The sequence below is a fragment of the Pantoea sp. Fr-CA_6 genome (assembly GCF_024520895.1).
In the GTDB taxonomy this organism is placed as follows: domain Bacteria; phylum Pseudomonadota; class Gammaproteobacteria; order Enterobacterales; family Enterobacteriaceae; genus Pantoea; species Pantoea agglomerans.
The window spans coordinates 249,148-306,284 of the sequence record NZ_JALNPO010000005.1 but is presented as its reverse complement, the minus strand read 5'-3'; the positions used below and the strand labels follow the sequence as shown (position 1 = coordinate 306,284).

The 57,137-nt window shown below is 56.2% G+C and carries 53 protein-coding genes (1 of these 53 running past the window's edge); 34 read left to right on the top strand and 19 right to left on the bottom strand.

Features of this window, described 5'->3' with window-relative positions:
- From dnaB to NR201_RS12110, 6 genes are all read left to right on the top strand, one after another.
- Nucleotides 1-478: the end of a replicative DNA helicase gene (gene dnaB / locus NR201_RS12135; RefSeq protein WP_010252197.1), read on the top strand. It extends 929 nt beyond the left edge of the window; the window shows 478 of its 1,407 coding nt (coding positions 930-1,407); its start codon lies off the left edge, out of view; the stop codon is at nt 476-478.
- Nucleotides 479-607: 129 nt separating this feature from the next.
- Entirely contained in the window at nt 608-1,087 is a 480-nt protein-coding gene (locus tag NR201_RS12130; protein ID WP_010252196.1) for an Lrp/AsnC family transcriptional regulator, read from the top strand.
- A 240-nt stretch (nt 1,088-1,327) separates the two neighbouring features.
- Complete coding sequence (locus tag NR201_RS12125) at nt 1,328-1,942, top strand: YitT family protein (protein WP_010672216.1); 615 nt, start codon at nt 1,328-1,330, stop codon at nt 1,940-1,942.
- A 40-nt stretch (nt 1,943-1,982) separates the two neighbouring features.
- Complete coding sequence (locus NR201_RS12120) at nt 1,983-3,176, top strand: amino acid aminotransferase (protein WP_256849819.1); 1,194 nt, start codon at nt 1,983-1,985, stop codon at nt 3,174-3,176.
- A 120-nt stretch (nt 3,177-3,296) separates the two neighbouring features.
- On the top strand, nt 3,297-3,716 hold the full coding sequence (locus tag NR201_RS12115) for a secondary thiamine-phosphate synthase enzyme YjbQ (RefSeq protein WP_010252188.1): 420 nt from the start codon (nt 3,297-3,299) through the stop codon (nt 3,714-3,716).
- Nucleotides 3,716-4,039 carry an MmcQ/YjbR family DNA-binding protein gene (locus tag NR201_RS12110; RefSeq protein WP_010252186.1) on the top strand — a complete coding sequence of 108 codons (324 nt, stop codon included), beginning with the start codon at nt 3,716-3,718 and terminating at the stop codon, nt 4,037-4,039. Before NR201_RS12115 ends, NR201_RS12110 begins: the two co-directional genes overlap by 1 nt.
- 52 nt (nt 4,040-4,091) lie before the next feature.
- Here NR201_RS12110 and NR201_RS12105 read toward each other — a convergent pair whose 3' ends face one another.
- Both NR201_RS12105 and uvrA read right to left on the bottom strand, forming a co-directional pair.
- Entirely contained in the window at nt 4,092-5,156 is a 1,065-nt protein-coding gene (locus tag NR201_RS12105) for an NAD(P)-dependent alcohol dehydrogenase (RefSeq protein WP_010252184.1), read from the bottom strand.
- Between the two features lie 233 nt (nt 5,157-5,389).
- On the bottom strand, nt 5,390-8,218 hold the full coding sequence (gene uvrA / locus NR201_RS12100) for an excinuclease ABC subunit UvrA (protein ID WP_010252182.1): 2,829 nt from the start codon (nt 8,216-8,218) through the stop codon (nt 5,390-5,392).
- Between the two features lie 224 nt (nt 8,219-8,442).
- Between uvrA and ssb1 the strand changes: the two genes are divergently transcribed.
- Nucleotides 8,443-9,006, top strand: a complete 564-nt coding sequence (ssb1, locus tag NR201_RS12095; protein WP_010252180.1) for a single-stranded DNA-binding protein SSB1 — start codon at nt 8,443-8,445, stop codon at nt 9,004-9,006.
- Between the two features lie 71 nt (nt 9,007-9,077).
- Here ssb1 and NR201_RS12090 read toward each other — a convergent pair whose 3' ends face one another.
- The gene (locus NR201_RS12090; RefSeq protein ID WP_033759724.1) at nt 9,078-9,599 is read right to left on the bottom strand and encodes an isochorismatase family protein; all 522 of its coding nucleotides are present in this window, start codon (nt 9,597-9,599) and stop codon (nt 9,078-9,080) included.
- 120 nt (nt 9,600-9,719) lie between these two features.
- On the opposite strand from NR201_RS12090, the gene NR201_RS12085 reads away from it, so the two are divergent.
- Together NR201_RS12085 and NR201_RS12080 are read left to right on the top strand one after the other, a co-directional pair.
- Nucleotides 9,720-10,547, top strand: a complete 828-nt coding sequence (locus tag NR201_RS12085; RefSeq protein ID WP_256849808.1) for an AraC family transcriptional regulator — start codon at nt 9,720-9,722, stop codon at nt 10,545-10,547.
- 77 nt (nt 10,548-10,624) lie between these two features.
- Nucleotides 10,625-11,584, top strand: a complete 960-nt coding sequence (locus NR201_RS12080) for a DMT family transporter (RefSeq protein ID WP_033770841.1) — start codon at nt 10,625-10,627, stop codon at nt 11,582-11,584.
- Nucleotides 11,585-12,508: 924 nt separating this feature from the next.
- Here the strand turns inward: NR201_RS12080 and NR201_RS12075 are convergent.
- Entirely contained in the window at nt 12,509-12,904 is a 396-nt protein-coding gene (locus NR201_RS12075) for a transposase (RefSeq protein ID WP_003855733.1), read from the bottom strand.
- A gap of 525 nt (nt 12,905-13,429) precedes the next feature.
- Between NR201_RS12075 and NR201_RS12070 the strand changes: the two genes are divergently transcribed.
- Entirely contained in the window at nt 13,430-14,686 is a 1,257-nt protein-coding gene (locus NR201_RS12070; protein ID WP_010252170.1) for an oligosaccharide flippase family protein, read from the top strand.
- An 8-nt stretch (nt 14,687-14,694) separates the two neighbouring features.
- Nucleotides 14,695-15,645, top strand: a complete 951-nt coding sequence (locus tag NR201_RS12065; protein ID WP_010252168.1) for an ATP-grasp fold amidoligase family protein — start codon at nt 14,695-14,697, stop codon at nt 15,643-15,645.
- A gap of 54 nt (nt 15,646-15,699) precedes the next feature.
- Here the strand turns inward: NR201_RS12065 and NR201_RS12060 are convergent, their stop codons facing one another.
- Nucleotides 15,700-15,981, bottom strand: coding sequence for a YjcB family protein (locus tag NR201_RS12060; protein ID WP_010252166.1), 282 nt, complete (start codon nt 15,979-15,981; stop codon nt 15,700-15,702).
- Nucleotides 15,982-16,234: 253 nt separating this feature from the next.
- Nucleotides 16,235-16,660 carry a superoxide response transcriptional regulator SoxS gene (gene soxS, locus NR201_RS12055; protein ID WP_010252163.1) on the bottom strand — a complete coding sequence of 142 codons (426 nt, stop codon included), beginning with the start codon at nt 16,658-16,660 and terminating at the stop codon, nt 16,235-16,237.
- Between the two features lie 100 nt (nt 16,661-16,760).
- Here soxS and soxR point away from each other — a divergent pair, with 100 nt between their 5' ends.
- The 4 genes from soxR to NR201_RS12035 all read left to right on the top strand — a co-directional run bounded on the left by soxR (nt 16,761) and on the right by NR201_RS12035 (nt 21,454).
- Nucleotides 16,761-17,246 (top strand): redox-sensitive transcriptional activator SoxR, encoded by a 486-nt coding sequence (soxR, locus tag NR201_RS12050; RefSeq protein ID WP_010252161.1) that lies wholly within the window; start codon nt 16,761-16,763, stop codon nt 17,244-17,246.
- Between the two features lie 39 nt (nt 17,247-17,285).
- Nucleotides 17,286-17,951 carry a glutathione S-transferase family protein gene (locus tag NR201_RS12045; protein WP_010252159.1) on the top strand — a complete coding sequence of 222 codons (666 nt, stop codon included), beginning with the start codon at nt 17,286-17,288 and terminating at the stop codon, nt 17,949-17,951.
- Between the two features lie 358 nt (nt 17,952-18,309).
- Nucleotides 18,310-19,659, top strand: coding sequence for an NCS2 family permease (locus NR201_RS12040; protein WP_022625223.1), 1,350 nt, complete (start codon nt 18,310-18,312; stop codon nt 19,657-19,659).
- Nucleotides 19,660-19,804: 145 nt separating this feature from the next.
- Nucleotides 19,805-21,454 (top strand): Na+/H+ antiporter, encoded by a 1,650-nt coding sequence (locus NR201_RS12035; protein ID WP_010252155.1) that lies wholly within the window; start codon nt 19,805-19,807, stop codon nt 21,452-21,454.
- Between the two features lie 44 nt (nt 21,455-21,498).
- Here NR201_RS12035 and NR201_RS12030 read toward each other — a convergent pair whose 3' ends face one another.
- Nucleotides 21,499-22,401: a LysR family transcriptional regulator gene (locus NR201_RS12030; protein ID WP_256849807.1), complete on the bottom strand. Its 903-nt coding sequence runs from the start codon at nt 22,399-22,401 to the stop codon at nt 21,499-21,501.
- Between the two features lie 103 nt (nt 22,402-22,504).
- On the opposite strand from NR201_RS12030, the gene NR201_RS12025 reads away from it, so the two are divergent.
- From NR201_RS12025 to NR201_RS12015, 3 genes are all read left to right on the top strand, one after another.
- Entirely contained in the window at nt 22,505-22,930 is a 426-nt protein-coding gene (locus NR201_RS12025) for a CidA/LrgA family protein (RefSeq protein WP_010672051.1), read from the top strand.
- Nucleotides 22,923-23,618 (top strand): LrgB family protein, encoded by a 696-nt coding sequence (locus tag NR201_RS12020; RefSeq protein WP_010252149.1) that lies wholly within the window; start codon nt 22,923-22,925, stop codon nt 23,616-23,618. Before NR201_RS12025 ends, NR201_RS12020 begins: the two co-directional genes overlap by 8 nt.
- Nucleotides 23,619-23,754: 136 nt before the next feature.
- Nucleotides 23,755-24,300 carry a YfaZ family outer membrane protein gene (locus NR201_RS12015; protein ID WP_010252147.1) on the top strand — a complete coding sequence of 182 codons (546 nt, stop codon included), beginning with the start codon at nt 23,755-23,757 and terminating at the stop codon, nt 24,298-24,300.
- An 82-nt stretch (nt 24,301-24,382) separates the two neighbouring features.
- Here NR201_RS12015 and NR201_RS12010 read toward each other — a convergent pair whose 3' ends face one another.
- The 3 genes from NR201_RS12010 to acs all read right to left on the bottom strand — a co-directional run bounded on the left by NR201_RS12010 (nt 24,383) and on the right by acs (nt 28,460).
- On the bottom strand, nt 24,383-26,038 hold the full coding sequence (locus tag NR201_RS12010; RefSeq protein ID WP_010252145.1) for a cation acetate symporter: 1,656 nt from the start codon (nt 26,036-26,038) through the stop codon (nt 24,383-24,385).
- Nucleotides 26,035-26,364, bottom strand: a complete 330-nt coding sequence (locus NR201_RS12005; RefSeq protein WP_010252143.1) for a DUF485 domain-containing protein — start codon at nt 26,362-26,364, stop codon at nt 26,035-26,037. The genes NR201_RS12010 and NR201_RS12005 overlap by 4 nt, the downstream gene beginning before the upstream one ends.
- Before the next feature lie 140 nt (nt 26,365-26,504).
- Nucleotides 26,505-28,460 carry an acetate--CoA ligase gene (gene acs / locus NR201_RS12000; RefSeq protein ID WP_010252142.1) on the bottom strand — a complete coding sequence of 652 codons (1,956 nt, stop codon included), beginning with the start codon at nt 28,458-28,460 and terminating at the stop codon, nt 26,505-26,507.
- A gap of 583 nt (nt 28,461-29,043) precedes the next feature.
- On the opposite strand from acs, the gene gltP reads away from it, so the two are divergent.
- From gltP to NR201_RS11970, 6 genes are all read left to right on the top strand, one after another.
- Nucleotides 29,044-30,345: a glutamate/aspartate:proton symporter GltP gene (gene gltP, locus NR201_RS11995; protein WP_010252141.1), complete on the top strand. Its 1,302-nt coding sequence runs from the start codon at nt 29,044-29,046 to the stop codon at nt 30,343-30,345.
- Between the two features lie 217 nt (nt 30,346-30,562).
- Complete coding sequence (locus NR201_RS11990; protein ID WP_010252139.1) at nt 30,563-30,838, top strand: type II toxin-antitoxin system RelE/ParE family toxin; 276 nt, start codon at nt 30,563-30,565, stop codon at nt 30,836-30,838.
- Nucleotides 30,839-30,957: 119 nt separating this feature from the next.
- Nucleotides 30,958-31,332, top strand: a complete 375-nt coding sequence (locus NR201_RS11985) for a helix-turn-helix domain-containing protein (RefSeq protein WP_033780420.1) — start codon at nt 30,958-30,960, stop codon at nt 31,330-31,332.
- A gap of 506 nt (nt 31,333-31,838) precedes the next feature.
- Nucleotides 31,839-32,750 (top strand): N-acetylmuramic acid 6-phosphate etherase, encoded by a 912-nt coding sequence (gene murQ / locus NR201_RS11980; RefSeq protein WP_256849806.1) that lies wholly within the window; start codon nt 31,839-31,841, stop codon nt 32,748-32,750.
- Nucleotides 32,750-34,204, top strand: coding sequence for a PTS N-acetylmuramic acid transporter subunit IIBC (murP, locus tag NR201_RS11975; RefSeq protein ID WP_256849805.1), 1,455 nt, complete (start codon nt 32,750-32,752; stop codon nt 34,202-34,204). Before murQ ends, murP begins: the two co-directional genes overlap by 1 nt.
- 228 nt (nt 34,205-34,432) lie before the next feature.
- A complete protein-coding gene (locus NR201_RS11970; protein WP_010252127.1) occupies nt 34,433-35,977 on the top strand; it encodes a PAS domain-containing methyl-accepting chemotaxis protein in 1,545 nt (514 codons plus the stop codon).
- Nucleotides 35,978-35,999: 22 nt separating this feature from the next.
- On the opposite strand, the gene NR201_RS11965 is transcribed toward NR201_RS11970, so the two are convergent.
- Nucleotides 36,000-36,965 (bottom strand): AraC family transcriptional regulator, encoded by a 966-nt coding sequence (locus tag NR201_RS11965; protein WP_256849804.1) that lies wholly within the window; start codon nt 36,963-36,965, stop codon nt 36,000-36,002.
- 104 nt (nt 36,966-37,069) lie between these two features.
- Here NR201_RS11965 and NR201_RS11960 point away from each other — a divergent pair, with 104 nt between their 5' ends.
- The 5 genes from NR201_RS11960 to NR201_RS11940 all read left to right on the top strand — a co-directional run bounded on the left by NR201_RS11960 (nt 37,070) and on the right by NR201_RS11940 (nt 40,790).
- Complete coding sequence (locus NR201_RS11960) at nt 37,070-38,257, top strand: MFS transporter (RefSeq protein ID WP_256849803.1); 1,188 nt, start codon at nt 37,070-37,072, stop codon at nt 38,255-38,257.
- A gap of 212 nt (nt 38,258-38,469) precedes the next feature.
- Nucleotides 38,470-38,679: a DUF1471 domain-containing protein gene (locus NR201_RS11955; protein WP_009092571.1), complete on the top strand. Its 210-nt coding sequence runs from the start codon at nt 38,470-38,472 to the stop codon at nt 38,677-38,679.
- Between the two features lie 202 nt (nt 38,680-38,881).
- Complete coding sequence (locus NR201_RS11950; protein WP_060681537.1) at nt 38,882-39,934, top strand: YncE family protein; 1,053 nt, start codon at nt 38,882-38,884, stop codon at nt 39,932-39,934.
- Between the two features lie 210 nt (nt 39,935-40,144).
- On the top strand, nt 40,145-40,498 hold the full coding sequence (locus NR201_RS11945; protein WP_022625232.1) for a type II toxin-antitoxin system RelE/ParE family toxin: 354 nt from the start codon (nt 40,145-40,147) through the stop codon (nt 40,496-40,498).
- Nucleotides 40,491-40,790, top strand: a complete 300-nt coding sequence (locus NR201_RS11940; RefSeq protein ID WP_022625233.1) for a helix-turn-helix domain-containing protein — start codon at nt 40,491-40,493, stop codon at nt 40,788-40,790. The genes NR201_RS11945 and NR201_RS11940 overlap by 8 nt, the downstream gene beginning before the upstream one ends.
- A gap of 47 nt (nt 40,791-40,837) precedes the next feature.
- Here the strand turns inward: NR201_RS11940 and sbmA are convergent, their stop codons facing one another.
- Nucleotides 40,838-42,079 carry a peptide antibiotic transporter SbmA gene (gene sbmA / locus NR201_RS11935; protein WP_010672044.1) on the bottom strand — a complete coding sequence of 414 codons (1,242 nt, stop codon included), beginning with the start codon at nt 42,077-42,079 and terminating at the stop codon, nt 40,838-40,840.
- Between the two features lie 276 nt (nt 42,080-42,355).
- On the opposite strand from sbmA, the gene NR201_RS11930 reads away from it, so the two are divergent.
- Genes NR201_RS11930 through NR201_RS11920 form a run of 3 tightly spaced genes read left to right on the top strand, consistent with a single transcriptional unit; the run spans nt 42,356 to nt 46,198 of the window.
- Nucleotides 42,356-43,090, top strand: a complete 735-nt coding sequence (locus NR201_RS11930) for a gluconate 2-dehydrogenase subunit 3 family protein (protein WP_010672043.1) — start codon at nt 42,356-42,358, stop codon at nt 43,088-43,090.
- Nucleotides 43,091-43,092: 2 nt separating this feature from the next.
- Nucleotides 43,093-44,877, top strand: coding sequence for a GMC family oxidoreductase (locus NR201_RS11925; protein ID WP_010252112.1), 1,785 nt, complete (start codon nt 43,093-43,095; stop codon nt 44,875-44,877).
- Nucleotides 44,878-44,887: 10 nt separating this feature from the next.
- Nucleotides 44,888-46,198 (top strand): cytochrome c, encoded by a 1,311-nt coding sequence (locus tag NR201_RS11920; RefSeq protein ID WP_033780611.1) that lies wholly within the window; start codon nt 44,888-44,890, stop codon nt 46,196-46,198.
- A gap of 45 nt (nt 46,199-46,243) precedes the next feature.
- Here the strand turns inward: NR201_RS11920 and NR201_RS11915 are convergent, their stop codons facing one another.
- The 4 genes from NR201_RS11915 to NR201_RS11900 all read right to left on the bottom strand — a co-directional run bounded on the left by NR201_RS11915 (nt 46,244) and on the right by NR201_RS11900 (nt 52,267).
- Complete coding sequence (locus NR201_RS11915) at nt 46,244-47,653, bottom strand: MFS transporter (RefSeq protein ID WP_187505735.1); 1,410 nt, start codon at nt 47,651-47,653, stop codon at nt 46,244-46,246.
- Nucleotides 47,654-47,835: 182 nt separating this feature from the next.
- Nucleotides 47,836-49,353, bottom strand: a complete 1,518-nt coding sequence (abgT, locus tag NR201_RS11910; protein ID WP_010252101.1) for a p-aminobenzoyl-glutamate transporter — start codon at nt 49,351-49,353, stop codon at nt 47,836-47,838.
- Between the two features lie 161 nt (nt 49,354-49,514).
- The gene (locus NR201_RS11905) at nt 49,515-50,957 is read right to left on the bottom strand and encodes a M20 family metallopeptidase (protein ID WP_256849802.1); all 1,443 of its coding nucleotides are present in this window, start codon (nt 50,955-50,957) and stop codon (nt 49,515-49,517) included.
- Nucleotides 50,954-52,267: a M20 family metallo-hydrolase gene (locus tag NR201_RS11900; RefSeq protein ID WP_256849801.1), complete on the bottom strand. Its 1,314-nt coding sequence runs from the start codon at nt 52,265-52,267 to the stop codon at nt 50,954-50,956. Before NR201_RS11900 ends, NR201_RS11905 begins: the two co-directional genes overlap by 4 nt.
- A gap of 114 nt (nt 52,268-52,381) precedes the next feature.
- Between NR201_RS11900 and NR201_RS11895 the strand changes: the two genes are divergently transcribed.
- Together NR201_RS11895 and yjdN are read left to right on the top strand one after the other, a co-directional pair.
- Entirely contained in the window at nt 52,382-53,278 is an 897-nt protein-coding gene (locus NR201_RS11895) for a LysR family transcriptional regulator (RefSeq protein ID WP_010252093.1), read from the top strand.
- Between the two features lie 75 nt (nt 53,279-53,353).
- On the top strand, nt 53,354-53,791 hold the full coding sequence (gene yjdN, locus NR201_RS11890; RefSeq protein ID WP_010252091.1) for a VOC family metalloprotein YjdN: 438 nt from the start codon (nt 53,354-53,356) through the stop codon (nt 53,789-53,791).
- A gap of 96 nt (nt 53,792-53,887) precedes the next feature.
- Here yjdN and NR201_RS11885 read toward each other — a convergent pair whose 3' ends face one another.
- The 3 genes from NR201_RS11885 to NR201_RS11875 form a co-directional block, all read right to left on the bottom strand.
- Nucleotides 53,888-54,754 carry a nucleoside-specific channel-forming protein Tsx gene (locus NR201_RS11885; protein ID WP_010252090.1) on the bottom strand — a complete coding sequence of 289 codons (867 nt, stop codon included), beginning with the start codon at nt 54,752-54,754 and terminating at the stop codon, nt 53,888-53,890.
- A gap of 279 nt (nt 54,755-55,033) precedes the next feature.
- A complete protein-coding gene (locus NR201_RS11880) occupies nt 55,034-56,389 on the bottom strand; it encodes a HAMP domain-containing sensor histidine kinase (RefSeq protein ID WP_022625242.1) in 1,356 nt (451 codons plus the stop codon).
- Nucleotides 56,386-57,045, bottom strand: a complete 660-nt coding sequence (locus NR201_RS11875) for a response regulator (protein ID WP_010252086.1) — start codon at nt 57,043-57,045, stop codon at nt 56,386-56,388. Before NR201_RS11875 ends, NR201_RS11880 begins: the two co-directional genes overlap by 4 nt.
- Between the last annotated feature and the right edge of the window lie 92 nt (nt 57,046-57,137).

Sequence of the window (57,137 nt, the reverse complement as noted above, 5' to 3'; positions counted from 1 at the left end):
TGACTCTTCCGGCCTGACGCCCACCGAAGTGCGTTCGCGCGCCCGACGCATCTACCGTGAAAACGGTGGATTAAGCATGATCATGATCGACTATCTGCAGCTGATGCGCGTGCCGTCACTGTCGGACAACCGTACGCTGGAAATTGCTGAGATCTCCCGCTCGCTGAAAGCGCTGGCCAAAGAGCTGAACGTGCCGGTTGTAGCGCTGTCGCAGCTTAACCGCTCGCTGGAGCAGCGAGCCGATAAACGTCCGGTCAACTCGGATCTGCGTGAATCGGGCTCGATCGAGCAGGATGCGGATTTGATCATGTTTATCTATCGCGATGAGGTTTACCACGAAAACAGCGATCTTAAAGGGATCGCGGAGATCATTCTGGGTAAACAGCGTAACGGCCCGATCGGTACAGTACGCCTGACCTTTAACGGTCAGTGGTCACGCTTCGACAACTACGCTGGCCCGCAATACGACGACGAATAATCCCCGGTTTGTGCTGTCATGCACGATCTGTGCATGACAGCACCCATCATCACAAAATAGTGTTGGACAACCTCTCGGGTTATCGGGTTATCTGTAACAAAGCGACGCCCATCACGCTGTGGAAACGGAATGACTCACGTAGACGATTACGACCTTAAAATCCTGACTTTATTACAATCCAACGGCCGTCTGACCAACCAGGAACTCAGCGATCTGGTCGGCCTTTCTGCCTCACAATGTTCCCGCCGTCGTATCAATCTGGAACAGGCTAATCTGATCCTGGGTTATCATGCCCGGCTGTCGCCCGATGCCATCGGGCTTGGCATGGTGGGATTGATTGAGGTGCGTTTAATTAACCACACCGCAGAATATGTCGAGAGCTTTCACCGGATGGTGGAGCAGGAACAGGCGATCGTGGATGCCTATAAAACTACCGGCGATGCGGACTATCTGCTTAAAGTGGCAGTGGCCGATCTCAATTCCCTTAGTGCGTTAATCAGCCAGTTAGTCGCGGGCCACCAGAGCGTTTCCCATGTGAAAACCTCGGTAGTGCTGGGACGCATGAAAGAGAACGGGCTGATGATGCTGCCTGAGCAGAAGACGCGCTAAAAAGGTGCGCGCTGTGCGCTTTTGGTGCACACTTGCGGCAATTAATGCGAAGAGCGCGCATAGAGTCGGACTTTAACGCATAGGTTTACGGTATCTGCCGGAATTTATGCACAAAGTTATTTTTTAAAGCGCCTTAGATATCAATGGGATATCGCTGGCACCCGGTTTACAGCAGTTCAGTGCTGTGGCGATGGTGCGTTTTTTGCATCGAAACCGCATCCTTTGCACTGAGAAAACCCCATGGATAACATCGCAGAACCCTCCCGCGTCCCGCATTCGCGCATTGAAGATGCGCTGGCGATGGTGCTTGGCACCCTGATGGTCTCGTTCGGCGTCATTATGCTGAAACAGGCGGGGGCGCTGACCGGCAGCACCGCAGGCATCGCCTTTCTGATCAGCTACCTGTCGCCGCTTTCGTTCGGCAGCGCGTTTTTCCTGATCAACATCCCTTTTTACTGGCTGGCGGTAAAACGCATGGGCTGGGAGTTTACGCTGAAAACCTTCTGCGCCGTCGGTCTGGTGTCGCTGTTCACCCAGCTGCACCCGCTGTTCGTCCACTTTTCTGACCTTAACCCCTTCTATGCGACACTGTTCGGTAACGTCATCATGGGAATCGGGTTTATAGTGTTATTTCGTCATAAGGCGAGCCTGGGCGGCATCAATATTCTGGCGCTGTGGCTACAGGATCGCTTTGGGATCCGCGCGGGGAAGCTGCAAATGGTGGTCGATACCTGCGTCGTGCTGGCGTCACTCTTTGTGGTGAGTGGCCCCATCCTGCTCGCGTCGATTGCGGGTGCGGTGATCCTGAATCTGATTATTGCAATGAACCACCGTCCGGGACGCTATCGGGTTTAATCCGCCTCTTCCCTCTGGACCAATCATGGAGACCTACACCGTGTTTCAAAACGTTGATGCCTATGCTGGCGATCCGATTCTGTCGTTGATGGAAGCCTTCAAACAAGACCCATGCGAACACAAAGTTAACCTGAGTATCGGCCTCTATTACGACGAAAAGGGCATCATCCCGCAGCTGAAGGCTGTAGCCGCTGCCGAAGAGCAGATCTATGCTGAGCCGCATCAGGCATCGCTCTATCTGCCAATGGAAGGACTGAACAGCTACCGTAGTGCGATTGCACCGCTGCTGTTTGGTGCCGATCATCCGGTGTTAAACGCGGGCCGTATCGCCTCTATTCAGACGCTGGGCGGTTCTGGCGCGCTGAAAGTGGGCGCGGATTTCCTTAAGCGCTACTTCCCGCAGTCTGCGGTCTGGGTCAGCGATCCGACCTGGGAAAACCACGTCGCGATTTTTAATGGTGCAGGTTTTGAGGTAAATACCTATCCCTGGTATGACGCAGAGACCCACGGCGTGCGGTTTGATGCCTTTATCAGCACCCTGAAAACCCTGCCAGCGCAGAGCGTCGTGCTGCTGCATCCCTGCTGTCATAACCCGACCGGTGCTGACCTGACCGATGCGCAGTGGGATCAGACCGTTGAGGTGCTGAAAGCACAGCAGCTGATTCCTTTCCTGGATATCGCCTATCAGGGCTTTGGTGCCGGCATGCAGCAGGATGCCTATGCGCTGCGTGCAGTCGCGGCGGCGGGCCTGCCAGCCCTGGTGAGCAACTCCTTCTCCAAAATTTTCTCGCTCTATGGCGAGCGCGTGGGCGGTCTCTCTATCGTCTGTGACAGCGCCGAAGAGTCAGCACGTGTGCTGGGCCAGTTAAAAGCTACGGTTCGCCGCAACTACTCCAGCCCGCCGAATTTCGGTGCGCAGGTTGTCGCGCGCGTACTCAACGATGACGAGTTGAAAGCCAGCTGGCTGGCTGAAGTGGAAGCGATGCGCTTACGCATTCTGGACATGCGTCAGTCGCTGGTGGACGTGCTGAGCACCGCACTGCCAGGTAAAAACTTCGACTACCTGCTGAAGCAACGTGGCATGTTCAGCTACACCGGCCTGAGTGCGCAGCAGGTCGATCGTCTGCGCAACGAATTTGGCATCTATCTGGTGGGCAGCGGCCGCATGTGTGTGGCGGGTCTGAACAGCAAAAATGTGCATCAGGTGGCTGAAGCGTTTGCCGCCGTGATGTAACGGCCGCCAGGCTGTAAAAAAACCGTCAGGGTGCTCTCTGGCGGTTTTTTTATGGGTCAGGGTTTACCTTTCGGCGACATGCTGCACACTTAAACGGGGTAACCGTTTCAGGAATAAGCTATGTGGCATCAACAAACTATTACGCTGAGCGCGAAGCCGCGCGGGTTTCATCTGGTCACCGATGAGATCGTGAACTCGCTCTCCGGACTGCGTGATATCAAAACCGGTCTGCTGCATCTGCTGTTGCAGCACACTTCGGCGTCGTTAACCTTAAATGAGAATTGCGACCCGACGGTGCGCAGCGACATGGAGCAGCATTTCATGCGGCACGTGCCGGAGAATGCGCCTTATCAGCACGATTACGAAGGGCGTGATGATATGCCGGCGCACATCAAATCGTCGATCTTAGGGGTTTCGTTGTTATTACCGGTTCAGCGGGGACGTCTGGTGCTGGGCACCTGGCAGGGTATCTGGCTGGGCGAGCATCGCATTGAGGGCGGTGCCAGGCGGATTGTCGCCACTTTACAAGGGGAATCGTAATGAATAACTCAGACTTACTGACCTATTGCATGAGCAAGCCGGGCGCGGAGCAGAGCGTCCACAGTGACTGGAAAGCCACGCAGATTAAAAGCAACGGCGTGCTGTTTGCGATGGTACATGAGGCGAAAGGGCGGCCAGCGGTCTCGCTGAAATCGACGCCTGCGCTGGCCGAATTACTGCGCGAAGAGCATAGCGATATTATTCCCAGCGAGCATCTGAACAAGTCACACTGGAGCACGCTGTTCCTGGACGGTTCGCTGAAAGATTCGCAGATCTACTATCTGGTCGATGCTTCATTCCAGCAGGTTGCAACGGCCCGCTAAATGGCAATAAAAAACCCTCTTACCTGAGCAAGAGGGTTTCAGAGGCAACGTGTTACGCGGCAGGCTGTTCGCGCAGGGTATTGATGTCGATAACGAAGCGGTATTTCACATCGCTTTTCAGCATGCGCTCATAGGCTTCATTGATCTGGTCCATCGCGATCAGTTCAATGTCTGACGTAATGCCGTGCTCACCACAGAAATCGAGCATCTCCTGGGTCTCTGCGATGCCGCCGATCAGTGAACCGGCGATGCTGCGACGCTTGAAGATCAGGTTAAATACCTGTGGTGCCGGGTGATCGTGCTCCGGTGCACCCACCAGCGTCATGTTGCCATCCAGCTTCAGCAGGGTGATGAAGGGGTTGAGATCGTGCTGAGCCGCAACAGTGTTCAGAATGAAGTCGAAGCTGTTGGCGTGCTGCGCCATCTGCTCCGCATCTTTGGAGATCACGACCTCATCGGCACCCAGACGTTTGCCATCTTCAATTTTGGAAGGCGAGGTGGTGAACAGCACCACATGTGCGCCCATGGCATGGGCAATTTTCACGCCCATATGGCCCAGGCCGCCTAAGCCTACGATACCCACTTTCTTGCCCGGGCCGACATTCCAGTGGCGCAGCGGCGAGTAAGTGGTGATACCGGCACACAGCAGCGGTGCCACGCCCGCCAGCTCCAGGTTCTCGGGAATGCGCAGCACAAAGCTCTCATCAACCACCATCGACGTTGAGTAACCGCCGTAAGTAATGGCGCCGGTTTCACGATCTTCACCGTTATAGGTGCCAACAAAGCCGTTTTCACAATACTGCTCCAGACCCTGCTGACAGCTCGGACAGCTGCGGCACGAATCGACCATGCAGCCTACGCCGACCAGATCGCCGACTTTGTATTTCTGCGTCTGCGGGCCAACGGCCGTGACGCGACCGACAATTTCATGGCCCGGAACCACGGGAAAAATGGTGTTTTTCCACTCATTACGGGCCTGATGCAGGTCTGAGTGGCAAACGCCACAGAACAGCACCTCAAGCTGAACGTCATGGGCGCGCAGCTCACGCGGCTTAAAATCGAACGGTGCCAGTTTGGATTTTGCATCCTGAGCAGCATACGCATGCGTAATATTCATGGTGTCTCCAGTTTCGATGTGTCGTGAGTGTTATTCGATGAAGTGCAGCAGCGTTGATGTGCTGCGAAAACAGGGCGACGCCAGGGGCGTGCCAAAGAGGAACCGCTTAAGGATAGTCAGCGTGGGGAAAAGCGTATATGCCTATACATGTCTGAATCTTGCCTGATTCTGCAATTTTCTGGCTGAATCGACAGGGGAGAGTAAAAGGCCCGCACGCGGCGGGCCTGAAAAAATTACTTCTGTAACAGTGGTTTCAGGAAGCGCGCGGTATGTGATTTCTCACACTCCGCCACGGTTTCTGGCGTTCCAGCCACCAGGATTTCACCGCCGCCGCTGCCGCCTTCCGGACCCAGGTCGACAATCCAGTCTGCGGTTTTGACCACATCCAGGTTGTGCTCAATCACCACGATGGTGTTGCCCTGATCGCGCAGCTTATGCAGCACTTCCAGCAGCTGCTGGATATCGGCAAAGTGCAGGCCGGTGGTCGGTTCATCCAGAATGTAGAGCGTCTGACCGGTGCCACGCTTCGACAGCTCACGCGCCAGCTTCACGCGCTGGGCTTCACCGCCGGAAAGGGTGGTCGCGGACTGACCGAGGCGGATGTAGGTGAGGCCCACATCGATCAGCGTCTGCAGCTTACGCGCCAGCGCCGGCACCGCATCGAAGAACTCACGTGCCTCTTCGATGGTCATTTCCAGCACTTCGTGAATGCTCTTGCCTTTGTACTTCACTTCCAGCGTTTCACGGTTATAGCGTTTGCCTTTGCACTGATCGCACGGCACATAAATGTCCGGCAGGAAGTGCATTTCGACTTTCAGCACGCCATCGCCCTGACAGGCTTCACAGCGACCGCCACGCACGTTAAAGCTGAAGCGGCCCGGATTATAGCCGCGTGAACGCGCTTCCGGCACGCCCGCAAACAGTTCACGCACCGGGGTGAAGATGCCGGTGTAGGTGGCCGGGTTGGAGCGCGGTGTACGACCAATCGGGCTCTGGTCGATGTCGATTACTTTGTCGAAGTGCTCCAGTCCCGCCACGTCACGGTAAGGTGCCGGTTCGGCGATGGTCGCGCCGTTCAGCGCCCGCTGGGCAATCGGGAAGAGCGTATCGTTGATCAGGGTCGATTTACCCGAGCCGGAAACACCGGTAATACAGGTGAACAGCCCGACCGGCAGCGTCAGCGTGACATCCTTGAGGTTGTTGCCGCGTGCGCCGGTAATCTTCAGTACTTTGGCCGGGTCGCCTTTGACGCGCTCCTCTGGCACTGCAATGCCACGCTTGCCGCTCAGGAACTGGCCGGTCAGTGACGCTTCCTGCGCCATGATCTGATCAACCGTGCCTTCAGCCACCACCTGGCCGCCATGTACGCCCGCACCCGGACCGATATCGATCACATGGTCAGCGGCACGAATCGCATCTTCATCATGCTCAACCACGATCACCGTGTTACCGAGGTCGCGCAGATGAATCAGGGTGCCGAGCAGGCGTTCGTTGTCGCGCTGGTGCAGGCCGATTGAAGGCTCATCCAGCACATACATCACGCCGACCAGACCGGCACCGATCTGGCTGGCCAGACGGATACGCTGTGCTTCACCACCGGACAGGGTCTCGGCGGAACGCGACATCGAAAGATAGTTCAGGCCGACGTTGACCAGGAAGCTCAGGCGATCGCCAATCTCTTTCAAAATTTTCTCGGCGATCTGCGCACGCTGGCCGCTGAGTTTCATGTTTTCAAAGAAGGACATCGCATGGCCGATGCTCATCTCAGAGATGGTCGGCAGCGTGGTGTTCTCCACGAAGACATGACGCGCTTCACGACGCAGACGGGTTCCTTCACAGCTGGCACAGGCGCGGTTGCTGATAAATTTCGCCAGCTCTTCGCGTACCGCTGAGGACTCGGTCTCTTTGTAGCGGCGCTCCATGTTATTGAGCACCCCTTCAAATGGATGACGGCGCACCGAGGTGTCGCCGCGATCGTTGATGTACTTAAATTCGATGCTCTCTTTGCCTGATCCGTACAGAATCACTTTCTGTACGTTTTCTGGCAGGCTGCCGAACGACGCTTCGATATCAAAATCGAGGTGTTCCGCCAGCGAACGCAGCATCTGGAAGTAGTAGAAATTGCGGCGATCCCAGCCGCGGATTGCACCGCCCGCCAGCGAGAGTTCAGGATTCTGCACCACGCGGTCAGGATCAAAATATTGCTGTACGCCAAGGCCGTCACAGGTCGGACAGGCGCCCGCCGGATTGTTAAACGAGAACAGGCGCGGCTCCAGCTCGCTCATGCTGTAACCACAGATCGGGCAGGCGAAGTTAGCCGAGAAGAGCAGCTCTTCTGCGGCGCTGTCATCCATGTCCGCCACGATGGCCGTCCCGCCGGAGAGCTCCAGCGTGGTCTCAAACGATTCCGCCAGGCGGGTTGCGAGATCTTCACGTACTTTAAAGCGGTCAATCACCACTTCAATGGTGTGCTTCTTCTGCAGCTCGAGTTTTGGCGGATCGGAGAGGTCACACACTTCGCCATCAATACGCGCACGGATATAACCTTGCGTCGCCAGATTCTCCAGCGTTTTGGTGTGCTCACCCTTACGATCTTTCACCACCGGCGCCAGCAGCATCAGGCGACGGCCTTCCGGCTGGGAGAGCACCTGATCGACCATCTGGCTGACGGTCTGCGCCGCCAGCGGCACATCATGATCCGGGCAGCGCGGTTCGCCAACGCGGGCAAACAGCAGACGCAGGTAATCATGGATCTCGGTGATGGTTCCCACGGTCGAGCGTGGGTTGTGCGAGGTGGATTTCTGTTCAATGGAAATGGCGGGCGACAAACCTTCGATATGATCGACGTCCGGCTTCTCCATTAACGAAAGAAACTGGCGCGCATACGCAGAGAGCGACTCCACATAGCGGCGCTGACCTTCCGCATACAGCGTATCAAACGCCAGTGAGGATTTACCGGAACCTGACAGGCCGGTTACCACAATGAGTTTGTCGCGTGGGATGGTCAGGTTGATGTTTTTCAAATTATGGGTGCGGGCACCACGAACTTCGATCTTATCCATTCACCTTTCCCGGATTAGCAGCACTCACCGCGCCTTGCCGACACGGCCAGAATAAACGTGTCATTATGGCACAAAAAATAGACTGAATAAATATCCAGTACTCTCAGCCTCCGGCGCGCAGCGGATTAAAACTGGAACCCCGCTCGAAAGTGGGAAACAGACCGCAGGACGTGTTAGAATTGATAGATTAGAATGTATGCATTAACTCATCGGGAGACAGCAACATGGCCAGTCGTGGCGTTAACAAAGTGATTCTTGTCGGGAATCTGGGTCAGGATCCGGAAGTACGTTATATGCCAAATGGTGGCGCTGTTGCCAACATTACGCTGGCTACGTCGGAAAGCTGGCGCGACAAGCAGACCGGTGAAAACAAAGAGATCACTGAGTGGCACCGTGTGGTGCTGTTTGGCAAACTGGCTGAAGTCGCGGGTGAATACCTGAAAAAAGGGTCGCAGGTCTATATCGAAGGCCAGCTGCGCACCCGTAAATGGCAGGATCAGGGTGGCCAGGAGCGTTACACCACCGAAGTCGTGGTTAACGTTGGTGGTACCATGCAGATGCTGGGTGGCCGTCAGCAGGGCGGTAATGCCGGTGCAGGCGCTCCAGCCGGTGGTGGCGCGCAGGGCGGTGGCAACAACAATGGCTGGGGTCAGCCGCAGCAGCCGCAGGGCAACAATAACCAGTTCAGTGGCGGCGCGCAGTCCCGTCCGCAGCCGCAGCCACAGAGCGCGCCGGCCAGCAACAACAACGAACCACCAATGGATTTCGACGACGATATTCCGTTCTGATTCCGTTGGCCAGAGAGTACAAAAAAAGCCCGCTTTGCGGGCTTTTTTTATGCGCGGCGTCTGGCGGCCAGCTACGACCATTCCGCCAGAATCGCCTCCGTGCTCAGCACACGCGGCACGTTGCCGGGGATCAGCAGTGAGGCCCACACATCATTGTGCTGGTTAATCAGTGCTTCGGCGCTGACCCAGCGGCGATCTGCCGTGGTGTGCGCATCGGCGGCAACGGTAATCGCATAGCCCGCACTGGCACCGACTTTTATTGTGGTATCCAGGCAGTAGTCAGTGGCACAACCGCACACCACAAATTCCTCTACCGCCAGCCTCTTTAACAGCGTGGCCAGGTCGGTGTGCCAGAAGCTGTCGCAGGCAGTTTTGGTCACATAGTGTGCGCCAGCAGGCTGAGCGATTTCTGGCAGCAGCTCGAAAGCCGCATTACCCTCGCACATCTCGCCTTCGCGGTGCTGGATAAATATTGTGATATCGGCGCGTTCGGTCAGCCGGTTAATCTGTGCAATCCTTCCCGCTGTGTCGAAGCGTGGCGTGCTGAAGACGCCATTCTGCATATCAATGACCACGACTACCCGCTGTGCCATGCTTAATCCCATCTGGTTTGAAAAAAGCAGTGTTACCTGAGGCATTGTGGAAAGCAATCTTTTGCATTTTCCCCCCTGTCACAGGCATGCTAAACCGACTGGTTAAATAAGGAGAGAGAAGTGGAAGGTGTTCCGGCGAGTTTCCCCTGTGAGAAAGACCGCGCCCGGTTTCAGCAACTCGCCGAACTGCCCGGTGTGGAACTCTATCAGGCCCACATCTCCCGCTACGCATTTGAACCCCATACCCATGAAGCCTTTGGTATCGGCACCATTGAAGCGGGCGCGCAACGCTTTCGCTACCGCGGCACCGAATATACTGCGCCGGAGAACTCGCTGGTCATGATGAATCCGGATGAACTGCATACCGGTGAGTCAGCGTGTGAAGAGGGCTGGCGCTACCAGATGATCTACATTCAGCCGCAGCTGATGGATGAACTGACCGGCGATCGCGGCTGGTGGTTCAACGAGGCGCTGTTGACCGATCCGCGCGTGGCGCGGCCGCTCTCCCGCACGCTGGCGACACTCTGGCAGGCGGAATCACCACTGGCGCGCCAGAGCCTGCTGGCTGAACTGCTGTTGCAGATTCGTCCGCTGGCACGCATGTCCTCACAGGGCAGACCGGATGCACGGCATCGTTTTGATCAGGTAAGAGATTTTCTGCGCTCAAACCTCGCAGAACCGGTGCGGCTGGATGAGCTGGCGGCGCTGGCCTCGCTTTCGCCGTGGCACTTCTTACGCGCCTTTCGTCAGCACTATCACGTTACGCCGCATCAGATGCTGATGGCTTTCCGGCTTTACGACGCCAGGCAAAGGCTGGCACAGGGTGAAGCGGCTGCCAGCGTTGCGGCGGCGGTGGGATTAACCGATCAGGCCCATCTGACCCGCGCCTTTGCAAACCGTTATGGCATCACGCCGGGCCGCTATCAAAAGCAGGTGCGCCAGCCCTGATACCACCGCAATCTGCTACAAGCATTCCCCGCCCGAACCCGCCACACTGAACGAAAAAGCTATATAAGGAAGAAATTATGTTTGCTGGTGTCATGTTTGCCGTCACCGCCGGACTGCTGTGGGGGCTGATCTTTGTCGGGCCGCTGCTGGTGCCTGACTATCCTGGCGCGCTGCAATCGGCGGGACGTTATGTGGCGTTTGGGCTGATTGCGCTGCCGCTGGCCTGGCACGGTCGTCATCGCCTGCGCAAGCTGGCCCGGGCTGACTGGCGTGAAGCGGTAAAGCTCTCGCTGGTGGGAAACCTCTTCTACTATGCGTTTCTGGCGAACGCCATTCAGCGCACTGGCGGGCCGGTCTCCACCATGATTATCGGCACGCTGCCGGTGGTGATCGCTGTGACGGCCAATCTCTGTTACGGCCATCTTGAAGGACGCCTGCCGTGGCGGCGGCTGTTTCCGGCACTGGTCATGATGGCGGCCGGATTACTCTGCGTGAATGCGGCGGAGCTACAGAGTCAGGGCCACACGCTTGATCTCAGCCGTTATCTGACCGGTATCGCGCTGGCGCTGCTGGCTGTGGTCTGCTGGACCTGGTATCCGCTGCGCAATGCCCGCTGGCTGCGTACCCATCCCGAACTGCGGCCCTCGACCTGGGCAACAGCGCAGGGGGTCGTGACGCTGCCGATGGCACTAATCATGTACGCGCTGGTCAGCGCGCAGCTCGCCTGGCAACAGCCGGCTTTTTCGCTGCCGTTTGGGCCGCGTCCTGCGGTGTTTATCTCCCTGATGCTGGCGATTGGTCTGCTCTGTTCCTGGCTGGGGACCTTATGCTGGAACGCTGCCAGCCAGCGTCTGCCCACCGTACTGATGGGGCCACTGATTGTTTTTGAGATCCTTTTCGGCCTGTTGTGGACTTTTCTCTGGTATCAAAGCTGGCCACCCCTGCTCACCGTGACGGGGATTATTTGTCTGATGGCTGGTGTCCTGTGGGCAATGCGCATCAAACCGCAGCCTCTCGTCGTCGCGATTAAAGAGTAAACCGCGAAGATCGCCAAAAGACCTCTGCCGCGCGGATAACACGCCGCGCGGCTTTTTAAGATTAAACCCTACCCCGATTTGCTCGCTCTCCGGCAGATTTGTGCCGCGAAATCGATTTCATGCCTCTGCGTAATCGTGCCTTTACCCCCGAAAGCCTCTTTCATCCCCTGTTTGTCAGTGAAAAAACGGGACTGATGGTCTCCTGAACATAGCCATGTTTAGCGTTGCCAGGGAGGAACTGTTCAGATATCGGTCATTAATCAGGAAAAATCGCGCAGCATTATGGACGTTATGCTTTTATCAGCGGCTTTTTATTGCGGTATGGTCCTGAGAAAGGGAGGCTGAAAACCACTATTAACTTCACTCAGTGATGAATGAGTAAGAAAACTCCGCCGCTGCGTTAATAATTAAAGATTAATCTCTGGCATCAATGATGCGCAATGAAGAGAGCGAAAAGATAGACACATAACGTTAGTGATAAGGAGCAATAAACTATTTATCCTGGATTAATCCTGGAGAAAGTATATGCCATTAACCCATTCCCCGGAATTAAACGCAGCCGCAAAAATTTGAGTCAGGTCCAGCATTAACTCAAATATACGGTGATTGTTTTTTGTGCGATGTTTAAATTGGCTTAATGATATTGAGACGATTTAGTTCCGACGATTAGCTGGGCTTACGTAAGAAAGGGAGGGCCCAATCCCGCGTAAACGAGATTGGGAAGGGAAGAGTAGCCGTAGAATGCGAGACGTTTGCTGTTGTGAATCAATTTTACCGCAAAAAAAGAAGCTTAGCCGTGAAGCCATTCATTAGTTATAAATGGAGCGGAAAAGGGTGCCGCAATTGTCCTGTTAAATGATCTTCATCTCTTCTGGTAAGAACAAATCTCAGCGTTAAGTCTAAAAAGCGCGGTAGCATTGGGGTTTAGCGGTTCTCCGTGCCTGACGGATAATGGTATACGCTGCGACTGATATCTAATAAGCGGCAGCTGCGACGGGTGCCGATGTCAAAGGTGGCCTGCAGGAAATCCACAGCCTGACGTTTTTCATTAGTGGTAAAGAAGTGCTTCAGAACGCTCTGCAGCATCTCTTTGTCCGAGTTGAGCGTCTGCAGTTCACGCGTGATGTTCTGCAGTTTTTCTTCCAGCTCTTTGATTTTTCTGCCTTCTTCCGAAGACAACCCAGAAAACTTCTTCTTCCAGCTGTAGAACGTGGCTTCAGAGATGCCTAACTCTTCACAAATCTCTCTGACTTTCACGCCCGATTCAGAAGCTTTAATGGCATTTGTGATTTGATCTTCGCTGTATCGTGACTTTCTCATAAATGCTCTTACCTTTCTTATCGATTAATGGATGAGAATGACTTTAATAATTTCTGGCACTGTAAGATTCTATTAAGGCAGTATTAAAGTGCGCGAATTGAATTGCGAAGCCTAAATTAAGATATTTAGAATAAATATCATCATGGGATAAATCTTATTTTATTCTTATCCGGTGGGCGTGCCTTCCTGGAGGGGGATTTTTGTTATAAATTCATCGCATCCAAAATACGAAAAAATTCTACGTACATTGGATATTTAGCCTGACCGACTTGATTAATATGGCGGGAAGGGCTCTTAAAGGTTGTTTTATTTTCAGCCTGAAATCGTTTCCATCTGAAGTGATTCGCGCCATTTATAATAAGAATTATCCTGAATTAACACTCCGGATCATGATTTACATCTCAATTTTCGGACCAGCTTGGTCTGAAGTCTTACATTTTCGCCAGGCCCACTGAGCGCTTATTAATTCGTTACAGGGATGTTGTACCGAAGCGGTTGTAGTTGAGTAATACTAAGGAAGAGTCGATGAAATTGAGCGTAATGTCTAATGCCGCCTGGATGATGTCTGAGAAGATCATCTCCGTTTTTGGCGTCATTTTTGTGACGTCTTACGTGGCGAAATCCTTTGGCCCAACGGTGTTTGGCCAGATGGCGTTTTCTACTTCACTATTTGCGATGGTGCAAACCGTTGCAATCTTTGGCACCGAAACCATTCTGTTTAAACGCGTCAGCAAAAATGCGTCAAAAGGCCTGCGCCTGATGACCATCGCCCGCACGATGAGAATGGTGCTGTTGCTGGTCACTTCGGTGCCAGTCTTAATCTGGGTCTGGTACAACATGCAGGAAAATTTCCTGGCGTTTGCACTGGCCTCATTTGTTGCCTCGGTTTTTGTCACCCAGGACACCTTCAGCGTTTATAACAACGCGCGTCTTGCCTCGCGTCTTAACACCATCGCCAACGCCGTGGGCATGCTGCTGAGTTTCGGCATCAGCTTCACCGTCGCCTGGCTGCGTCTTAATCCGCTCTGGCTGACGCTGTCGATTGTCGCAGTGACTCTGGTGCCTTACCTGATTAAGCGTCACAACTTCTATCAGGACCATCAGGATCAGATGCCACCACGCGAAAAGCGCACGGCCTATCTGCGTTATCTGATGTATGCCGGTCTGCCGCTGGCGATCTCCAGCATCTTTATCTCTGTGCAGGTAAAAGCGGCGCAGATGTTCCTGGCAGGCACGGCACCCGCGCGCGACCTCGGGCTGTTTGCGGCGGCGAATACCATTTCCGCCTCATGGATTTTTATCCCGGTGGCGCTCATCACCTCCTGCTTCACTGAAATCTTCAGGGAGCGCGGCGAGGTCGCCATTAAGCTGGCTGCGCGGCTCAATGGCTATGTTATGGCGGTTTCATTGCTGATGCTGCTGATCATTTCGCTTTATGGCGAGCGGATCATCATTGCGTTGTACGGCCCGGAATTCACACAGTCAGGAAGTCTCATTACGTTGCTGTCGATAGCGACCAGCTTTTCGGCAATGGGGACCGTAGCGTATCGCTACATGGTCAAAGAGGGAGGATTTAACTACTTGCTGAGGAAAATCATCTGCCTGATGGTCATCAGTTTGCCGCTCTCCTGGTGGTTGATCCAGGGTCACGGCATCATGGGGGCCGCGTGGAGCGTTTTCCTTTCAGAACTTTTGTCCCTGACCGTAATGAATTACTTCTTTAAAAACGGCGTCATTCAAAAGATTCAGGTTTCCTCACTCAACTACAAAACATACAAATGAGGTCAGATATGCTCAAGTTGAAAGAAGAACTCAGAAGAAGTGTGCAGTATTTTATTAAGAAGATGCCCTGGGCTTATCAGGACCGCATCTACTACTTCCATAAGTTCAGAAAGCTGCCCAATCTGCGTCAGCCAAAAGTGTTCAACGAGAAGGTGTTGTACCGTAAGTTTATCTTCGGCGATTACCAGAGCTATGGTCGTCTGTCAGATAAGTACTCGGTGCGCGAATTCATTGCTGAAAAAATCGGTAATGAATACCTGATCCCGCTGGTACACGAAACGACTGACCCGACCACGCTGAACAGCTTACCCTGCTGGAAGGGGACGGTGATCAAGCCGAACCACGCCTCCAACATGGTAGAGATTCTGCTGGAGGAGCCGGACGCACTGCGCAAGCAGCAGATCATTCATGACTGCTATCGCTGGCTGAAGACCGACTTCGCCAACGAAGCGCGTGAGATTCACTATCGCTACATCAAGCCACGTATCCTGGTTGAGAAGTACATTGGTGATGGTAAAAGCGCGCCGATTGATTACAAGTTTCATATGTTCAACAAGCGTGATGGCAAGTTCGAATATGTGCTGCAGGTGATCTACAACCGCTGCCAGCCGCTGCTGTCGATGAATTTCTACGTGAATAACCTCAATGAGGCCTATCACAAGATTCGCGATACCGGTCTGGATGTCTCACCGATTATGCCGTCACTGGAACATGCGCTCGAACTGAGCAAGAAGCTGGCCAGTGATTTCGACTACGTGCGTGTGGACTGGTATATCCATGACGAGCGGATCTACTTTGGCGAACTGACCTTCACCCCAGGTGCAGGACTGGTCACCGGATTAGATCGTGGTTTAAATCAGATGATGGGAGATATGTGGATTCAGGACCGCCGCGGAACGCAGAGCCCGGGCGTTACAGTGCAGGATGTTAATATCCCTGCCATGTTGAAGAAAATTTAAGCACACACAGCAATATAAAAAACCCCGCTAAGCGGGGTTTTTTATGCGCAAAAATCAGGGCATCGGCCAGTCAGCAGGCGCCTGGCTCATCACATCGATAAAGGCATGCTTTGAGATTTCCAGAAAGTTATGCACGTTATCCATGCTCAGGGTAATGCCCATCAGACCGGTAACAAACCAGCAGGTCATGCCTAAACCAATCCCGCCACACATAAATGCCATCACGTGACGGCTATCCTGACGAAGTTTGGTTTTCAGGGTGCTGGCAAAAAACATCATGATTGCGCTCAGCAATTCCCAACGCATAACAAGTAAACTGGCGGTTAACGTAGCCATCGGCCGGACCTCAATATCAGTAAGTATTCCTGACAATCTGCGGACATCACCGGCGGCGGAAAAGTGTGTCAGGGGGTGCTTTTTCGCCGTCAACCCAGGTTCAAAGTGTGACTTGGGTCACATTATATCACCCGATTTTAAATTTTGAACAAAATTTGACTCTGGTATGGTAGCGGCGTGAGGGAATAGTGAGCAGTAGCAGAAGAACGGCGGGGAAATCAGTCAGATGCGCCCGGGCGGGCGCATCTGAGGGTCAACGAACCGGACAGCACTCGCCGGTCGTGCGCTGGGTGAAGCTACTGATACCGTCATTGCAGCCAAAACTCAGCAGGCGAGGGCGCTGAATCGCCTGGCGGCGCATGGTATGGCGGTAAGCGGTAGGCGTCTGTGAAAACTGACGACGAAACACGCGGGAGAAGGTCTGCTGCGAGTCATAGCCATACTGCATCGCAATATCAAAAACCGGCCGCTGTGTCTGCGACAGCGCTTCCGCTGCCAGCGTCAGACGGCGCTCGCGAATATAGCCACCCAGCGTCTGTTTCGTTACCGAACGGAACATACGCTGCAGATGCCATTTCGAATAGCCCGATTTTGCGGCAACCTCATCGATCGACAGGCTCTTATCCAGGTTCTGGTCAATCCAGTGCGTCAGGGAATGAATGATCTCTTCTTGCATCATGGTCTCATCCTTCTGGTGCTTAATAAGCGGTAATGGGAGTTTAGTGGTTTTGATGGAGAGCGAGTATAATTCCTCAAGTTAACTTGAGGTAAAGAGCCTGATGAAAAAAGAACGCAACTATCCGAAACCGGTCTTAACACCGGGTGAAGTGGCGCGCCGCAGCGGTGTGGCGGTTTCGGCGCTGCACTTTTATGAGACAAAAGGACTTATTTTCAGCACCCGCAACAGCGGCAATCAGCGGCGATACAGCCGTGACGTGCTGCGACGCGTCGCGATTATCAAGATTGCGCAGCGTATCGGCATTCCGCTGGCAACGGTTAGTGACAGCCTGGATCACATTCCGCCTGACAAGCGCATGTCGACACCGGAGTGGGATGCGCTGACGCAGCACTGGCGCGAAGAGCTGGATAAGCGTATTGAAACCCTGACCCGCCTGCGTAATGACCTGGATGGCTGTATCGGCTGCGGCTGTTTGTCGATGCGCGACTGCCCGCTGCGCAATCCCGGCGACCGGCTGGGTCAGCAGGGCTCGGGTGCGGTGCTGCTTGACCCGGAACAGGATGATAAACATCCGGATGTGGAGTGACGTCTATACTTGGTGAAGGTCAAAACACAGGGAATCATGATGATCACCGTTCACCATCTTGAGAAATCGCGCTCGCATCGGGTGCTGTGGCTGCTGGAAGAGCTGGAAGTGCCGTACCAGATTAAACGCTATCAACGCGAACCGACCATGCTGGCCCCGGAGGCGCTGAAAAAAGTGCATCCACTGGGAAAATCACCGGTCATTACCGACGGGAACCAGGTAGTGGCAGAGTCAGGTGCCATTCTCGAATATCTTGAAGAGAAATATGATCACGAGTTCCGGCTCAAAGTGAGTGATGAGGCATCACGACTGCAGTGCCGCTACTGGCTGCACTATGCCGAAGGCTCGCTGATGCCGCTGCTGGTGATGAAGCTGATCTTCGGTCAGATGGGTAAAGCACCGGTGCCGTGGCTGCTGCGCCCGGTCGGGGCGGCATTCGGTAAAGGCGTGCAGAAGGCGTTTCTGGATAAACAGCTTAAGCCACACATGCAGATGATCGAACAGCATCTGGCTGCAAATCCCTGGTTCGCCGGTCAGCGCTTCAGTATCGCTGATATCCAGATGAGCTTTCCGCTGCTGGCGCTTGCGCGACGTGCCGGACTGGAGCAGATGCCCGCCAGCCAGAAATGGCTGCAGACTGTGCAACAGCGTGCCGCCTGGCAGCGCGCGATCGATCAGGGCGGCGAGCTTTCGCTGCCAGGTTAATTCCCCTCTTCCACTGGCGGGTCGTGTCTCATCACGGCTGCGCCGGTGCGCATCCCCCTGAAAATCGCGTTAACTTCAGGGCGTCAGCGTTTGACGTCGGTTTGGGCCACGCGGCTGCTGGCGACTTAAGCCTGATCTTTATGCTGAAGAATCTCCCTCTGACAGTTGAAAATGTGCCGCTAAACGCCGGATAATCGCATGCCTTTTTATCTGGCCGCTTCTGGCGGCCAACTATCTGCGGCAAGGTAAACGTTTGCCTGCCGGGTAAAACCCGACAGTGACGCCGTCTACCCGCTTATTCCAGGGACAGCGATGGTCGCAGAGCGATCCACACAACAAAAATTTTTGAGGCTCAACTATGTCAACTGAATCACGCCCGGCCAGTGGAAAACTGGACGCCTGGTTCTCGATCTCGGCGCGCGGCAGCAGCGTGCGCCAGGAAATTCTGGCCGGACTTACCACCTTCCTGGCGATGGTCTACTCCGTTATCGTGGTGCCGGGAATGCTGGGCAAGGCCGGTTTTCCCCCTACTGCCGTGTTTGTCGCCACCTGCCTGGTTGCCAGCTTTGGTTCCATCATTATGGGACTGTGGGCCAATCTGCCGATGGCGATTGGCTGTGCAATCTCCTTAACCGCCTTTACCGCTTTCAGCCTCGTGCTGGGCCAGCACATCAGCGTGCCGGTAGCGCTGGGCGCGGTGTTCCTGATGGGCCTGCTGTTTACCCTGATCTCAGTGACCGGCATTCGTGCCTGGATCCTGCGTAATCTGCCGATGGGCGTGGCGCACGGCACCGGCGTCGGAATTGGCCTGTTTTTGCTGCTGATTGCGGCTGACGGTGTAGGCCTGGTAGTGAAAAACCCGGCACCGGGCCTGCCGGTGGCGCTGGGCCACTTCACCACTTTTCCGGTAATGATGACGCTGTTGGGACTGGCAGCAATTATTGGACTGGAGAAGCGCAGGATGCCCGGCGGTATTCTCATGACAATTATCGCCATTTCGCTGCTGGGGCTGATCTTCGATCCGGCGGTGAGCTACAAAGGATTGTTTGCGCTGCCGAGCCTGCGTGATGCCAGCGGTGAGTCGCTGCTGTTCAGCCTCGACATTATGGGCGCGATGCAGCCGGTCGTGCTGCCAAGCGTGCTGGCACTGGTGATGACGGCGGTCTTTGACGCGACCGGCACCATTCGCGCGGTCGCGGGTCAGGCAAATCTGCTGGATAAACAGGGCCAGATTATCAATGGTGGTCGTGCGCTGACTAGCGACTCCGTCAGCAGCCTGTTCGCGGGTCTGGTGGGCGCGTCACCGGCTGCGGTTTATATCGAATCGGCGGCAGGAACGGCTGCGGGGGGTAAAACCGGTCTTACCGCGATTGTGGTCGGCCTGCTGTTCCTTGCCATTCTGTTTATGTCACCGCTGGCGTATCTGGTGCCGGCTTACGCCACCGCGCCTGCATTAATGTATGTGGGTCTGCTGATGCTCAGTAATGTGGCGAAAGTCGACTTTAATGATTTTGTCGATGCGATGTCGGGCCTGTTAACGGCGGTGATTATCGTGCTCACCTGTAACATCGTCACCGGCATTATGATCGGCTTCGCCAGCCTGGTCGTGGGGCGTCTCTTCGCGGGGGAATGGCGCAAGCTCAACGTCGGCACCGTCATTATTGCTATCGCGCTGGTGGCGTTTTACGCCGGTGGCTGGGCGATCTGACTGTACAACCGGGCGTGCGGCTGCACGTCCGGAATTTTTCACTATTTTCCCGCCCGGCGCACGCGTAGCTGACAATCTTCACCGCAGTTTGTTTTACACTTTAGCGCTTAACCAATGATTGAAAGAAACGACGCCTAAGGAAAGCATGGAAATCTTTTTTACAATTCTCATCATGACGCTGGTCGTGTCGCTCTCTGGCGTCGCGGCTCGTATCCTCCCTTTTCAGATCCCGTTGCCGCTGGTTCAGATCGCCGTGGGTGCGATGCTGGCCTGGCCAACTTTTGGTCTGCATGTCGACTTTGACCCGGAGCTGTTTCTGGTGCTCTTTATTCCGCCGCTGCTGTTCGCGGATGGCTGGAAGACGCCGATCAGTGAGTTCCTGCATCATGGTCGCGAGATAATTGGCTTAGCACTGGCGCTGGTCCTGATTACCGTGATCGGCATCGGCTATCTGATCTACTGGCTGGTACCTGGTATCCCGCTGATCCCTGCCTTTGCGCTGGCGGCGGTGCTGTCACCGACCGATGCCGTGGCGCTCTCAGGCATTGTCGGTGAAGGCCGTATTCCCAAGAAGATTATGTCGATCGTGCAGGGCGAAGCCCTGATGAATGACGCTTCGGGCCTGGTATCGCTGAAATTTGCCGTGGCAGTCGCCATGGGTACCATGGTGTTTACCTGGGGCGGTGCCAGCGTTGAGTTCCTGAAAGTGGCGGTGGGTGGTCTGATTGCGGGTGTCGCGATCTGCTGGCTCTACGGTAAGTCACTGCGCCTGCTCAGCCGCTGGAGCGGTGACGATCCGGCTACCCAGACCGTACTGCTGCTGCTGCTGCCGTTCGCCTCTTACCTGATTGCTGAACATCTTGGTGTCTCAGGCATCCTGGCGGCCGTGGCTGCCGGTATGACCATCACCCGTTCCGGTATTATTCGTCAGGCACCGCTGGCGATGCGCCTGCGTGCCAACAGCGTCTGGCAGATGCTGGAGTTCGTCTTTAACGGCATGGTCTTCCTGATGCTGGGCCTGCAGTTGCCGGATATTCTGCAGACCTCTGTTGATCAGGCGCAGGCCGATCCGAACGTCGAGCTCTGGATGCTGTTTGCCGATATCGGGCTGGTCTATGCCGCGCTGATGATCGTGCGTTTTGGCTGGCTGTGGATTATGCAGCGCTTCAGCAAACGCCTGCTGAAGAAGAAGCCGCTGGAGTTCTCCAACTACTCGTTGCGTGAACTGCTGATCGCCTCCTTTGCGGGTGTGCGCGGCGCGATTACCCTGGCCGGTGTCCTGTCGATTCCGCTGTTCCTGACCAACGGCGAGCCTTTCCCGGCGCGTTATGAACTGGTCTTTATCGCCACCGGCGTGATTCTCTTCTCGCTGTTGGTAGGGGTAGTGATTCTGCCGATTCTGCTGCGCGGCATTGATACTATTGATAAAGGCGCACACCGTCGCGAGTTGCAGAATGCGCGTGCGGTAATGGCAGGCGCAGCCATTGAGAGCCTGCACAAGATGGAAGAGCGGCTGGAGAATGAGTCGGAAGAGAACATCGATCCGGAGCTGCTTAAAGAGGTGAGTCTGCGGGTGATTGGCAACTTACGTCGTCGCGCTGAAGGGAAGAATGACCTTGAACACGCGCTGTTCGCCGAGAACCTGGAGCGTCGCTTCCGCCTGACCGGACTGCGTGCCGAACGTGCTGAGGTCTATCATCTGCGCGCCACCCAGCAAATCTCCAATGAGACGATGCAGAAGTTACTGCACGACCTGGATCTGCTGGAAGCGCTGCTGATCGAAAAAGAGGAGTAAGTCCTGACTGGCACGCCTGCGCGTTAATGCGGCGTGCCAGCCTTTCACACCGACAGGCGCGGCGGCTCATCCAGCCAATGCTCGCGACAACAGGCTATCCACGCCTGCGCACTGCGCGACAGATAACTCCCTTCCCGCCAGATCAATCCCAGACTCCACTTCAGCTCCGATTCCAGCGGCAGCCACAGCAGCGACTGCTTATCCAGCCGCTGACAGATCGGCTCCGGCAGAATAGCCAGCCCCATCTCCGCCTGCACCATCGCCGCCAGAAAATCCCACTGTCCGCTGCGAACCGCCACCGTTGGCGTCAGGTTGAGCCGCTGAAACGCCTGCATCAGCTGTCGATTCAGCGAGAACTCCTCATTAAAAATCAGCAGTGGATGCTCTGCCAGTTCTGCCAGTCCAATCTGCTGGCGGCTGAGCCACTCCGGGCGACGCGGCAGCAGTACGCAGAGCGGATGATGCATCAGGGGCAGGGTGTTCAGCGGCAGCTCGGCATCGACCGGTAGCGCGGTCAGGGCGATATCCAGACTGCCCGCCAGCACCGCCTGCTGGACGGTCAGACCGCCGAATTCAGAGATTTTCAGCTTCACACCGGGATAGCGGCGGCGAAACGCGGAAATCGAACCGGCGATCTGCATACCGACCATCGGCGGAATACCCAGTCGCAGCTCACCAGTTTTGAGCTGGTTGATGTCACCAATCTCCGCTTCCAGCTGATGAAACTCCTGCAGGATCGCCAGGCCGCGCTGATAGACCGCCTGGCCACTGTCGGTGAGGTGCAGACGACGACCATCGCGCAGGATCAGCGTGCAGCCCAGCTCCTCCTCCAGCTGGCGCAGCATTTTGCTGATGGTCGGTTGCGTCACAAACAGCTTCTGCGCCGCACGGGTAAAGCTTTGCTGGCGTACGACTTCAGTAAAGTAACGCAGGGCGCGGACATCCATAACTATTCCTTTCAGGCATGATTTCGATAATTTTAATTCATTTTTTTCACCTTCTGTTGACGATTTATACTGGTGACATCAATTTAATCGGGGAGACAAGGTGATGGCGTTAGCGCTCACTTTACGCAGCAACCGCGCAGTGCAATGGCTCAGCCTGCCGCTCCAGCTGGGTTTCTATATCGGCCTGTTTATCGCCTGCGACCGGCTGGTAAGCTGGCTGCATCTGCCGCTGCCCGCCAATATCGTCGGGATGCTGCTGCTGCTGGCGTTAATCGTGACGCGGATTGTGCCGCTGAACTGGGTGAAAGCCGGGTCACGCTGGCTGCTGGCCGAGATGCTGCTGTTCTTTATTCCGGCGGTGGTAGCGGTGGTGAACTATGGCGATCTGCTGCGGGTTGATGGCTGGCGCATCTGTGTGGTGATCGGCGTCAGTACGCTGCTGGTGCTGGCCTCGACTGCCTGGGTGGTGGACCGGCTTTATCAGTATGAAGTCGCGCGCGCCGCGCGTAAGCAGGATCCGCATGCGTGATTTTCTTCTCAGCCTGCTGTGTGTAGCCGTTACGCTGCTGGTTTATGCGCTGAATAAACGGCTTTACCGCCGCTGGCGGACGCTGCTGCTGATGCCACTGGTGATGACGCCGCTGGTGCTGGTGGCATTGCTGCTGCTGACGCATATCAGCTGGCAGGATTACATCGCCGAAAACCACTGGCTGCTCTGGCTGCTGGGGCCAGCGACGCTGGCGTTTGCGGTGCCGGTCTATGAGAACGTGGAAATTATTAAGCGCCACTGGCTGTCGCTGAGCGCGGGCGTAGTGACCGCGACGCTGGTCGCCGTCTGCAGTTCCGTCTGGCTGGCGCGGCTGTTAACCCTGCCGGAGTCGATTCAGCGCAGCCTGGCCGTGCGCTCTATCACCACGCCGTTTGCGCTGGCTGCGGCGGGTCCGATTGGCGGGCAGCCCGATCTGGTGGCGCTGTTCGTGGTGATTACAGGCGTGTTTGGCATGGCAATCGGCGACGTGCTGTTTCTGCGGCTCGCCATTAAGCAGGGCGTGGCGAAAGGCGCGGGATTCGGTGCGGCGTCACACGGTGCCGGCACGGCACGCGCCTATCAGATTGGCGAGCAGGAGGGCGTGGTCGCCAGCCTGGTGATGATGCTCTCTGGCGTGGTGACCGTGGTGCTGGCCCCGCTGATTGGGCACCTGATGTGGACAATATAGGCTACACTCCGTCGCACAGGGATTGGTCTGCGCTGAGACACGTATTTTTACGTAAAGTTTTCCAGATTTTGTTGTCTCCCCATTTCAGGCTGTTAACCTTGCGGCCGAATTAATTGTCCTTTCACGGAGTGGAATCATGTTTAAGCAACTTGTTGCCGGGAGCGCCCTCGGGCTGGTTTTAATGAGCGGTGCTGCTCAGGCGATTGAAGGCAGTGTTGATGTCAGCGAACACAACACCAACCTGAATGTGGGTCTGGGCACCACAACACCCGGTCTGTTTCTGAAAGGTAACTGGCTGCGTAGCGACCATGACGGCAGCACCTACGGTGCCGGTCTGGGTTACAACGTTGATTTCGGGCCGCTGCGTCTGGCGCCGACCGCAAAAGCGATCTTCACCCATCCTGAAGATGGAAAAGATGGATTTGCGGTGGCGCTGGGTGGTGCAGCACACTACAGCTTCAACAGCATGTGGGGCCTGTATGGCGAATATTATTACGCGCCAGAGTCTTTCACCGATCAGCTCGACAGCTATCAGGAAGCCGGTGGCGGCCTGAGCTTCACGCCGGTTTCACTGCTTAACCTGCGTGTGGGTTATCAGTACATCGAACTGAACAACAAAGATGGACGCAAAGATAACGTGCTGGTCGATGGCCCGTACGTGGGTGCATCGCTGCGCTTCTGATTCTGCTGCGCAAAAGAAGAGGGCGACTACTTCGGTAGCCGCCCTTTTTTATTGCCTGCTCGTTATGAACGAAAAGCCACGATCAGTGCGCTTTGCCCTGTTCGATGCCGGTGCCGGTCTGCGAGCGGATAAACTGTGCACGGAAGCGTGAACGTTCTTCTGCGCCCTGCTGCGAATGGTCGGTAATCGAGAAGATCCAGATGCCCACGAAGGCCACCGCCATGGAGAACAGCGCCGGATACTCATAGGGGAAAATCGCCTTCGCGTTGCCCAGCACCTGTACCCACACCGTCGGGCCGAGGATCATCAGGATAACGGCGGTCAGCAGACCGAGCCAGCCGCCTACCATCGCGCCGCGCGTCGTGAGTTTTGACCAGTACATCGACAGCAGGATGATCGGGAAGTTACAGCTGGCCGCAATCGAGAAGGCCAGCCCGACCATAAAGGCGATGTTCTGTTTCTCAAACAGAATACCCAGCGCAATCGCTACCACGCCCAGCGCCAGCACGGTAATTTTTGAAACCCGCAGCTCATCTTTCTCGCTCGCCTGACCTTTACGATACACGCTGGCGTAGAGGTCGTGAGACACCGCCGACGCACCCGCCAGGGTTAAGCCTGCGACAACGGCCAGAATCGTGGCGAAGGCAACCGCAGAGATAAAGCCCAGGAAGGTGCTGCCGCCCACGGCGTTCGCCAGATGCACCGCCGCCATATTGGTGCCGCCAATCAGCGCGCCGCTGGCATCTTTAAAGGCCGGATTAGCGCCCACCAGCAGGATGGCACCGAAGCCGATAATAAAGGTCAGGAAGTAGAAGTAACCCATAAAGCCGGTGGCCCAGAAGACGCTTTTACGTGCCTCTTTAGCATCCGCTACGGTAAAGAAGCGCATCAGGATATGCGGCAATCCGGCCGTCCCAAACATCAGCCCCAGCCCCAGCGACAGCGCGGAGATAGGATCTTTGACCAATCCGCCAGGCTGCATAATCGCGATGCCTTTTGGATGGACCGCCATCGCTTCGGTGAACAGCGTATTAAAACTGAAACCGGTCGCCTTCATTACCATGACCGCCATGAAGGTGGCGCCAAACAGCAGCAGCACGGCTTTGATGATCTGCACCCAGGTGGTGGCCAGCATGCCGCCAAACAGCACATACATCACCATCAGAATGCCGACCAGGACTACCGCAACATGGTAGTTAAGGCCAAACAGCAACTGGATCAGTTTACCGGCCCCGACCATCTGCGCGATCAGGTAGAGCGCCACGACCACCAGTGAGCCGCAGGCTGACAGCGTGCGGATCGGCATCTGCTTCAGACGATATGAGGCGACATCGGCAAACGTGTAGCGACCCAGGTTGCGCAGTCGCTCGGCGATTAAAAACAGAATCATCGGCCAGCCAACCAGGAAGCCGAGCGAGTAGATCAGCCCGTCATAACCAGAGGTGTAAACCAGCGCCGAAATGCCCAGGAACGAGGCGGCCGACATGAAGTCACCCGCCATCGCCAGGCCATTCTGGAAGCCAGTGATATTGCCGCCCGCGGTGTAGTAGTCATTACGTGATCGGGTGCGCTTTGAGGCCCAGTAAGTAATTCCCAGCGTGGCCCCGACGAAAATCGTAAACATGATAATCGCCTGGTAGTTGGTCGCCTGGCGCTGCACGGCACCGGTTATCGCATCGGCAGCCAGCGCTGAAAACGGCAGCATTAAGGCCAGCAGCCATAAGGTGAGACGAGTCATGATTTCACCTCGCTGAGGATCGCTTTCGTTAAACGGTCAAACTCACCGTTGGCACGCCAGACATAGACGCCGGTCAGCACAAACGACATCACAATCAGCCCGACCCCAATCGGGATACCGCGCGTGACGTTGGTGCCGGCATGCAGCGGGGTACCGAGCCAGCCGGGTGCAAACGCGATCAGCAGGATAAAGCCGACATAGAGCACCAGCATGATCAGCGACAGCAGCGTCGCGAACGCCTGGCGCTTACGGACTAATTCATGAAAAAGGGGATTACGCTCAATCTGTTGATTGATGGCATCCTGATTCGAAAGGGCGTCATTCATCACATTTTCTCCAGAGGGCTTGCAGGCGAGAACCTCGCGACAGGGCGCGGATTCAGCTGGTTATAATATTTGTGACTACCGAAACAGACTGCGTAGGGCGGGTGTGGCGGGAAGCGATCTTCCCGCCGGACAGCGTGCGCTTAAGGCATTTTGATCGACTGTTTCTCCTCAAGCAGTTTTTCTACTACGCCAGGATCGGCGAGCGTAGAAGTATCACCAAGATTACTGGTATCCCCGGTGGCAATTTTGCGCAGAATACGCCGCATGATTTTGCCGGAGCGGGTTTTCGGCAGTGAGTCGGTCCAGTGCAGCACATCCGGTGTGGCTATCGGGCCAATCTCTTTACGGACCCACTGGCGCACTTCGGTGTACAACTCCGGCGACGGCTCTTCGCCATGATTCAGCGTGATATAGGCATAGATCGCCTGGCCTTTGATGCTGTGCGGAATCCCCACTACCGCCGCTTCGGCAATTTTAGGGTGCGAGACCAGCGCCGATTCAATTTCGGCGGTGCCGAGTCGGTGACCGGAAACATTGAGCACGTCATCGACGCGTCCGGTGATCCAGTAGTAGCCATCCTCATCACGACGGGCACCATCACCACTGAAGTAGACATTTTTAAAGGTAGAGAAGTAGGTCTGCTCGAAACGGTCGTGATCGCCATAGAGGGTACGCGCCTGACCCGGCCACGACTCGGTGATCACCAGATTGCCTTCACAGGCGCCTTCCTGGGGCTGACCTTCGTTATCCACCAGCGCGGGCTGCACGCCAAAGAACGGTCGGGTGGCGGAACCCGCTTTCAGCTCGGTCGCACCCGGCAGCGGCGTGATCATGAAGCCGCCGGTTTCGGTCTGCCACCAGGTATCAACAATCGGGCAGCGGCTGTTGCCGATTTTCTTGTAGTACCACTCCCAGGCTTCCGGGTTAATTGGCTCACCGACCGATCCCATAATGCGCAGGCTGCTGCGGTCGGTGCCGGCAATCGCCTTATCACCTTCCGCCATCAGCGCACGGATGGCAGTGGGCGCGGTGTAGAGCAGCGTGACTTTATGTTTATCGACCACTTCCGCCATACGGCTCGGCGTTGGCCAGTTTGGCACCCCTTCAAACATCAGTGTGGTGGCGCCACAGGCCAGCGGGCCATAAACCAGATAGCTGTGGCCCGTCACCCAGCCAACATCGGCGGTGCACCAGTAGATATCATCCTGATGGTAATCAAAGACGAACTTAAAGGTGGTCGCGGCATAGACCAGATACCCGCCGGTGGAGTGCAACACGCCTTTGGGTTTGCCGGTTGAACCGGAGGTATAAAGGATAAACAGCGGATCTTCTGCGCCGACTTCTGCGGCAGCGTGGTTGGTGCTCGCGTTCAGCATCAGGTCGTGCCACCACTGATCGCGGCCTTCAACCCAGCCCACATCTTTACCGGTGCGCTGGAACACCACCACGTTTTTCACGCTGGTGACATTGGGATTTTTTAACGCGTCATCGACATTTTTCTTCAGCGGAATGCTGCGACCGGCGCGGATCCCTTCATCGGCCGTGATTACCAGCGAGGCGCTGGAATCGACGATGCGGCCCGCGACCGCCTCTGGTGAGAAACCGCCAAAGATCACCGAGTGAACGGCACCGATACGCGCACAGGCCAGCATCGCTACTGCGGCTTCCGGCACCATCGGCATATAGATCGCCACCACGTCGCCTTTTTTCACTTCCAGCAGTTCCAGCACGTTGGCGAAGCGACAGACTTCGGCATGCAGCTGGCGGAAAGTCAGGGTTTTGCTTTCGCTGGCGTCGTCGCCTTCCCAGATAATCGCCGGGTGATCGCCGCGCGTGGCTAAATGACGGTCAAGGCAGTTTGCCGCCAGGTTGAGCGTGCCATCTTCGTACCAGCGAATGTTAATGTTACCTGGTGCAAACGAGCAGTTTTTCACTTTGCTGTAAGGCTTGATCCAGTCAAGGATTTTGCCCTGTTCGCCCCAGAAACTGTCTGGATCGTCGACAGATTGCTGATACATCGCCTGATACTGTTCTGCAGTAATCAGGGTGTTTGCTGCAATATTCTCTGGAACGGGATGTTTGTGTATTTGGCTCATGGCGGATCTCCTTGAAGATGTTAATGATATGTCAATCAATGGTTAATTAAAGCCCGCGCCAAAGCTTTGTTTCTTTTTTGCGCCACAGATCACGTGATACACATCCCCCAAGAAGCGTTAAGCCATTCTGATCTATCAGGTTAACGCTCTGGCGGCGCTGGAGAAGTCAGGCATCGCTTTTACGTTTTTATCCTGAATAAAAAGCGAGCAAACGCGCCGGATCAGTTTTTAAGCGTTTCTGCATAGCTATGCGTAAATTCATCGAAGTAATACTTTTCATAACAGCAGGTTAGGGTTTTTCAGCTCTGGCAGCACTTTATGCTGCTTAGATGGTGAACTTTTAATCGGATCCGCCAGGGGTTGCATTTACCACAGTGAAAATGGTACTTATCTCGCCCCTGTTCTGCAGGTATCAACTCAGACCGCGTCTGAAAATGGGTATGGGAATCATCAGATTTTCATACGAGGCGCTGTTTCAAGACACCCTCTAATTTACCGGGCTTTTTGCTCACTCCCTGTGTGTATTGTCTTCTGCACCTTCGCAGTAGAGAGAAACGGGTTTTGACTGAGGAAATTACACGTTATGAAAGGTTTTAAAATCAGCCTGGCCTGGCAGATTCTGACAGCCCTGGTGCTTGGCATCGTTGTGGGTGCTGTGTTGCATAATCAGCCAGACAATCGTGAATGGTTAGTCACCAACATTCTCAGCCCGGCAGGCGATATCTTTATTCATCTTATCAAGATGATTGTGGTACCGATTGTGATTTCATCCCTGATTGTCGGCATCGCTGGCGTGGGTGATGCAAAGAAGCTGGGACGCATCGGCGTCAAAACGATTCTCTACTTTGAAGTGATCACCACCATTGCCATTGTGGTCGGTATTACGCTGGCCAACGTATTTCAACCCGGCACCGGCATTGATATGTCAACGCTGGCAACGGTGGACATCTCTAAATATGAAGCGACAACGGCAGAGGTACAGGGCGGTCCGCACAGCCTGGTGACCACCATTCTGTCGCTGATCCCGCAGAATATTTTCGCCTCAATGGCGAAGGGCGACATGCTGCCGATTATCTTTTTCTCGGTGCTGTTTGGCTTAGGCCTGTCGTCACTGCCGTCAGAACAGCGCGATCCGCTGGTGAACCTGTTCCGTGGCATTTCTGAAGCGATGTTTAAAGTGACGCACATGATCATGCGCTATGCCCCGGTGGGTGTGTTTGCGCTGATTGCGGTGACGATTGCTAACTTCGGCTTTGCCTCGCTCTGGCCGCTGGCTAAGCTGGTGCTGCTGGTTTACGCGGCAATTCTGTTCTTCGCCTTTGTGGTGCTGGGCGGGGTGGCGCGCTTCTGTAAGCTGCGGATTACCACGCTGATGCGTATCCTGAAGGATGAGCTGATTCTCTCTTACTCCACTTCCAGCTCGGAAACGGTGCTGCCGCGTATCATGGAGAAGATGGAAGCCTACGGCGCGCCGAAAGCGATCACCAGCTTCGTGGTGCCGACCGGTTACTCGTTTAATCTGGATGGTTCAACGCTTTATCAGAGTATCGCGGCGATCTTTATTGCGCAGCTGTATGGCATTGACCTGTCGCTGACCGACGAGATTGTGCTGGTAATAACGCTGATGGTGACCTCTAAAGGTATCGCTGGCGTGCCAGGCGTCTCCTTCGTGGTGCTGCTGGCCACGCTGGGCAGCGTCGGCATTCCTCTGGAAGGTCTGGCGTTTATCGCCGGTGTTGATCGCATCATGGATATGGCGCGTACCGCGCTGAACGTGGTCGGTAATGCGCTGGCGGTGCTGGTGATTGCCCGCTGGGAAAACCAGTTCGACGTCGAAAAGGCGAAAGAGTATGAGCTGGAGCTGCGGACACAGACCGCAAGCTGAACACGGCATTAACGTAAAAATGGGCTCAACGAAAGTTGGGCCTTTTTTTATGAGATTTTTCATGGCAGATATACAGGTTGGCTGAAAATTAAAGGGTTATATTTTTATAACTAAAAACCATAATTCTGAGACGATAGTATTGTTATTATGATTGATTATAGTTATATTTCATTGCGGTGAGTTGACTGTGTTCTTTGACAACATGGAGTGTTGACGGATGCCAGAAATTAACTGGACGAAAAAGGCATTGAAACAGCTTTATGGGCTGCCTCAGAAAGAGGGTAACGCTATTGAAGATGCTGTAGAGGCGCTGGCTAAATGGCCGGATATTCCCCATCTGAAAGTCGAAAAGCTGACTGATGATAAACAGAAGCGAATGAAGCTGGTAGTAGGTCACTACCGCGTACTCTGGAAGATAGAGAAAGGTCAGCCAGTAGTGATAGATATACTTGAAGTCGTAAGAAGAACATCGACCACGTACAAAAAGCGCTAGCAGTGTGGCAGGAGCAATGTGCGTCATCAATAAGTTCTGTGCAGCCGGGTTTAGCGTTCCGCTGCACAGGCAGACGATCAGACAGTGTTGCCTGCCGTACCAGTAAGGAGTAATTACCCATGAATGCTATACAGTTTCTGACGGACGAGCGCGGGAACCGCACTGGTGCTGTCATCCCTATAGAGCTGTTTAATAAGCTCATGGCTGAACGTCATTTAGATGATGTGTTTGAGTCTGTCCCTTATGAAGTGGGTCCAGACGATGATGAAACGATTCCTCACGATGTAATGAAAATCAGCCGACGGCAATCTGTTCCTTTGCATGTTGCCTGGCGTTTGCATCGTCACCTGTCACAGGAAGAGGTGGCGAATAAACTTGGCATCACGCAGGCTGGCGTGTCGAAGTTAGAGTCGAGAAAAAAACCTCAAAAACAAACGCTTGAGAAGCTGGCTGCTTTATATGGCTGCAGAACGTCACAACTTTATATTGATTAAATGGTTGCGCGTTTAACCTGCGATTGGTGGGTTTTAATTGGCTGACGCGGCTCCCTCGCGATGTCGAATGGTGCCCTCAGAACCCATTATGAGGCAGGCAATTGCTCACTGTTTTCTGATACCTGAAGAGTAAAGCGTCCCACGCCATGGACAAAAACGCCGGGAGCGTTTTTGAACAACGCAGAGCGTTGGCCCGGCAACGGGCGCACCTCATGGATGAGGTGCGTAATCGCGTGGGCCGAGCGTCATGGATGACGAATGCGTCTTTACGATCAGGTGAACCTATTCTGACCTGCGCCAGTCTCCCAGCGATTCCTCTCACATGCACCGCACCCAAGCCGGAATGCGGAGCGATTAAGCTCCCAATGCCCAATATCACTCACCCAACCTGATCCTCCGCAACATGACTCACCCCACATCCATCGAAAAAAGATCTCACCCAATGAATTAATCATTCGTTATGATAGTTAGTAATTTGAATAATTTATTCCTTTGCGGAGCCCGCCATGAAACTCGACCTCAGCCAGATGATCACCGAAGGCCGCAACCTGGCCAGCCAGAATATTGACGAACTCTCCACCGAAGCGATGCTTCGCGTCATCAATGATGAAGATAAAAAGGTGGCGCTGGCGGTTGAGGCCATCGTGCCGCAGATTGCCGCCGCCGTTGACGCCATCTGCGCCGCGTTCCAGGCCGGTGGACGACTGATCTATTGCGGCGCAGGCACCTCCGGTCGGTTGGGCATACTGGATGCCAGCGAATGCCCACCTACCTTTGGCACACCCCGCGAGCAGGTGATCGGCCTGATTGCAGGAGGCCATACCGCCATACTCCAGGCGGTAGAAAACGCGGAAGACAACCGGGAGCAGGGCGCGCAGGATCTGAAAGATATCCACTTCAGCCGCCACGATGTGCTGGTTGGCATCGCCGCCAGCGGTCGCACACCCTACGTACTGGGTGCGCTGGCATACGCGAACGAACTTGGCGCGACCACTGTATCGCTCACCTGTAATCCAGGCAGCGCCATGTCGCAGGTTGCCGCGATTGCGCTCACGCCGGTGGTCGGCCCTGAAGTGGTCACCGGGTCTTCCCGTATGAAAGCGGGCACGGCGCAAAAACTGGTGCTCAATATGCTCACCACTGGGTCGATGATCCGCAGCGGAAAAGTGTACGGCAACCTGATGGTCGATGTGGAAGCCACCAATCAGAAACTGGTGCAGCGTCAGGTTAACATCGTCATGCAGGCCACTGACTGTGATGAGGCGACGGCCAGCGCCGCGCTCACCGCCTGTGGCGGACACTGCAAAACCGCCATCCTGATGGTACTGGCTGACCTGGCTGCTGATGAGGCGAAAGCGCTGCTCAGTCAGCATCAGGGCTTTATCCGTCAGGCTTTACAGGCAGCGGGAGCACGCTAATGGCCAGAATCACCGAGGCACTGTTGCGCGACATCCTGCAGGCGGTCGGTGGCGCGCAGAATATCGCGGCCTGTGGTCACTGCATGACGCGGCTCCGCCTGACGCTCAATCAGCCGGGAGAGAGTGATCTGGCACGGTTAAAAAGCCTGCCGGGTGTCTTAGGCGTTATCGACAGCGAGGCACAGTTGCAGATTGTGCTGGGGCCTGGCAAGGCGCAAACCGCCGCCGAGGGGATGCAGAACCTGCTGGCTCAGGGTGATACCGCGCTGGCACCGCAGGGCGAAACAGCGGAACTTCGCGTGCTGGCGAAGCAGCAGAAGCAGCAGCTAAAGGCGAAACAGACCAGCGGCGTGCATCAGTTCCTGTCGCGCTTCGCCACCATCTTCACTCCGCTGATTCCGGGCTTTATCGGCGCGGGGCTGCTGCTGGGATTTGCCACGCTGATTGAACAGAGTCTCCACCTCACTGCACCCGGTGACCACGCGCCCTGGCTGCTGCATACCGTGGCGTACATGAAAGTCTTCGGTAAAGGGCTGTTCACCTTTCTCAGCATCCTGATTGGCTACAACGCGCAAAAAGCGTTTGGCGGCAGCGGCGTCAATGGCGCAATCATCGCCTCGCTGTTTGTGCTCGGCTATGTGCCCACGGCCACCACCGGCTACTACAGCGGCATGGAAAACTTCTTTGGCCTGGCGATCGACCCGCGCGGCAACATTATTGGCGTGCTGATGGCGGCGATTATCGGGGCGTGGATTGAAAAACAGCTGCGCAAAATCATTCCCGACAATCTCGATATGATCCTCACCTCGCTGTTTACGCTGTTGATCACCGGCGCCATCACCTATCTGTTGATCATGCCGCTGGGCGGCGAACTGTTTAAAGGGATGTCGTGGCTGTTTATCCATCTCAATAACAATCCCTTTGGCTGTGCGCTGCTGGCCGGGCTGTTCCTGATCGCGGTAATGTTCGGCATCCATCAGGGCTTTATTCCGGTCTACTTTGCGCTGATGGAAACCCAGGGTTTTAACTCGCTCTTCCCGATTCTGGCGATGGCGGGAGCAGGCCAGGTCGGCGCATCACTGGCGTTGTGGTGCAAAGCAGAAAAAGGGGCGCTGCTGCGGGCGCAGATCAAAGGCGCAATCGTGCCGGGGCTGCTTGGCGTCGGTGAACCGCTGATCTACGGCGTCACTTTGCCGCGCCTCAAGCCCTTTATCACCGCCTGCGGCGGTGGTGCGCTGGGCGGGTTCTTTATCGGGCTGGTGGCGTGGCTGGGTTTGCCGGTCGGGATGAACACGGTATTCGGACCCTCCGGCCTGGTCACGCTGCCACTGATGACCTCCAGCCAGGGGATCTTCGCTGGCATGGCGGTCTATCTGGCCGGGCTGATGGTGGCCTGGATCGGCGGATTCCTGCTCACCTGGTGGTTTGGCACCCGTAATGTCGACCTCAACTGACCCGCTGCCGGAATTCTCCAGTCCGGCTAACGGATGGATAATCGACCAAAAATGTGAAAGCCGCTACAAAGCGGCTTTATTATTGCCACTAATTTAACTTAAACGCTAAAGAGTAGGCAGAAGCATGCCGAAAACATAAAAAAAGGTAATCGTTATCTCTCAGCCCACAGTTTTCATGCCGACACTCAGACCGTCGCGTGCAGGACGTCGGGTCTCCAAGGACTTTTGATGCGTAACAACCAGCCTGTCTCTCAGCGTGAATATCTGTTCGACGATAATGCGACACTGATGTCGACCACCGATCTTAACAGCCACATCACCTACGCTAACGACGCGTTTATTGAGGCGAGCGGCTTCACCGCCGACGAGATCAACGGCCAGCCGCATAACATGGTACGTCACCCCGATATGCCATCAGAAGCGTTTGCCGACATGTGGGCGACGCTGAAACAGGGTGAACCCTGGACGGCACTGGTCAAGAACCGCCGTAAAAATGGCGATCACTACTGGGTGCGGGCCAACGCCATTCCGGTAGTCCGCGACGGTAAAGTGCAGGGCTACATGTCGGTGCGCACCAAACCCACGGCAGAGGAAGTGCGTCAGACTGAGGTGCTCTATCAGGATTTTCGTGAAGGCCGCGCCAGAGGGCGACGTTTTCACAAAGGCCTGCTGGTTCGCAGCGGCTGGCGTCGTCCCGCCTCAATCCTGAAGACGCTGCCCCTTCGCTGGCGGATCCGCACAACGCTGCTGACGTTACTGCCCCTCTCGGTGGCGGGCGTCTGGGCGCTGGGCATGACGCCCGCTGCACTGGCAGGCTTTACCGCGGGAATGGCTGCGCTGCTTCTGCTCTGCAGCCTGTGGCTGGAGCAGCAGATTTCACGCCCTATTGAGCGGATGTGCAAACAGGCGCTGAGCGTGGCAACCGGTGCCAGCCATAAAGTGGAGCAGATGGACCGCGTTGATGAGGTGGGTGTGACGCTGCGCGCCATCGGTCAGCTCGGCTTGATGTTCCGCTGGCTGGTGGATGATGTCAGCGGCCAGGCGATCAATGTGCTGAGCGCCAGCGACGCCATCGCCCGCAGCAATAACGAACTCAGCCGCCGTACCGAACAGGCGGCTGCCAACGTGCAGCAGACTGCGGCCACCATGAACGAAATGACCGCCACGGTGAAGAGCAACACTGAAACTGCACATGAGGCGAATACCCTCTCAGCCGGCACCAGCCACGCTGCCAGCAAAGGCGGTGAGGTGATGACCGAAATGATGGGCATGATGGGCGAAATTGCTGACAGTTCAAAGCGGATTGCCAATATTACCAGCGTCATTGACGGGATTGCGTTCCAGACCAATATCCTGGCACTGAACGCCGCCGTGGAAGCGGCGCGGGCCGGTGAGCAGGGCAAAGGCTTTGCGGTGGTCGCCGGAGAAGTGCGCAGCCTGGCGCAGCGCAGCGCCAAAGCCGCGAGCGAAATCAAAATGCTGGTTGAAACCAGCGCCAGCCGGGTCAACTCGGGCAATGAGCACGCCAGCGCGGCAGGCCGCACGATGCAGGATATCGTGTCGCAGGTGCAGAATGTCACCGCACTGATCGCCCAGATCAGCGCCGCCACGGCCGAACAGGCGACCGCGCTCAGCGAAGTCAGTTCAGCGGTGGAAGATCTTGATGATATCACCCACCAGAATGCCGCCCGCGTGACAGAAAGCGCCGAGGCTTCAGGTCGTATGACTCATCAGGCTAACCGTCTGGTCGAAGCGATCAGCGTCTTTCGTTAAGAGAAGAGATTAAGCGGCCCGGTTAAGAGGCCAGCGCCTGCGTGCCGTCGCGTCCGGCACGCAGTGCGCCTGGTGACTGACCGACAATCCGTTTAAAGGCGCGACTGAATGCCGCAATCGAGCCGTAGCCGAGATGATAAGCCACGGCTTCCACCGCTTCACCGTTGTTCACAATCCGCTGCACCGCCAGCCGCATCCGCAACTCCGTCAGATAGCGCAGCGGCGTCATGCCGGTGGCATTGAGAAACCGTCCGGCAAACACTGAGCGCGAACAGCCTGCCACGCTGGCCAGCCGCGCCACCGTCCAGTTTTCGCCTGGCTCCCGATGCATCGCAGCAATCGCCTGACTCAGACGTGGATCGCGCATTGCCTGCACCAGCCCACTGCGCTCGCCGCAGCCGTTCTCTACCCAGCCGCGCACAATCAGCGCGGCAACCACATCTGCCAGACGCGACAGAATCCCGGCGAATCCCGCCTGGCGGGTGCGAGACTCCCGTTCCATCGCCGCCAGAATCGGCTGAATCTCCGGGTATTGCGACAGCAGAGTACTCACCAGCATCACATCGGGCATGGTATTGATCAGCGGCTGCATGCCGCCGAGCTCAAACGCCATGCAGGCGCTGAATAACAGCACGCTGTGCTCGTCATCACAGGCATCTTCCGGGGCTGCAATGGCGCAGACGCTGTCGCAGAGCGGCTTGCTCGCCATGTTCTTAATACACTGGCAGCTCGCCTCCTCACTGGAGATCAGGCTGTGGGGTTTGCCGTGCGGCACCAGCAGCGCATCGCCGCTGTTGAGCTGAAACACCTCGCCGGAGGCACTGCGCACCATCAGTGAGCCGCGTCCGACAAAGTGGAACTGCGCCCGGCCCGGCGCGTGATCATAACGCAGCCCAAACGGCGCGCTCACTGCGATACGCTGATAGTTCACGCCATAGAGGCGCATCCCCATCAGCAGTTCACTGGTCAGATCTCCATAGTGGCTCATGTGATTCCAGACGAATTATCAAAAATGAAGGTGTAAGCATCATAGATCGTCCTGACACGGCGTTCTATGCTCACACTCACTTTTTTATCTTCCGGAGAAGCAGCATGAGTCTGACAACCGAAGTGGCTGATGAGGTTTCCTCGCCGTCCCGTCCCGCGTGGGGCGCGGTATTTGCTATGGCATTTGGGGTGTTCAGCCTCATCACCGCCGAATTTTTACCCGTGAGTCTGCTGACGCCGATGGCCCACAGCCTGGGCGTATCAGAAGGGCAGGCGGGACAGACCGTCACCATCACCGCGCTGGTGGCGCTGTTTACCAGTCTGGTCACCGGCAGCGTTACACGGCGCATCGACCGCCGCATCGTCATGCTGGTGTTTTCGTTGTTGCTGATCGCGTCGGCACTGATGGTGGCGTTTGCGGCTGACCTGACGGTGATCCTGCTGGCGCGGGTGCTACTGGGTATGGCCATTGGCGGCTTCTGGACACTCTCAACCGCCATCACCATGCGCCTGGTTCCCACCGATCAGGTGCCGCGTGCGCTCTCTATCGTCTTCAGCGGTATCTCGCTGGCGACGATTATCGCTACGCCACTGGGCAGCTATCTCGGCGGACTGGTGGGCTGGCGCAACATCTTTATGCTGACTGCCGGACTGGGTGCGGTGGCGCTGCTGTGGCAGTTCTTTACCCTGCCCGCCATGCCGGCAGAGAACAAAGCCCGCAACGGCGGGGTGCTGGCGCTGCTGCGTATTGGTGTGATGCGCTGGGGAATGCTGGCGGTAATCATGATGTTTACCGGTCACTTTGCCTTCTTTACCTATCTGCGTCCATTTCTGGAAAGCGTTGCGCAGCTCAACCTCAATCAGCTGTCGCTGGTGCTGCTGGCCTTTGGTGTGGCGAACTTTTTTGGCACCTCGCTGGCCGGTTTCCTGGTCACCCGCAGCGTATCACTGACCCTGAGTGGCATGGCGCTGTTGATGAGTGTCACCGCGCTGCTGCTGGTGAGCTTTGGCGATGTCAGCTGGATGGTAGGCGCAGGCGTGGCGATCTGGGGTATGGCGTTTGGTTCGATGCCAACCGGCTGGTCAACCTGGATTTCGCGCGCGGTGCCGGATGATGCGGAGTCGGGCGGCGGTTTACTGGTTGCCACCATCCAGCTGGCGATTACTGTCGGCGCGGCGGCGGGCGGCTGGATGTTTGACCTGCGCGGCGCAGGCGGTGTGTTCGTTGCCAGCGGAGTGCTGATGCTGCTGGCCGCGCTGACCATCTTCACCCGGGTACGGCATCACGGTTAAATTCTCAAGGGCAGCAATATATGCTGCCTTTTTTAATGGGCGTAGATTATTAACCTTTTGAGTGATAACTGTGCGAAATGTGCTTTTTATCATCAATTTTACTGAACGAGTTAAGCAAAACCCTCCGCTTTTTACTGATCAACTTCCGGACTAATATATCTATCAACAAGGCAGCAAGCCTTACCTGATAAAAATTAACCGAGGAATTGACCATGAAATCTATCAAAACTTTTGCAGCTGTTATCGCGCTTTCTGTTCTGCCATTCGCCAGCTTCGCCCAATCTGTGACCGCCATCGACTCTACGCTGGATGGTGCTGAAGCGAAAATCGCTGCGCAGGCTCAGGAAGCTGGTGCTTCATATAAAATCACTGAAGCTTACACCAACAACGGCGTTCACATGACCGCTGAGCTGCTGAAATAAGTTAAGTTTTACCCTCTTGTGCTGACAGGACGCCTTTGGGCGTCCTGGCGGCGTTTATCCGCTAATAATCCTGTCCCTTTCCCCCCGAAATAATTATTATTCTCAAAAACAATTCTGCATCTGACTGCTGGTCAGCTGTTTCTGGTTGCAATGTCGGGCTTTCTTTTCACTGCGTCTGCAGTGGATTAACTATGGAGAAGTTATGAAAGCGATTACCAATACGTGCCGGACCCTGCGTCCGCTGTTACTGGCTACGGCCCTGTTCTCTGCCTCAGGATGGCTGGCGGTGCAGGCTGAAGATCTCAATCAGGCCGTGGGTAAAGGCGTCTATGAACTGGCAGTCAGCCCGAAAGATAACGCGCTGTTCGTGGCGACAGCGCAGAACAGCAGCGGTGACGGCGGCACCGTTTTCCGTCTCGACCCGGCGACGCTGGCGGTACAGCAGTCGATCAACACGGCGCTGAAATCGTTCGGCGCGGCGATCAACCCGCAAACCAACGTGCTCTACATCGGCAACACCGTAAACGGCTCGGTTACGGCCATTGACGCCAGCAGCGGCAAAGTGCTCAACACGCTGGTGCTGGATAGCCGTAAGCGCAGTGAGACCGTGCGCCCATTGCAGCCGCGTCAGGTGGCGGTTGATGCTAAAACTAACCGGGTTTATATCACCGGCCTGGGACCGCAAAGCGTGGTCTGGGTGGTGGATGGCAGCACGCTGAAGCTTGTCAGTACCATCCCGAATACCGGTAAAATGGGCACCGGCCTGGCGGTAGATTCAGACGCGCAAAAGGTCTACGTCACCAACGGTGATGGTGAACTGGTGACGATCAATGCGCGCACCAATGCCATTGAGAAAAAGCAGAAGATTGACGGCGATAAAGAGCACTTCTTCCTGAACATCGCGCTGGATACGCGCGGTCAGCGCGCCTTCCTGACGGATTCAAAGCAGGCGCAGGTACTGGTGGTTGATCTGCGTAATCAGCAGGTGATTCAGCGGATTGATGTGCCGGAATCGCTGGCGGTGCTGTTTAATGGTGATCGCGATGAGCTTTATGTTACTCATCGCAAAGCGGGTGAAGTCAGCATCATCGACGCCAGCAGCTATAAGGTGAAGCGCACGGTGAAAACCCCGGCGCTGCCTAACAGTCTGGCACTCTCGGCAGACGGCAAGGTGCTTTATGTCAGCGTGAAACAGCCTGGCTCGCGTAAGGCGCCGCCAAAAAATCCTGACAGCGTGATGCGTATTGCACTGTAAGGCGTGAAGTCCCGGACACTGCTGTATTGAAGCTGTTTTACATCCGGTCTTTGTAAACGAGAAAGCCACTCTGACGAGTGGCTTTTTTTATTTTCAAAGCCGTTTTGTAGTCTGGGATATCCTTTTGCCCTGGCGGCCCGCGAGACACTTGCCTTTATAGCGAACAGGCTATAGCATCATTTATAGCTTATTCGCTATAAGGATGTTGCGATGTGGGATGTGGATACAACCAAAAGATTTGATGAGTGGTTTAAGGCTCAGAGTGAGGAACTGAAGGAGGATATGCTCGCCGCGATAGTTATCCTGTCTGAGTATGGGCCGCATTTAGCGAGGCCGTTTGCTGATACCGTAGACGGCTCTGATTTTCCGAATATGAAAGAATTAAGAGTGCAGCATCAAGGCAAACCGATACGGGCCTTCTTTGCTTTTGATCCTTCTCGCCGCGGCATTGTGTTGTGTGCAGGCGATAAAACCGGGGTTAAGGAAAAGAAATTCTATAAAGACATGATCAAATTGGCAGATGCTGAATTCCGCAAATATTTGAATGGAGGGGATAATGGCTAATTTAAAAGAGCTGATGGCAAATCAAAGTCCGGAGAGTCGCGAACGCATTGCCAAAAAAGTCGATGCAATGCGGCAGGTTATCGCGCTACACATGTTGCGCGAAGAACTTAACCTGTCACAGACAGAGATGGCGCACGCAATGGGTGTGAAACAGCCAACTATCGCCAGAATGGAACAGGCTGATAATGATCCCCGCCTTTCTACGCTGAAGCGTTACGTTACGGCTCTGGGAGGCGAGATAAGTATCGATGTCAAATTGCCGACAGGCAAAAGAATAGCTTTTGATCTGTGATTAGAAGAGAGAAGCCACATTATCGTGGCTTCTCTCTTTCCAACCCGTTACACCTCTTCCGACGCTTCGCGCATCATCTCATCGTGCGGAACATCATCCAGAATCTGCTCAAAGCTGCGCAGACGCTTATAGATCGACATCAGTTCGATCAGCGTCGACCAGGAGGCGATCAGATACTGGAACGAGCCGCGCACCTGATCAAACACGTTGGTGATCTGGTTGAGTAAGCCCAGCGTGATGGTGCCCGCCACAATGGATGGAAACAGCAGGAACAGACCAAACACGTTATCAACCTGCAGATAGAGAATGCGGGTGATGTTGAAGTAGAGATAGTGAAAGTAGAGACGGAAGTAGTTAACCCGCACCCGACTGAACAACTCCTGAACCGTCTGCGGTGTGGCACGATCGGCATTGTCTTCGCCGTAGACCAGTTCTTTACGGTAGGCGGCTTCAACCCGCTGATTGCGGAACTCCAGCCCCGGCAGCTTGATCCCTACCAGCGCCAGCAAGCCAGTACCAAACACTGACCAGAGCACAGCGGCAATTACCAGTGCGTAAGGAATATTGCCGAGGATGGGAATATCTTTCACGTGATGGGAGAGCGCGACCAGCACCGGTAAAAACGCCACCAGCGTCATAATCGCCTGAATGAAACTGACACCCCAGTTTTCCAGCGTGGTCGCAAACCGCATGGTGTCTTCCTGCACACGCTGTGCGGCACCTTCGACATGACGCAGACGCTGCCAGTTGTGCATGTAGTAGTTATTCATGGCGCTACGCCAGCGGAAAACCCAGTGGCTGATAAAGAAGGAGTTGAGTACGCCAATCACCACTGCGATTAATGCGATGCCGAGAAAAGAGAAAACCTCATGGTAAAACTCCGCAATTTGCACCGATCCCGCTTTGGTTAACGCTTTCTGAATCAGATCATAAAACGGTCCATACCAGGCGTTAATGGCCACTCCGACCTGCACGCCAAACCAGGTAACAAAGATGATCAGCGCGGAGCCCCAGACTGACCAGCGTTGCCATGGATGCGCATCAATTAACCGCCAGGCCCCGGCAAAAATGGCTACCATGATCCAGTAATAGAGGTAGAACCAGAGCTGACTCACGGCGATAAAACGCGCTGCCGTCGTCGGCAGGGGCTGTTTCATTGCTGTTTCAAAGGTGGGCCAGATGCCGGGCAGATGCGCGGCAAAGCCGAACCAGGCAAAAATCGCTACTAAGCTCCAGACAGCCGCAGAGCTGAAAAACAGCGCTGGCCGCGGAAAAAAAGACTTAAACATAGGCACTCCGCTGTTGTGTGTTGCCTGTTATAACGTTTTTGACGGGTCGCTGTCTGTAGTCTGTTGTTTCTGCTAATGACAGGAGGGGGATAGATGTTAATGAAATTGTGCGGTTTTGTTTCCTGGAACTAAATCTTTGTGAATGGCAGTGTTACAATAGGTTGTTTGTTACCGGTAACAAACAGGCTCCTGGCCTGTATCTGCTGATAAAAACCATTACAACGCAACCACCTATTTTTTTCATACCGCCGGTCAGCGCGGGAATGAGGCAATGTCATGTCAGAACAAAAAAAGGGTCATTCACGCAGGGATTTTTTGCTGAAGACAATCACCCTGGCGCCTGCAATGGCGGTAGGTTCCACAGCGATGGGTGCTCTCTCCCTGCCGCTGGCCACACAGGCGGCTGAAACCCCGGCCACGCCACAGCAGGCGCGCGACTACCAGCCGAACTGGTTCACCGCCGAAGAGTTTGCTTTTATTACCGCCGCCGTGGCACGGCTTATCCCCAGCGATGAACGCGGGCCTGGTGCGCTGGAAGCGGGCGTGCCTGAGTTTATCGATCGTCAGATGAATACGCCGTATGCCACGGGGTCGAACTGGTATATGCAGGGGCCGTTTAACCCCGACCTGCCGAAAGAGCTGGGCTATCAGCTGCCGCTGGTGCCACAGCAGATCTACCGCCTCGGTCTGGCCGATGCCGATAATTACAGCAAAAAGCAGCACGGCAAGGTGTTCGCCCAGCTCAGTGGCGAGCAGCAGGATGCCTTACTGCAGGCGATGGAAAATGGCAGTGCTGAATTCAGCCAGCTGCCGGCAAAAGTCTTCTTTAGCTTCCTGTTGCAGAATACCCGTGAAGGCTTCTTCAGCGATCCTATACACGGCGGGAATCAGGGCATGGTCGGCTGGAAGCTGATTAACTTCCCTGGCGCACGCGCCGACTTTATGGACTGGGTAGAGCGCGGCGAACGTTATCCGTTCCCGTCAGTGTCGATTCGCGGGGAGAGAAGCTAAGCATGGCAAACGAAATGAAAAAAGTGGATGCGGTGATTGTCGGCTTCGGCTGGGCGGGTGCCATTATGGCGAAAGAGCTGACCGAAGCGGGCCTGAACGTGCTGGCGCTGGAGCGCGGACCGCATCGTGATACCTATCCTGATGGCTCCTATCCGCAGTCCATTGATGAGCTGACCTATAACGTCCGCAAAAAGCTTTTCCAGGATCTCTCCAAAAGCACCGTGACCATTCGTCATGATGCGTCGCAGACCGCAGTGCCCTATCGTCAGCTGGCGGCATTTCTGCCCGGCACCGGTACCGGTGGCGCGGGTCTTCACTGGTCCGGCGTCCATTTCCGTGTCGATCCGGTTGAGTTGCGGATGCGCAGCCATTACGAAGAGCGCTACGGCAAGAACTTCATTCCGGAAGGCATGACGATTCAGGATTTTGGCGTCAGCTACGATGAGCTGGAGCCGTTCTTCGACAAAGCGGAAAAAGTTTTTGGCACCTCAGGCAGCGCCTGGAGTATCAAAGGCAAAGTGGTCGGCAAAGATACAGGCGGCAACCCGTTTGCACCCGATCGCTCAGATAACTTTCCGCTGCCCGCGCAGAAGCGCACTTACTCGGCGCAGCTGTTTGCTCAGGCGGCAGAGTCGGTCGGCTATCACCCTTACGATCTGCCGTCCGCCAATACCTCGGGTCCGTATACCAACACCTACGGCGCACAGATGGGGCCGTGCAACTTCTGCGGTTACTGCAGCGGCTACGCCTGCTACATGTATTCCAAGGCGTCGCCTAACGTCAATATCCTGCCTGCGCTGCGTCAGGAGCCGAAGTTTGAGCTGCGCAATAACTCTTATGTGCTGCGGGTCAATCTCAGCGATGACAAAACGCGTGCGACCGGCGTGACCTATGTGGATGGGCAGGGCCGCGAGCAGATTCAGCCCGCTGACCTGGTGATCCTCTCCGCCTTCCAGTTCCACAATGTTCACCTGATGCTGCTGTCGGGCATCGGCAAACCCTACAACCCGATTACCAACGAAGGGACCGTAGGCCGCAACTTCGCCTATCAGAACCTCTCTACGCTGAAGGCGCTGTTTGATAAGAACACCACCACTAATCCGTTTATCGGTGCGGGTGGCGCAGGTGTTGCAGTTGATGATTTCAACGCGGATAACTTCGACCATGGGCCGCTGGGCTTTGTTGGTGGTTCGCCATTCTGGGTTAACCAGGCGGGCACCAAACCGATCTCCGGCCTGCCGGTGCCGGCGGGTACGCCCAACTGGGGCAGCAAATGGAAAGCGGCGGTGGCGGATACCTACACCCATCATCTGTCGATGGATGCGCACGGCGCCCACCAGTCTTATCGCGCCAACTACCTTGATCTCGATCCCAACTACAAAGATGCCTATGGACAGCCGCTGCTGCGCATGACCTTTGACTGGCAGGAGAACGACATCAAAATGGCGCAGTTCATGGTCGGCAAGATGCGCAATATCGCGGAAGCGATGAATCCGAAGATGATCATCGGCGGCGCGAAAAAGCCTGGCACCCATTTCGACTCCACGGTTTATCAGACTACCCACATCAGTGGCGGGGCGATCATGGGCGACGATCCAAAAACCAGTGCGGTTAACCGTTATCTGCAAAGCTGGGATGTACCGAATGTGTTTGTACCGGGCGCATCAGCTTTCCCGCAGGGGCTGGGCTACAACCCGACCGGCATGGTGGCGGCGCTGACCTACTGGTCAGCTAAAGCGATTCGCGAACACTACCTGAAAAACCCAGGCCCACTGGTGCAGGCATAAGGACATGGCGATGAAAAATGGCATTCTGGCTCTGATTCTTGGCTCCCTGACGTTCGCCGCCCTGGCGGAGAGCAGCCAGGACGATCTGGTTAAACGGGGTGAGTATCTGGCGCGAGCCGGTGACTGTGTGGCCTGCCACACCAGCAAAGGCGGCGCGGCCTTTGCCGGTGGTCTGCCGATGGCAACACCGATTGGCACCATCTATTCCACCAACATTACGCCCGATCCCGCGACTGGCATTGGCGAATACAGCTACGACGACTTCCAGAAAGCGGTGCGTCAGGGCGTGGCGAAAAATGGCGATACGCTCTATCCGGCGATGCCATATCCCTCTTATGCCGTGGTCAGCGATGAAGACATGAAGGCGCTTTACGCCTACTTCATGCATGGCGTCGCGCCGGTCGGGCAGCCAAACCGGGAGAGCGACATTCCCTGGCCGCTGTCGATGCGCTGGCCGCTGGCGATCTGGCGCGGGATTTTTGCGCCCGACGTGAAAGCGTTCCAGCCTGCAGCCCAGGAAGATCCGGTGCTGGCACGTGGTCGCTATCTGGTAGAAGGACTGGGTCACTGCGGGGCCTGTCACACGCCGCGCAGCATCACGATGCAGGAGAAGGCGCTGACCAACAATGAGGGCAGCGACTATCTGGCGGGCAGCAGCGCACCGATTGATGGCTGGACCGCCAGCAATCTGCGTGGTGACAACCGCGATGGACTGGGTCGCTGGAGCGAAGAGGACCTGCGTCAGTTCCTGCGCTATGGCCGCAACGATCAGACCGCTGCTTTTGGTGGCATGACCGACGTGGTGGAACACAGCCTGCAGCACCTGAGCGAGTCCGATATCACGGCGATTGCGCGCTATCTGAAGTCGCTGGGCGCGAAAGATCCGCATCAGGCAGCCTTCAGCGTCGATGACGCTACCGCCAAAGCGTTGTGGAAAGGTGACGACAGTGCGACGGGGGCAGCCACCTACGTCGACAGCTGTGCGGCGTGCCATAAAACCGATGGCAGCGGCTATAAACGTTTCTATCCGGCGCTGCGCGGTAATCCGGTGGTGCTGGCGGACGATCCGACCTCACTGATCCATATCGTGCTGGTGGGCGGACAGTTGCCTGGCGTTAATGGCGCGCCGTCGACCATTACCATGCCAGCATTTGGCTGGCGTCTTGACGATCAGCAGGTGGCGGACGTGGTGAACTTCGTGCGTAACAGCTGGGGCAACAAGGCGTCGGAGCCGGTCAGCGCGAAACAGGTCGCTGAGCTGCGTAAAGATGAGAAAGATCGGCTGGGCAGTGCAGATATCCGGGTACTGGAAGGCAAATAATCAGCAGTAAAAAAGCCGTCATCATCAGGATGACGGCCTTTTCTTTTAGATATTCTCCAGATCGATACCGCGCGTTTTCGGCCCATAAATCCCTACCGACAGCATCACCATCATCATGCTCAGCACGATAAAGGTAATCACACCTGGCGTACCGGCATACTGCAGGATCACCCCAATCAAAATACTGCTGAATACCGTAGAGAGACGGCTGAAGGAGTAGCAGAAGCCGACCGCCCGCGCCCGAATATGGGTCGGGAAAATCTCGGTCTGATAGGCGTGGAAGCTGAAGGTCAGCCAGGCGTTGGACCAGGTGATCAGGAAGCCGCAGAGAATCAGCAATACCGGCTGCGTCTGGAAGGCGAACAGCGTGCCGAACACCACCGTCATCAGCGACGACAGGACAATCTGCCACTTATTTTCCAGCTTATCGGCGTAGCGGCTACAGATCAGCGATCCCAGCGGATAGGCCAGCGTGATGAAGAAGGCATAAAGCAAACTGTGCGTCACCGTGGCACCGCGGCCTGACAGCAGCGCAGGCAGCCAGTTACCAAAGCCGAAAAAGCCGATCGCCTGGAAAAAATTCATCACCACCAGCATCAGGGTGCGCTTGCGGTAAGCGGGTGACCAGATCTCGCTGAAGCGCCCCCGTTTTGGCAGCTGCGCCGCGGCGTCGTCGGCTGAAAAAGCGGGTCCTGCCGGGATGCCGCAGCGTTGCTCCATCGTGGACAGCACCTGATGCGCCTCCTGATGACGACCCTGCTGCGCCAGCCAGCGCGCCGACTCCGGCAGGTTCCTGCGCACCAGCCAGATCACCAGCGAGCAGACCGCGCCCGCAATGACCACCCAGCGCCAGCCTTCAAGGCTGAACAGCGTTTGCGGAATCAGCCACCACGACATCAGCGCCACGGCCGGCACCGATAAAAACTGCACGAAAAAGGAGAAGGCAAAGGCGCGGCTGCGCAGATGGGTCGGCACCCATTCCGACAGATAGGTGTCGATGGTCACCAGCTCGACGCCCAGCCCGATCCCCACCAGAAAGCGGAACAGAATAATCATCTCTGCGCTCTGCTGGAACGCCATCAGCAGTGAAAACAGCCCGTACCACAGCAGCGCACACATAAAGGTGAGACGGCGACCAAAGCGGTCAGCGTAGGGTGCCAGCAGGCTGGCACCAAAAAACAGACCGAGAAAAGTGGCTGAGGCGAAGGCCGCCTGATCGGAGAAGCCCAGCACGCCTGCCGCACCCGTGTGAAATACGCCCGCCGACAGCAGGCCGGTACTGATGTAGCCGGTTTCAAACAGGTCATAAAGCTCAAAAAAGCCGCCCAGCGCCAGCAGCGTAATAAAGCGCCACAATCCGGCGGAGGAGGGCAGCGCATCAACACGAGCGGCTAAGCTGTTACGGGCCACCGATGAAGCGTTCATCGGTGGCAGGCTGGTGGAGGAGGTGGTCATGTCAGCGTGAACCTCAGGCAGTGTGGAGACGACTCGCAGCCGGTCGGAGGCTTATTAAAATAGTTAACCGTTAGCAAGCGAAGAAATAGCAGAATAGTCAATTCATCCGCCGTTGCCGAGAGGGTCGTTGCTGACTATTTAGCAACGTACGTTGCAGGTTTTGCCATCCGTGGCACTGTGCTTTACGGCAGTTTCGGCCAGACGCCTGGCCCGATCGGCAGACCCAGCAGATACCACACCAGCAGCAGCGCTATCCAGCTGATAAAGAACACCAGCGGATAGGGGAAGATCAGCACGTAATAGGTGCCGAGCTGCGCATCTTTCTGGTAACGCTGCAAAAAGGCGAGAAACAGCGGCAGAAACGGCGACATCGGTGCCAGTGGCAGCACGGCGGAGTCGGCGATGCGGAAAATCATCTGGGCAAAGGCGGGATGGAAGCCGAGCAGCATAAACATCGGCACAAAGACCGGCGCCAGAATCGACCAGATGGCTGAGCCGCTGGCGATAAACATGCAGAGAAACGCCGACAGGAACATCAGGCCAAGAAAAGCGGGCGCGCCGCTGACGCCTGCGCTCTCCAGCACATCAGTCAGCCCGATCGCCATGAATTTGCCCATGTTGCTCCAGTTGAAGAACGCCACGAACTGCGACAGGGGAAACACCATCACGATAAAACCCGCCATGCCCTTCATCGGATCGACCAGCAGCTGCGGGATATCATCCGGACGGCGGATCTGTCGGGTGACCACGCCATAAGCAATCGCCACCACAAAGAAGAACAGAATGATGATCGGCACAATGCCCTGAATAAAAGGCGAGGGAATAATGGCGCCGGTGGCGGGATTGCGCAGCGGTGCATTTTCCGGCACCACCAGCAGCGCCATCAGGGCGATAAACAGCAGCGCGGCGATCCCGGCAGCCCGCAGACCGCGGTTTTCAAGCGGCGTCAGCGCCGCCAGCTTCTCGCCGTTGCCCTGCCACTTTGGCAGTCGCGGCTCGACAAATTTATCGGTCAGCAGCGCGCCCACAATCGTCAGCACAATCACCGACGTGGCCATAAAGAACCAGTTATCGATGACGCTGACATGCACCGTGTCGCTGACCGCTTTAGCCGCTTCAGTGCTGATGCCCGAGAGCAGCACATCGGTGGTGACAATTAGCAGGTTGGCGGTAAAGCCGGAGGCCACACCGGCAATGGCGGCCAGCAGGCCCGCCACCGGATGACGGCCCACCGCCAGAAAGATCAGTGCGCCCAGCGGCGGCATCACCACCAGCGCGGCATCCGAGGAGATATGGCTGAAAAAGGCGATAAACAGCACCATGTAGCTGGCATAACGGCGGCTGACGCGTGACGCCATCTTCACCATCAGCGACTGGAGCAGGCCGACCTTTTCCGCCAGTCCGGCACCAATCACCAGCGCCAGAATCGATCCCAGCGGGGTAAAGCTGCTGAAATTTTTGATGATATTTGGCAGGATCCACTGAATGCCTGCGACGCTCAGCAGGTTATTCACCCGCACGATTTCGCCGTTGCTCGGATTCTTCACCGCCAGATCCAGCGCGCTGATAATGGCGGTCGCCACCATCAGCACCACGATCAGATAGACAAACAGTAAAAACGGGTTGGGGACTTTATTCCCCACGCGCTCGATCCAGCTGAAGAGCCGGCCAGGACTGCGGTTCTCGGATGTTGCTTCCATGGTATTGGTTCTCGTCTTGTGTCCCTTTTATCGGCGGTAGCAAGGCCTGACGCCGGTCGCGTTGTGCGACAGGCGCTGAGTTCAGTTCCGGCACCGCTGAATCGGGGAAGTGTTTGCAATATTTTTTTATAGTGGTCCGCGTCAGAGACACGGCCGTTGGCTCATTCGGCCAGTTTTGTTGGTGTGATCCCCGCCGGGATCGGGCAGTGATAGGGCTGCGCGGCGCGTACCCGATCAAACTCGGCCCGGCAGCCAGCCAGCGCCTGCCGATCCGTTAACAGCGTTAACACCGTGGCCGCCATCACTTTGCCCGCCAGAAACATCCCCTTATGCCCGATACTGGTGCGTCCCTGCGCCACCAGTTGCCAGGTGTGCAGCGGCGTGCCGAAGGTAAAGCAGGGCGCAAAACACTGTGCAGTCGGCGTCACCCAGCTGACATCGCCGACGTCGGTGGAGCCATAAAGCAGTTCACGTGTGACCGCATAGGGCGCGACCTCATCCATAAACAGCTTGTCACCCAGTTGTTCAGCCCAGGCGTGACCTGCTTCACCACCGGTTCGGGCGGCATTGAGCCGGGCATTGCGCAGATCGTCATCAGTGAGCGTGGCACGCAGTTCAGCCGCAAACGCGCGTTCTTCGTCGCTGTAGTCGGGCAAACCAAACTGATGCAAATAACGGTCCATGACCGCTTCCAGCGCGCGATTCGGGACGTAATCCGAGCAGGCTTTGTCAAAACGTACGGTCAGCGTGGTGTCGGTCATCAGTGCTGCCCCCCTGGCGATATTGATCACCCGTTCATAAATCGCCTGCGCCTGTGGCAGTTCCGGGGCGCGGATCAGGTAGAGCACCTCCGCATCGGCCTGCACCACGTTCGGCGATACACCGCCGCTGTTGGTGATGGCGTAGTGCAGACGTGCCTCCTGAACGATATGCTCGCGCAGAAAGTTGGCCCCGGTATTCATCAGCGTGACGGCATCCAGGGCGCTTCGGCCCAGATGGGGAGAATTGGCCGCGTGCGCCGCAACCCCTTTGAAGCTGAACGCCGCCTGAATATTGGCGAGGGTGCGCAGATTGAACATGCCGCTGAACCCCTCCGGATGCCAGGTCACGGCGGCATCAACGTCGTCAAACAGCCCTTCGCGCACCATAAAAGTCTTGCCCGAACCGCCTTCTTCGCCAGGGCAGCCGTAAAAGCGAACCGTGCCACCCGTGTGATGCTGTTCCATCCAGGCTTTCACGGCGCAGGCCGCCGCAACACCTGCCGTGCCGAGCAGGTTGTGACCGCAGCCGTGTCCGTTGCCGTTGGCTTCCAGCGGTTGTGGCCGGGCGCAGCCCGCCTGCTGACTCAGGCCCGCCAGCGCATCGAATTCGCCAAGGATGGCAATCACCGGCTTGCCGCTGCCCGCACTGGCGATAAACGCCGTATCGATGCCACCCACGCCGCGTTCCACTCTGAATCCCTCTTCTGCCAGCGCATCAGAAAGCAGGGCTGACGAGCGGGTTTCGGCAAAGCGGGTCTCCGGTGTGTCCCAGATGGCGTCACTGAGCGTGCTGAAACGAAGCTGATGACGAGCGATATAGTCGGCAATAAAGTCTTCCATCATCGTGAGCCCCCATACTGCGCCTGGTTCAGCGCCAGCGTCGCCAGCAGCGTGATGGCGTCCGGCATCACCCGCTCATCAAAGTCGAATTTCGCATTGTGGTGACCTGCCGCCAGCTCACAGCCAAAAATGACGTAAGAGGCCTGACCGCCGCGCTGCTTTACCCGTTCCATCATGTAGGTCGCATCTTCCGAACCCGCCGCCTGCGCTTTACGATCGACCACGGAGTCGAAGATACCGAGCGCGTCCGCCTGCTGATGGATGAAATCAACCCATGGCTGCGTCGGGGTACAGCTGCGCGCGGCCCCCATCAGCGAGACCTGCTGCTCAACGCCATACATCGCCGCCGCACCGGCAATCACCCGCAGCGCCTGCTGATAGATGTCGTCGTTGACCTGATTGGTCACGCCACGGGTTTCGACTTTCAGCAGGGCGCAGTCGGCTACCACGTTGCGGCCGGTCCCCGCCTGCAGCACGCCCACGTTGACCCGTGCCACGCCGCCGCTGTGCTGGGTTAAACCATGCAGCGCCAGCGTTGCTTGTGCGGCGGCCAGCAGGGCATTGCGCCCCTCTTCAGGACGACCGCCCGCATGGGCACCGACGCCGGTAAAGTGAACATCCAGCTTGGTAGTGGCGAGGAAGCTGTCGCTGCCGCACACCACTTCGCCTGCCGGCACGCCGGTGCCGATATGAATGGCGGTGAAGCGATCAACGTCATCGACTACGCCCGCCGCCACCATCGCTTTTGCGCCGCGCACACCCTCTTCGGCGGGCTGGAAGATCAGTTTAATCGTGCCGCTGAGCTGATCTTTCATCGCCATCAGCACCGAGGCGAGACCCAGCCCGATGGTGGTGTGGCCGTCATGTCCGCAGGCGTGCATCATGCCTGCGTTGCAGGAGGCGAACCCTTCACGCTGCGGCAGATGATCGTCAGCCTGGCTCTCGTTGAGATCCAGGGCATCCATATCGACGCGGAAGCCCATCACCGGGCCAGGACGGCCGGTCTCAAGCGTTGCCACGATGCCGCAGAATCCGCCGGAGAAGTGGCTGATCCACTGCGGCAGCGCGCCCTGTTGCAGCGCGCGCGCTTCCTGCTGCTTCAGCACTGCCTTGTCGGGCAAGCCCATCCGCGCGTCGGCGTCGATGACCTCACGGCCCAGCTTCAGTTGATAACCGAGCTTATGCAGCTCTTCAGCGACGAAGGTGGCGGTGCGGAACTCCAGCCAGCCCGATTCGGCATAGTGATGGAAGTCGCGACGCCACTGTTGCAGCTGTGGCAGCCGGGCGCTGACGTGGTCTGAAAGGGGGTTCATCGGCTCTCTCCTCGTTGTTGATTTTTTATGCACTGTTCCGAATCTACACAATGGTATTGACCGGCATAAGATGCGAATATCTTGTGACTGATAAACAACGGTTATCGCAAAATTATGTCTGCCAATCTCAAGCTCCATCAGCTGCGCGCCTTCGTTGACGTGGCGCGACAGGGCAGTATCCGGGCGGCAAGCCGTCTTTCCGGGCTGTCACAACCGGCGTTAACCAAAGCGATTCAGGAACTGGAGCGCGAGCTGGGGGCAAAGCTGTTTATCCGCCGTCAGCAGGGCGTGGTGTTAACCGATATCGGTGATAACTTTTTTCGGCATGCCAGCCTGGTGCTGGCAGAGCTGCGGGTCGCCGAAGAGGATATTCAGCAGCGGCTGGGACTGGGTGGCGGTCAGGTGAATATCGGCGTCGGTGGCAGCGTGGCGCGCACCATTATGCCGCAGGTGATTAATCAGTTTCATCGCGAATACCCGCTGGTGAAGGTGCGCATCGTCGAAGGCCAGCTGGTGTCGATGGTGCATGAACTGCGCCAGGGGGCGCTCGATTTCACCATTAATACCTACGATCAAAGCCATCTCGATCAGGAGCTGATGTATGAGCGGATGATGGAGCGCGAGTACAAGGTGGTGGTGCGCAAAGGCCATCCGCTGGAAAAGGCGCGTTCTCTGGCGGAGTTACAGCAGGCGGACTGGACGATGCCAACGCCTAAAGGCAGTTACTACCGCTTGTTGCACGATCTGTTTGGCGAGCGCGGCATGGCCCCGAAAATTGTGGTGACCTGTGAAACCTTTATGGCCTGCACCAGCCTGGTCGCGCAAAGCGATTTCATCAGTATTCTGTCGGTCGACGTCATTGACGACCCGATTCTGGGTCGGTCGCTGGTGGCGCTGACGCTCGACGAACCCCTGCCGAAAGCGATCTTCTATCTGATCCAGCGCAAAGACACGACGCTGACCCCAATGAGCAGTTATATGGCACAACTCTTTCGCCGTTATTGCCAGTAAAATCAGTGAGTAAAGTCGATCGTCTACACTGTTAAGGTACTGAAAAAAATCCACCCGACAAATATAGAGGTTACGATGCAAGTCAGTCCTTATCTGTTTCTCTATGGCCGTTGCGAAGAGGCTATCGACTTTTACCTGCAGGCGACCGGGGGAGAGTTGCTCTCTAAAATGAAATTCGGTGATATGCCGGATCAGGGTGAGCAGGTCGGCGATCAGTCTGCCGCGCCGCAGCCGCCAGAAAAGATCATGCATGCCCAGCTGCGTATTGGTGACGGTGAGCTGATGCTGAGCGATGGCAACACCGATCAGCCGCCAGCGTCTGAGCATGCCGGTTACGCGGTCAGTCTCTCAACTACCGATGTCGAAAAGGGTAAAGCCTGGTTTGAGAAACTGTCGGCAGGCGGCAAGGTGACAACTGAGTGGCAGGAGACGTTCTGGTCGAACGGATTCGCGATGTTCATTGATAAGTTCAACATTCCGTGGCGCATCAATGTCGAGAAGCCGCAGGAATAATCGGGCCAGCCGGCGTCGCAATTTGCGGCGCCGTATTAATTAATGGCAACTGCCAGGATTAATGCGCGGCGGCGCTATTCAGGCCGCCGCACGTAATCAGAAGTTATAACCCGCCACCAGGTAGTAACCCCAGCCAGTCGATTTCACTTCAAACGGTCCATTGCCGAAGTTCAGCTCCTGACCATCCGCCCATTGTCCGCCGTTGTGGAAGTAACGCGCCACCGCAGAGAAGTGCCAGTGATCGTAACCCAGTGACAGAATATGGCTGGAGGCGATGGAGTTGCTGGTGCGTGATGAACCGCCTTTATCGCGGAGATCGGAACCCCAGTCGAAGTTGGTGAAGCCCACATAGCCCAGATTACCGCCCCACAGCGTGGTGATTGGCACGAAGTATTTCACCTTGAAGCGATAGCCATCCCAGCTGTTTTCATTCGCCGCACCGTAGTTTTCCCACTGATATTTGGCGTAGACGTTCAGCGACAGGCCGACATCGCTGTGCGTATCGATATCGGTGCCCAGACCCATATACCAGGTGTTCTGGCGGCTATCGCTGTTGCGGCCCATGTCGTAGATGTAGTTGTTAGCGAAATACCACTCTTTGAACGGACCAAAGGCCAGGCTGGTGCCGGTCAGTTTGTCGATAGAGAAGCGCGGCTCAATCTCCATAAACATCGGTGAACCGTGATCAAAAATGCCGTTGGCGTTGCTGTTGCCTGCGCCGAAGAAGTTGGTCAGATCGAGGTAGCCATAAAAATCGAACCAGTCCTTCTTCGCAAACGCTTCATATTCCAGATAAACGTCGTTGTTAAACTGCGGTCCGAAACGGGTGTGGTAGCTGCCTACCACGTTAACGCTCTGATGCCACCAGTCGGAGACATACTGCGGATCGCTTTCAGCGGCCTGCGCAGCGCCACTCAATGAACATGCCAGCACGGCACCTGCTATCAACGTTTTAAATTTCATTATTATCAGCCACATGCTTTTGACCGCCGCACAGCAGACGCAGTCAGAGAGAAATCGGTCCCTTGATGGGAATGAGGGTTTCACAGCAAATAACAGCCAGTTCTTCAGCCCGCGTAGCGTGCCTGTAACAGATCGATAGAAAATAGATTTTGCTCACGTTTGTCAAAAAGTGTTGCATTACAATTCAGCTAAAATGTGATGCGCTTCACAATAATGACCAGGATCGAACGGAACCAGGCAACCGTTTACGTTGTCTGGTTCGTGATCAAACGGGCGGGATCAGGGAAGGGTGACGCGAACCTGCAAACCACAAATGGCACCCTGTGGCGTCATGCAATTGGAAAGGGCGACGTGAATCTGATGCTTCTGTGCGACGTTGCGCACAATGGATAATCCCAGCCCGCTGCCCTGGGCTTTAACGTCAGGTGAACGGGTAAAACGGTCAAAGGCGCGTTCGATAAAGGATTCCGGCATGCCTGGCCCGTTATCGACAATATCGACCACTGTTTTACCTGCGACCCGATGCAGCAGCACATCGACCAGGCTGCCCTCCGGCGTGTGCAACATGGCGTTACCAATCAGATTGTCGAACAGGCTGCGCAGCTCGGAACGGCTGGCCTGCAGACGATACTGCGTGGAGCCATTAAAGCCGATATCGATGCCGCGTTTATCTGCCACTACCATCAGCTGCTCAATGCTCTCTTTCAGCAGATCGTCCAGTTCGATATGCTCGACGCTGGCGACCACGCTCTGGTCATCCTGACGCGAGACATTGAGTAACTGCGTGACCAGATGACGGGTGCGTGTGACGCCCGCTTCCAGCTGGCTGAACTGCCGGCTCGCTTCGCCTGGCTGGATGTGCTGACGCAGATTTTCCAGCTGCAAGGTCACCGCCGTTACTGGCGTGCGCAGCTCATGCGCCGCATCTTCCAGGAACTGACGCTGCGACGACCAGGCCTCACGCAACTTACTCAGCAGCGAGTTGTAGGCGGCCACCAGCGGCAGGATCTCATCCGGCAAGCCTTCGGGTGAGACATTGTGCGGATGATGCGTCTCCTGCGCGGCAATCTGACGCGAAGCGACCTGCAGATCCCGGGTGATCTTGCGCACCACCAGCCAGATCACCAGCAGTGAAAGCGGCATCATCAGGATCAACGGAATGATCGCTGACAGCGCCCGCTTGACCATCAATGCCTTCATGTAGCTGAGGTTGTGCATCACCTGGATAGTTTTTATCTCGCTGCCAGGTAAGCCGGGCCGGGTATAGATGCGCCATTCGCAGTCGTCGCACTGACCCACATGCACGTCGCGATAGCCGCGTTGATTTTGCAGCGGAGCCTGCAGCTCCGGCCATGAGCTGGCCCGTAACTGACCCCGATCGTCCCACAGTTGCACCACAAAGGCGCTCTTCGCCTTGTCAGGCGCAATAAGCATCGGCATCAGGGCGGGCATCTGTTTATTAGTGGACCAGGCATCAGCGATTTTTGCCAGCTGATCGTCCTTCATGGTGCCGACCATATCGCCGTAGCAGCTGAAGAAATACCAGGTGACGCCGCCGATCATCAGCAGATGAATAATCAGCAGCGTAGAGAGTAATTTGTTGCGTAATGAACGCATAAAGGTGAAGGGTTTCATATTGCCGGTACCCGCCAGCCCAGCCCGCGCACGTTGCGGATCACGTCGTTATCCAGCTTGCGGCGCATCCCGTGGATCAGGACATCCACCGCGTTGCTGCTGACTTCATCGCCCCAGCCATAGATGCGATTTTCCAGCTGCTCGCGCGACAGAATAGCGCCTGGCCGCTCCAGCAGGGCGTAGAGCAGGGCATATTCGCGCGCCGTAAGCTGCTCGCGCTGTCCTTTGTAGAGCACTTCGCGGGTCATCATATCCAGCTGCACATCGCCGCTGCCCAGCACCGAGTCTGCTGCGCCGTGGCTGCGTCGGGTAATCGCGCGCATCCGGGCCATGACTTCCTGTAAATCGAACGGTTTAAGCAGGTAGTCGTCAGCGCCGCTGTCGAGTCCCTGAATCCGCTGCGCCACCGTGTCGCGTGCGGTAAGAATCAGCACCGGCGTGGCGTCGCCGCGCCCGCGCGCCCGGCGCAGTACCTGCAGGCCATCATCGCGCGGTAAGCCGAGATCGAGCAGCACGCAGCTGTAGCCGCCTTCGCTCCAGGCATTCTGGGCATAGATGCCATCACGCACCCAGTCCACCGACCAGCCCGCCCCCTCCAGTGCCTGCTGCAGGTTCGCGCCGATCATTTCATCATCTTCAACCAGTAACACGCGCATGGCTGATCTCCTTCAGAAAGATGAGGGGAGTTTACTCACCAATTGTTAGGCCAGAATTATCCGCCGTCATACTTCGCACTGTGGCGGCGTTG

Coding starts and splice junctions, on each gene's coding strand:
- NR201_RS12130 (WP_010252196.1), top strand. CDS start 608: ATGACTCACGTAGACGATTACGACCTTAAAATCCTGACTTTATTACAA.
- NR201_RS12125 (WP_010672216.1), top strand. CDS start 1,328: ATGGATAACATCGCAGAACCCTCCCGCGTCCCGCATTCGCGCATTGAA.
- NR201_RS12115 (WP_010252188.1), top strand. CDS start 3,297: ATGTGGCATCAACAAACTATTACGCTGAGCGCGAAGCCGCGCGGGTTT.
- NR201_RS12110 (WP_010252186.1), top strand. CDS start 3,716: ATGAATAACTCAGACTTACTGACCTATTGCATGAGCAAGCCGGGCGCG.
- NR201_RS12105 (WP_010252184.1), bottom strand. CDS start 5,156: ATGAATATTACGCATGCGTATGCTGCTCAGGATGCAAAATCCAAACTG.
- uvrA (WP_010252182.1), bottom strand. CDS start 8,218: ATGGATAAGATCGAAGTTCGTGGTGCCCGCACCCATAATTTGAAAAAC.
- ssb1 (WP_010252180.1), top strand. CDS start 8,443: ATGGCCAGTCGTGGCGTTAACAAAGTGATTCTTGTCGGGAATCTGGGT.
- NR201_RS12090 (WP_033759724.1), bottom strand. CDS start 9,599: ATGGCACAGCGGGTAGTCGTGGTCATTGATATGCAGAATGGCGTCTTC.
- NR201_RS12080 (WP_033770841.1), top strand. CDS start 10,625: ATGTTTGCTGGTGTCATGTTTGCCGTCACCGCCGGACTGCTGTGGGGG.
- NR201_RS12075 (WP_003855733.1), bottom strand. CDS start 12,904: ATGAGAAAGTCACGATACAGCGAAGATCAAATCACAAATGCCATTAAA.
- NR201_RS12070 (WP_010252170.1), top strand. CDS start 13,430: ATGAAATTGAGCGTAATGTCTAATGCCGCCTGGATGATGTCTGAGAAG.
- NR201_RS12065 (WP_010252168.1), top strand. CDS start 14,695: ATGCTCAAGTTGAAAGAAGAACTCAGAAGAAGTGTGCAGTATTTTATT.
- NR201_RS12060 (WP_010252166.1), bottom strand. CDS start 15,981: ATGGCTACGTTAACCGCCAGTTTACTTGTTATGCGTTGGGAATTGCTG.
- soxS (WP_010252163.1), bottom strand. CDS start 16,660: ATGATGCAAGAAGAGATCATTCATTCCCTGACGCACTGGATTGACCAG.
- soxR (WP_010252161.1), top strand. CDS start 16,761: ATGAAAAAAGAACGCAACTATCCGAAACCGGTCTTAACACCGGGTGAA.
- NR201_RS12045 (WP_010252159.1), top strand. CDS start 17,286: ATGATCACCGTTCACCATCTTGAGAAATCGCGCTCGCATCGGGTGCTG.
- NR201_RS12040 (WP_022625223.1), top strand. CDS start 18,310: ATGTCAACTGAATCACGCCCGGCCAGTGGAAAACTGGACGCCTGGTTC.
- NR201_RS12035 (WP_010252155.1), top strand. CDS start 19,805: ATGGAAATCTTTTTTACAATTCTCATCATGACGCTGGTCGTGTCGCTC.
- NR201_RS12030 (WP_256849807.1), bottom strand. CDS start 22,401: ATGGATGTCCGCGCCCTGCGTTACTTTACTGAAGTCGTACGCCAGCAA.
- NR201_RS12025 (WP_010672051.1), top strand. CDS start 22,505: ATGGCGTTAGCGCTCACTTTACGCAGCAACCGCGCAGTGCAATGGCTC.
- NR201_RS12020 (WP_010252149.1), top strand. CDS start 22,923: ATGCGTGATTTTCTTCTCAGCCTGCTGTGTGTAGCCGTTACGCTGCTG.
- NR201_RS12015 (WP_010252147.1), top strand. CDS start 23,755: ATGTTTAAGCAACTTGTTGCCGGGAGCGCCCTCGGGCTGGTTTTAATG.
- NR201_RS12010 (WP_010252145.1), bottom strand. CDS start 26,038: ATGACTCGTCTCACCTTATGGCTGCTGGCCTTAATGCTGCCGTTTTCA.
- NR201_RS12005 (WP_010252143.1), bottom strand. CDS start 26,364: ATGAATGACGCCCTTTCGAATCAGGATGCCATCAATCAACAGATTGAG.
- acs (WP_010252142.1), bottom strand. CDS start 28,460: ATGAGCCAAATACACAAACATCCCGTTCCAGAGAATATTGCAGCAAAC.
- gltP (WP_010252141.1), top strand. CDS start 29,044: ATGAAAGGTTTTAAAATCAGCCTGGCCTGGCAGATTCTGACAGCCCTG.
- NR201_RS11990 (WP_010252139.1), top strand. CDS start 30,563: ATGCCAGAAATTAACTGGACGAAAAAGGCATTGAAACAGCTTTATGGG.
- NR201_RS11985 (WP_033780420.1), top strand. CDS start 30,958: ATGAATGCTATACAGTTTCTGACGGACGAGCGCGGGAACCGCACTGGT.
- murQ (WP_256849806.1), top strand. CDS start 31,839: ATGAAACTCGACCTCAGCCAGATGATCACCGAAGGCCGCAACCTGGCC.
- murP (WP_256849805.1), top strand. CDS start 32,750: ATGGCCAGAATCACCGAGGCACTGTTGCGCGACATCCTGCAGGCGGTC.
- NR201_RS11970 (WP_010252127.1), top strand. CDS start 34,433: ATGCGTAACAACCAGCCTGTCTCTCAGCGTGAATATCTGTTCGACGAT.
- NR201_RS11965 (WP_256849804.1), bottom strand. CDS start 36,965: ATGAGCCACTATGGAGATCTGACCAGTGAACTGCTGATGGGGATGCGC.
- NR201_RS11960 (WP_256849803.1), top strand. CDS start 37,070: ATGAGTCTGACAACCGAAGTGGCTGATGAGGTTTCCTCGCCGTCCCGT.
- NR201_RS11955 (WP_009092571.1), top strand. CDS start 38,470: ATGAAATCTATCAAAACTTTTGCAGCTGTTATCGCGCTTTCTGTTCTG.
- NR201_RS11950 (WP_060681537.1), top strand. CDS start 38,882: ATGAAAGCGATTACCAATACGTGCCGGACCCTGCGTCCGCTGTTACTG.
- NR201_RS11945 (WP_022625232.1), top strand. CDS start 40,145: ATGTGGGATGTGGATACAACCAAAAGATTTGATGAGTGGTTTAAGGCT.
- NR201_RS11940 (WP_022625233.1), top strand. CDS start 40,491: ATGGCTAATTTAAAAGAGCTGATGGCAAATCAAAGTCCGGAGAGTCGC.
- sbmA (WP_010672044.1), bottom strand. CDS start 42,079: ATGTTTAAGTCTTTTTTTCCGCGGCCAGCGCTGTTTTTCAGCTCTGCG.
- NR201_RS11930 (WP_010672043.1), top strand. CDS start 42,356: ATGTCAGAACAAAAAAAGGGTCATTCACGCAGGGATTTTTTGCTGAAG.
- NR201_RS11925 (WP_010252112.1), top strand. CDS start 43,093: ATGGCAAACGAAATGAAAAAAGTGGATGCGGTGATTGTCGGCTTCGGC.
- NR201_RS11920 (WP_033780611.1), top strand. CDS start 44,888: ATGAAAAATGGCATTCTGGCTCTGATTCTTGGCTCCCTGACGTTCGCC.
- NR201_RS11915 (WP_187505735.1), bottom strand. CDS start 47,653: ATGACCACCTCCTCCACCAGCCTGCCACCGATGAACGCTTCATCGGTG.
- abgT (WP_010252101.1), bottom strand. CDS start 49,353: ATGGAAGCAACATCCGAGAACCGCAGTCCTGGCCGGCTCTTCAGCTGG.
- NR201_RS11905 (WP_256849802.1), bottom strand. CDS start 50,957: ATGATGGAAGACTTTATTGCCGACTATATCGCTCGTCATCAGCTTCGT.
- NR201_RS11900 (WP_256849801.1), bottom strand. CDS start 52,267: ATGAACCCCCTTTCAGACCACGTCAGCGCCCGGCTGCCACAGCTGCAA.
- NR201_RS11895 (WP_010252093.1), top strand. CDS start 52,382: ATGTCTGCCAATCTCAAGCTCCATCAGCTGCGCGCCTTCGTTGACGTG.
- yjdN (WP_010252091.1), top strand. CDS start 53,354: ATGCAAGTCAGTCCTTATCTGTTTCTCTATGGCCGTTGCGAAGAGGCT.
- NR201_RS11885 (WP_010252090.1), bottom strand. CDS start 54,754: ATGAAATTTAAAACGTTGATAGCAGGTGCCGTGCTGGCATGTTCATTG.
- NR201_RS11880 (WP_022625242.1), bottom strand. CDS start 56,389: ATGAAACCCTTCACCTTTATGCGTTCATTACGCAACAAATTACTCTCT.
- NR201_RS11875 (WP_010252086.1), bottom strand. CDS start 57,045: ATGCGCGTGTTACTGGTTGAAGATGATGAAATGATCGGCGCGAACCTG.